The 57,671-nt window shown below is 70.9% G+C and carries 48 protein-coding genes, 1 tRNA gene and 2 pseudogenes (1 of these 51 running past the window's edge); 18 read left to right on the plus strand and 33 right to left on the minus strand.

Annotation, left to right across the window (positions count from 1 at the left end):
• Positions 1-742: 742 nt before the first annotated feature.
• Positions 743-1,996, minus strand: coding sequence for a UDP-N-acetylglucosamine 1-carboxyvinyltransferase (gene murA, locus ACNAYW_RS20040; RefSeq protein WP_415851405.1), 1,254 nt, complete (start codon positions 1,994-1,996; stop codon positions 743-745).
• A gap of 47 nt (positions 1,997-2,043) precedes the next feature.
• Here murA and ACNAYW_RS20045 point away from each other — a divergent pair, with 47 nt between their 5' ends.
• Positions 2,044-2,616, plus strand: a complete 573-nt coding sequence (locus tag ACNAYW_RS20045; RefSeq protein ID WP_415851406.1) for a cob(I)yrinic acid a,c-diamide adenosyltransferase — start codon at positions 2,044-2,046, stop codon at positions 2,614-2,616.
• A 12-nt stretch (positions 2,617-2,628) separates the two neighbouring features.
• Here the strand turns inward: ACNAYW_RS20045 and ACNAYW_RS20050 are convergent, their stop codons facing one another.
• The 11 genes from ACNAYW_RS20050 to ACNAYW_RS20100 form a co-directional block, all read right to left on the minus strand.
• Positions 2,629-3,054: a DUF2550 domain-containing protein gene (locus ACNAYW_RS20050; protein ID WP_415851407.1), complete on the minus strand. Its 426-nt coding sequence runs from the start codon at positions 3,052-3,054 to the stop codon at positions 2,629-2,631.
• Positions 3,055-3,145: 91 nt separating this feature from the next.
• On the minus strand, positions 3,146-3,529 hold the full coding sequence (locus tag ACNAYW_RS20055) for a F0F1 ATP synthase subunit epsilon (protein ID WP_068524661.1): 384 nt from the start codon (positions 3,527-3,529) through the stop codon (positions 3,146-3,148).
• A gap of 7 nt (positions 3,530-3,536) precedes the next feature.
• Positions 3,537-4,982 (minus strand): F0F1 ATP synthase subunit beta, encoded by a 1,446-nt coding sequence (gene atpD / locus ACNAYW_RS20060; protein WP_415851408.1) that lies wholly within the window; start codon positions 4,980-4,982, stop codon positions 3,537-3,539.
• A gap of 18 nt (positions 4,983-5,000) precedes the next feature.
• On the minus strand, positions 5,001-5,924 hold the full coding sequence (locus ACNAYW_RS20065) for a F0F1 ATP synthase subunit gamma (protein WP_415851409.1): 924 nt from the start codon (positions 5,922-5,924) through the stop codon (positions 5,001-5,003).
• Entirely contained in the window at positions 5,917-7,551 is a 1,635-nt protein-coding gene (gene atpA, locus ACNAYW_RS20070; protein WP_415851410.1) for a F0F1 ATP synthase subunit alpha, read from the minus strand. Before atpA ends, ACNAYW_RS20065 begins: the two co-directional genes overlap by 8 nt.
• Positions 7,552-7,598: 47 nt before the next feature.
• Positions 7,599-8,945: a F0F1 ATP synthase subunit B/delta gene (locus tag ACNAYW_RS20075; protein ID WP_415851411.1), complete on the minus strand. Its 1,347-nt coding sequence runs from the start codon at positions 8,943-8,945 to the stop codon at positions 7,599-7,601.
• Positions 8,946-9,458 (minus strand): F0F1 ATP synthase subunit B, encoded by a 513-nt coding sequence (locus tag ACNAYW_RS20080; RefSeq protein WP_415851412.1) that lies wholly within the window; start codon positions 9,456-9,458, stop codon positions 8,946-8,948.
• A gap of 29 nt (positions 9,459-9,487) precedes the next feature.
• Positions 9,488-9,733: a F0F1 ATP synthase subunit C gene (locus tag ACNAYW_RS20085; protein WP_013125919.1), complete on the minus strand. Its 246-nt coding sequence runs from the start codon at positions 9,731-9,733 to the stop codon at positions 9,488-9,490.
• A 78-nt stretch (positions 9,734-9,811) separates the two neighbouring features.
• Positions 9,812-10,564, minus strand: coding sequence for a F0F1 ATP synthase subunit A (gene atpB / locus ACNAYW_RS20090; protein ID WP_415851413.1), 753 nt, complete (start codon positions 10,562-10,564; stop codon positions 9,812-9,814).
• Positions 10,561-10,974, minus strand: coding sequence for an ATP synthase subunit I (locus tag ACNAYW_RS20095; protein WP_415851414.1), 414 nt, complete (start codon positions 10,972-10,974; stop codon positions 10,561-10,563). The genes atpB and ACNAYW_RS20095 overlap by 4 nt, the downstream gene beginning before the upstream one ends.
• 210 nt (positions 10,975-11,184) lie before the next feature.
• Positions 11,185-12,393 carry a glycosyltransferase family 4 protein gene (locus ACNAYW_RS20100; protein ID WP_415851415.1) on the minus strand — a complete coding sequence of 403 codons (1,209 nt, stop codon included), beginning with the start codon at positions 12,391-12,393 and terminating at the stop codon, positions 11,185-11,187.
• A gap of 274 nt (positions 12,394-12,667) precedes the next feature.
• Here ACNAYW_RS20100 and ACNAYW_RS20105 point away from each other — a divergent pair, with 274 nt between their 5' ends.
• From ACNAYW_RS20105 to ACNAYW_RS20140, 8 genes are all read left to right on the plus strand, one after another.
• A complete protein-coding gene (locus ACNAYW_RS20105) occupies positions 12,668-13,525 on the plus strand; it encodes an MlaE family ABC transporter permease (protein ID WP_415851416.1) in 858 nt (285 codons plus the stop codon).
• A 116-nt stretch (positions 13,526-13,641) separates the two neighbouring features.
• Complete coding sequence (locus tag ACNAYW_RS20110; protein WP_415851417.1) at positions 13,642-14,505, plus strand: ABC transporter permease; 864 nt, start codon at positions 13,642-13,644, stop codon at positions 14,503-14,505.
• Positions 14,506-14,508: 3 nt separating this feature from the next.
• Complete coding sequence (locus ACNAYW_RS20115) at positions 14,509-15,681, plus strand: MlaD family protein (protein WP_415851418.1); 1,173 nt, start codon at positions 14,509-14,511, stop codon at positions 15,679-15,681.
• A gap of 16 nt (positions 15,682-15,697) precedes the next feature.
• A complete protein-coding gene (locus tag ACNAYW_RS20120; protein ID WP_415851419.1) occupies positions 15,698-16,723 on the plus strand; it encodes an MCE family protein in 1,026 nt (341 codons plus the stop codon).
• A complete protein-coding gene (locus ACNAYW_RS20125) occupies positions 16,720-17,727 on the plus strand; it encodes an MlaD family protein (protein WP_415851420.1) in 1,008 nt (335 codons plus the stop codon). The genes ACNAYW_RS20120 and ACNAYW_RS20125 overlap by 4 nt, the downstream gene beginning before the upstream one ends.
• Entirely contained in the window at positions 17,727-18,830 is a 1,104-nt protein-coding gene (locus ACNAYW_RS20130; RefSeq protein WP_415851421.1) for an Mce/MlaD family protein, read from the plus strand. Before ACNAYW_RS20125 ends, ACNAYW_RS20130 begins: the two co-directional genes overlap by 1 nt.
• A complete protein-coding gene (locus tag ACNAYW_RS20135; RefSeq protein ID WP_415851422.1) occupies positions 18,830-19,879 on the plus strand; it encodes an MlaD family protein in 1,050 nt (349 codons plus the stop codon). The genes ACNAYW_RS20130 and ACNAYW_RS20135 overlap by 1 nt, the downstream gene beginning before the upstream one ends.
• Complete coding sequence (locus tag ACNAYW_RS20140) at positions 19,876-20,838, plus strand: MlaD family protein (RefSeq protein ID WP_415851423.1); 963 nt, start codon at positions 19,876-19,878, stop codon at positions 20,836-20,838. Before ACNAYW_RS20135 ends, ACNAYW_RS20140 begins: the two co-directional genes overlap by 4 nt.
• Positions 20,839-22,555: 1,717 nt before the next feature.
• Here the strand turns inward: ACNAYW_RS20140 and ACNAYW_RS20145 are convergent.
• From ACNAYW_RS20145 to rpmE, 4 genes are all read right to left on the minus strand, one after another.
• A complete protein-coding gene (locus tag ACNAYW_RS20145; protein WP_415851424.1) occupies positions 22,556-23,215 on the minus strand; it encodes an L-threonylcarbamoyladenylate synthase in 660 nt (219 codons plus the stop codon).
• Positions 23,212-24,063 (minus strand): peptide chain release factor N(5)-glutamine methyltransferase, encoded by an 852-nt coding sequence (gene prmC, locus ACNAYW_RS20150; RefSeq protein WP_415851425.1) that lies wholly within the window; start codon positions 24,061-24,063, stop codon positions 23,212-23,214. The genes ACNAYW_RS20145 and prmC overlap by 4 nt, the downstream gene beginning before the upstream one ends.
• Before the next feature lie 7 nt (positions 24,064-24,070).
• On the minus strand, positions 24,071-25,159 hold the full coding sequence (gene prfA, locus ACNAYW_RS20155; RefSeq protein WP_415851426.1) for a peptide chain release factor 1: 1,089 nt from the start codon (positions 25,157-25,159) through the stop codon (positions 24,071-24,073).
• A 100-nt stretch (positions 25,160-25,259) separates the two neighbouring features.
• A complete protein-coding gene (gene rpmE, locus ACNAYW_RS20160) occupies positions 25,260-25,490 on the minus strand; it encodes a 50S ribosomal protein L31 (RefSeq protein WP_068532376.1) in 231 nt (76 codons plus the stop codon).
• Positions 25,491-25,799: 309 nt separating this feature from the next.
• Here rpmE and ACNAYW_RS20165 point away from each other — a divergent pair, with 309 nt between their 5' ends.
• Positions 25,800-27,449 (plus strand): serine/threonine-protein kinase, encoded by a 1,650-nt coding sequence (locus tag ACNAYW_RS20165; protein ID WP_415851427.1) that lies wholly within the window; start codon positions 25,800-25,802, stop codon positions 27,447-27,449.
• A gap of 85 nt (positions 27,450-27,534) precedes the next feature.
• On the opposite strand, the gene rho is transcribed toward ACNAYW_RS20165, so the two are convergent.
• From rho to argS, 6 genes are all read right to left on the minus strand, one after another.
• Positions 27,535-29,583: a transcription termination factor Rho gene (rho, locus tag ACNAYW_RS20170; RefSeq protein ID WP_415851428.1), complete on the minus strand. Its 2,049-nt coding sequence runs from the start codon at positions 29,581-29,583 to the stop codon at positions 27,535-27,537.
• 432 nt (positions 29,584-30,015) lie between these two features.
• Complete coding sequence (gene thrB / locus ACNAYW_RS20175) at positions 30,016-31,026, minus strand: homoserine kinase (RefSeq protein WP_415851429.1); 1,011 nt, start codon at positions 31,024-31,026, stop codon at positions 30,016-30,018.
• Between the two features lie 8 nt (positions 31,027-31,034).
• Positions 31,035-32,126, minus strand: coding sequence for a threonine synthase (thrC, locus tag ACNAYW_RS20180; RefSeq protein WP_415851430.1), 1,092 nt, complete (start codon positions 32,124-32,126; stop codon positions 31,035-31,037).
• Positions 32,119-33,456 (minus strand): homoserine dehydrogenase, encoded by a 1,338-nt coding sequence (locus ACNAYW_RS20185; protein WP_415851431.1) that lies wholly within the window; start codon positions 33,454-33,456, stop codon positions 32,119-32,121. Before ACNAYW_RS20185 ends, thrC begins: the two co-directional genes overlap by 8 nt.
• A complete protein-coding gene (gene lysA / locus ACNAYW_RS20190; RefSeq protein WP_415851432.1) occupies positions 33,456-34,868 on the minus strand; it encodes a diaminopimelate decarboxylase in 1,413 nt (470 codons plus the stop codon). The genes ACNAYW_RS20185 and lysA overlap by 1 nt, the downstream gene beginning before the upstream one ends.
• Positions 34,843-36,495: an arginine--tRNA ligase gene (argS, locus tag ACNAYW_RS20195; RefSeq protein WP_415851433.1), complete on the minus strand. Its 1,653-nt coding sequence runs from the start codon at positions 36,493-36,495 to the stop codon at positions 34,843-34,845. The genes lysA and argS overlap by 26 nt, the downstream gene beginning before the upstream one ends.
• Before the next feature lie 76 nt (positions 36,496-36,571).
• Here argS and ACNAYW_RS20200 point away from each other — a divergent pair.
• The 3 genes from ACNAYW_RS20200 to ACNAYW_RS20210 all read left to right on the plus strand — a co-directional run bounded on the left by ACNAYW_RS20200 (position 36,572) and on the right by ACNAYW_RS20210 (position 38,875).
• Positions 36,572-36,644, plus strand: a tRNA-Arg gene (locus ACNAYW_RS20200).
• A gap of 236 nt (positions 36,645-36,880) precedes the next feature.
• The gene (locus tag ACNAYW_RS20205; protein WP_415851434.1) at positions 36,881-37,156 is read left to right on the plus strand and encodes a hypothetical protein; all 276 of its coding nucleotides are present in this window, start codon (positions 36,881-36,883) and stop codon (positions 37,154-37,156) included.
• Positions 37,157-37,237: 81 nt separating this feature from the next.
• A complete protein-coding gene (locus ACNAYW_RS20210; RefSeq protein ID WP_415851435.1) occupies positions 37,238-38,875 on the plus strand; it encodes an FUSC family protein in 1,638 nt (545 codons plus the stop codon).
• Between the two features lie 3 nt (positions 38,876-38,878).
• Here the strand turns inward: ACNAYW_RS20210 and ACNAYW_RS20215 are convergent, their stop codons facing one another.
• The 3 genes from ACNAYW_RS20215 to ACNAYW_RS20225 all read right to left on the minus strand — a co-directional run bounded on the left by ACNAYW_RS20215 (position 38,879) and on the right by ACNAYW_RS20225 (position 41,843).
• Positions 38,879-40,441, minus strand: a complete 1,563-nt coding sequence (locus ACNAYW_RS20215; RefSeq protein ID WP_415851436.1) for an HNH endonuclease signature motif containing protein — start codon at positions 40,439-40,441, stop codon at positions 38,879-38,881.
• 150 nt (positions 40,442-40,591) lie between these two features.
• Positions 40,592-41,296, minus strand: a complete 705-nt coding sequence (locus tag ACNAYW_RS20220) for an O-methyltransferase (RefSeq protein ID WP_415851437.1) — start codon at positions 41,294-41,296, stop codon at positions 40,592-40,594.
• Positions 41,297-41,324: 28 nt separating this feature from the next.
• Positions 41,325-41,843 carry a hypothetical protein gene (locus ACNAYW_RS20225; RefSeq protein WP_415851438.1) on the minus strand — a complete coding sequence of 173 codons (519 nt, stop codon included), beginning with the start codon at positions 41,841-41,843 and terminating at the stop codon, positions 41,325-41,327.
• Between the two features lie 228 nt (positions 41,844-42,071).
• Here ACNAYW_RS20225 and ACNAYW_RS20230 point away from each other — a divergent pair, with 228 nt between their 5' ends.
• Positions 42,072-42,521 carry a hypothetical protein gene (locus tag ACNAYW_RS20230; protein ID WP_415851439.1) on the plus strand — a complete coding sequence of 150 codons (450 nt, stop codon included), beginning with the start codon at positions 42,072-42,074 and terminating at the stop codon, positions 42,519-42,521.
• Between the two features lie 4 nt (positions 42,522-42,525).
• On the opposite strand, the gene ACNAYW_RS20235 is transcribed toward ACNAYW_RS20230, so the two are convergent.
• Both ACNAYW_RS20235 and ACNAYW_RS20240 read right to left on the minus strand, forming a co-directional pair.
• Positions 42,526-44,654, minus strand: a 2,129-nt coding sequence (locus ACNAYW_RS20235) for an HAD-IC family P-type ATPase (RefSeq protein ID WP_415851440.1), incomplete at its 5' end; no start/stop codon positions are given.
• A 1-nt stretch (position 44,655) separates the two neighbouring features.
• A pseudogene (locus ACNAYW_RS20240) lies at positions 44,656-44,985 on the minus strand (cation-translocating P-type ATPase); the annotation flags it as partial.
• 79 nt (positions 44,986-45,064) lie between these two features.
• Between ACNAYW_RS20240 and ACNAYW_RS20245 the strand changes: the two are divergent.
• Both ACNAYW_RS20245 and ACNAYW_RS20250 read left to right on the plus strand, forming a co-directional pair.
• Complete coding sequence (locus ACNAYW_RS20245) at positions 45,065-46,213, plus strand: MFS transporter (protein ID WP_415851441.1); 1,149 nt, start codon at positions 45,065-45,067, stop codon at positions 46,211-46,213.
• 136 nt (positions 46,214-46,349) lie between these two features.
• On the plus strand, positions 46,350-47,873 hold the full coding sequence (locus ACNAYW_RS20250; RefSeq protein WP_415851442.1) for an acyl-CoA synthetase: 1,524 nt from the start codon (positions 46,350-46,352) through the stop codon (positions 47,871-47,873).
• 730 nt (positions 47,874-48,603) lie between these two features.
• On the opposite strand, the pseudogene ACNAYW_RS20255 reads toward ACNAYW_RS20250, so the two are convergent.
• From ACNAYW_RS20255 to ACNAYW_RS20280, 6 genes and pseudogenes are all read right to left on the minus strand, one after another.
• Positions 48,604-50,503 (minus strand): annotated as a pseudogene (locus ACNAYW_RS20255) (AAA family ATPase); the annotation flags it as partial.
• Positions 50,500-51,636, minus strand: a complete 1,137-nt coding sequence (locus ACNAYW_RS20260; protein WP_415851443.1) for a metallophosphoesterase family protein — start codon at positions 51,634-51,636, stop codon at positions 50,500-50,502. The pseudogene ACNAYW_RS20255 and the gene ACNAYW_RS20260, both read right to left, overlap by 4 nt.
• A gap of 78 nt (positions 51,637-51,714) precedes the next feature.
• Positions 51,715-52,500 carry a hypothetical protein gene (locus ACNAYW_RS20265; protein ID WP_415851444.1) on the minus strand — a complete coding sequence of 262 codons (786 nt, stop codon included), beginning with the start codon at positions 52,498-52,500 and terminating at the stop codon, positions 51,715-51,717.
• The coding region (locus tag ACNAYW_RS20270; RefSeq protein ID WP_415851445.1) for a DEAD/DEAH box helicase at positions 52,501-54,792 on the minus strand (2,292 nt) is incomplete at its 5' end.
• Positions 54,793-55,425: 633 nt separating this feature from the next.
• The gene (locus ACNAYW_RS20275) at positions 55,426-56,049 is read right to left on the minus strand and encodes a GNAT family N-acetyltransferase (protein ID WP_415851446.1); all 624 of its coding nucleotides are present in this window, start codon (positions 56,047-56,049) and stop codon (positions 55,426-55,428) included.
• A 10-nt stretch (positions 56,050-56,059) separates the two neighbouring features.
• Positions 56,060-56,488: an acyl-CoA thioesterase gene (locus tag ACNAYW_RS20280; RefSeq protein ID WP_415851447.1), complete on the minus strand. Its 429-nt coding sequence runs from the start codon at positions 56,486-56,488 to the stop codon at positions 56,060-56,062.
• Between the two features lie 117 nt (positions 56,489-56,605).
• On the opposite strand from ACNAYW_RS20280, the gene ACNAYW_RS20285 reads away from it, so the two are divergent.
• On the plus strand, positions 56,606-57,385 hold the full coding sequence (locus ACNAYW_RS20285) for a hypothetical protein (protein ID WP_415851448.1): 780 nt from the start codon (positions 56,606-56,608) through the stop codon (positions 57,383-57,385).
• Positions 57,386-57,521: 136 nt separating this feature from the next.
• The coding region annotated (locus ACNAYW_RS20290; protein ID WP_415851449.1) for a 2-oxoglutarate dehydrogenase E1 subunit family protein crosses the window boundary (this coding region is incomplete at its 3' end): on the plus strand, positions 57,522-57,671 show 150 of its 165 nt. The annotated region continues 15 nt past the right edge of the window.

A 57,671-nucleotide genomic window follows, 5' to 3' on the forward strand; every position in this document is an offset into this window, starting at 1 on the left:
ACGAGAAAAGCCACAACACAAACAACCAAAAAATTTGATTGTCCATGCGTGCCAAAAAATTTGGCACTGACAATTTCATCGACACACTGTTGAGTTCTCAAAGAACACGCCAAACGCGGCCGCTCACACATCTGTATTTTCGTGTGAACCGCACCTTCGCAGGCAGTTCATGCTACTCTCTCGCAGTCATCCAGTCAAACTCGCTGGTGTGACCCGCTCGGAGCAACCGTTCTAGCTTAGCAGATCGGATTTCCGTGTGCAACTCGCTCTCGCGGGCCGCATTCGGAAGCACTTCGACCGGCTCAACCTCACGACGGAACCCTCTCGATCGCGCTGGGCGCTCGAAAGTGTTGTTCTTTCGTGGGGCTGGCTGCTCGGAGCAACCGTTCTAGCCTAGCAGCTCCGAATTTCGTTCGCAACTCGCTCTCGCGGGCCACGATTCGACCTTCCGAACCGCTCACCACATGGAGGAACCACACGATCCCGCACAGCGCGATCGAGGAGAAGGTCTCTCTTCCGTGGTGGTCAGCGCGATGATTCTTGCGAATCTTCCCGGTTTCCGAACTTCCGGCGGCACGTCGAGATCCAGATTCATTGGACTGCTGTGGGCCTTGCCGGGCGGCGCCTGGGCGCTGCTGACTCGATATAAGTTACACACGTCGAACTCGGAACACAAATCGGCAGGTCGTCCTGCGGATCCGGTGATCCGGCCGGCGGCCGTGACCAGCGTCGAACACGCACGTCAGGACACGCGCTCGATCCGGCCACCCAGTGCCGTCACGTTCCCGACGAAGTTCGGATACCCGCGATCGATGTGGAAGACGTCGTGCACCTCGGTCACCCCGTCGGCGCAGAGGCCGGCCAGGACCAGGCCGACGCCGGCGCGGATGTCGGTCGACCAGACCGGGGCGCTCGAGAGCTGCTCCACTCCCCTGATCACCGCGTGATGCCCGTCGGTCCGCGCATCGGCACCGAGCCGCACCATCTCCTCGACGAAACGGAACCGCGCCTCGAAGACGTTCTCCGTGATCATCGAGGTGCCGTCCGCGACGCAGGCCATGCCGATCGCCATCGGCTGCAGATCGGTGGGGAACCCGGGGAAGGGCAGCGTCGCCACGTTGACGGCGTGCGGTCGCTCCGGCGACGCGATGCGGAAACCGTCCGCACGCTCGGTCACCGTCGCCCCGGCGTCCTGCAACTTCTGCAGCACCACCCCGAGGGTCTCCGGCGCCACGCCGTTGACGGTGATGTCGCCGCGCGTCATCACCGCGGCGAAGCCCCACGTGGCCGCGACGATGCGGTCACCGATCACCCGGTGCTCCGTGGGGTGCAACTTCTCCACCCCGCGCACCATGAGGGTGTCGGTCCCGATCCCCTCGATGTCGGCACCCATCTGCACGAGCATCGCGCACAGGTCGACGATCTCCGGCTCCCGCGCGACGTTGCTGATCACGGTCAAGCCCGTGGCCAACACCGCGGCCATGAGGATGTTCTCCGTGGCCCCCACCGAGGGGAACTCCAGCGTGATCTCCGCGCCCTGCAGCGAATCCGCCTGCGCCACAACACAGCCGTGCTCGATGGAGCTGGTCGCGCCGAGCGCCCGCAGCCCCGATTGGTGCATGTCCAGTGGCCGCGATCCGATCGCATCGCCGCCGGGCAGCGCCACCACCGCTCGGTGCTCGCGGGCCATCAGGGGCCCGAGCACGCAGACCGACGCGCGGAACTGCTTGACCGCATCGAAGTCGGCGCGATGATTCAGCTCCGCCGGCGTCGTGATGCGCGCCGTGTCGCCCTCGAGCACCACCTCCGCGCCGAGACCCCGTAGTACGTCCGCCATCAGGGGGACGTCGAGTATCTCGGGGCAGTTGGTGAGCACCGATGTGCCCTCGGCGAGCAACGTGGCCGCCATCAGCTTGAGCACGCTGTTCTTCGCGCCGCCCACGGTGACCTCGCCGGTCAGCCGGGCTCCGCCGTGCACCAGAAACTTCTCTCCCACACGGTCAGCCTATGGCACGCCGCCCGGGGCTGTGACAGCCTGTGACCATGGCTGTCCACCTCACCCGCATCTACACCCGCACCGGCGACGACGGCACCACCGGCCTGGGCGACTTCTCCCGGGTCACGAAGTCGGACGCACGGCTCCGGGCGTACGCGGACTGCGACGAGGCGAATGCGGCGCTGGGGCTGGCGGTCACCGTCGGAGATCCCGGGCCCGACCTGCGCGCCGTGCTGCTCCGGATCCAGAACGAGCTCTTCGACGTGGGCGCCGACCTGTCCAACCCGATCGTCGAGGATCCCGAGTACCCGCCGCTGCGCGTGACGGCCGACTACGTCGATCGGCTGGAGGCCTGGTGCGACCAGTACAACGAGGGCCTGCCGAAGTTGGACTCGTTCGTCCTCCCCGGCGGCACCCCCCTGGCGGCCTATCTGCACCTCGCGCGGACCGTCGTCCGACGTGCCGAGCGAGCGGCGTGGGACGCGGTGCGCGAGCACGAGGAGACGGTCTCCGTGCTGCCGGCGAAGTACCTCAACCGACTGTCGGACCTGCTGTTCATCCTGTCCCGGGTCGCGAACCCGGGGGGCGACGTGCTGTGGAAGCCCGGGGGCGATCGCTGACGGCGTCTCCGTCTAGGGGAGCTGGCGCCGAGGGCTCGGCCGCGACTCGAGCCAGGACTGGAACGCCGTGAGGCCGTCCCGCGCGAAGGCGAGCTCCGTCTCCCCGCCCGGCGTGACGGCATGGACGATCACCATGTCGGGATCGATGACGTCGAGCTCGGTGCCGTGCGGCGCACGCCGGCCGACGATCTCGGTGCCGCTGCGCGGCAGCGTCCAGCTGGGACCGAGCCGCACACTGGAGAGCCGGTAGTACTTGAGTTCGTGGTCGTCGTAGCGGAGAGTGCCGTGCCGCCACCCCTGCTCCCCCTGCGCCGGCAGGTAGCGCAGGATGATCGGCACGCCGGCCACGCGGAGGCTGTAGAGGCGCAGGACCACGACCGCGCCGACGACGAGCAGCAGAAGGACCGCGACGACCGCGACGAAGACCACTCCGCCCATCACGCGCTCCTCACTGCTCCGTGCCCGGATAGCAGGAAAGCCGGTGGCCCGTCTTCACCGGGCCACCGGCTTTCACGCTGCTGCTTCTATGTTACTTGCCCGCGAGGAACTCGATCGCGCGCAGTTGTCCCTGCGCGGTCGCCTGCTCGTCGGACCCGTCCGCCGCCGCCTCCAGGGCGCGCCGGACCTCGGCCTCCTCCAGCGTCGAGGCCCACTCGGCCCCGTCCGCCAGTACGGTGACCTTCTCGCCGGTCACCGAGAGGAAGCCACCGCGGATCGCTGCGGCCAGACGCTCGCCGCCCACCGTGTCGATGGCGACAGCGCCACCCGTGGTGAGCTGGCCGAACAGCGGCTCGTGATGCGCCAGGACACCCAGCTCACCCTCCGTGGTCTGGGCGATGACGAAGGTCGCCTCGCCCGACCACAGCCGCTCCTCGACGGAGACGACCTCTACCTGAAACGCCGTGTCAGCCACTAGCAGGTCACTTCCCGGCGATCTTCTTCGCGGCGGCCTCGACGTCGTCGAGACCACCACAGCTGTTGAACGCCTGCTCGGGCAGGTGGTCGAACTCACCCTTGCACACGCGGTCGAAGGCCTCGATGGTGTCCGCCAGCGGGACGACCGAGCCCTTCTCACCCGTGAACTTCTCGGCGACGATGAAGTTCTGGCCGAGGAACTTCTGGAGACGGCGAGCACGCTGCACCGTGACCTTGTCCTCTTCCGAGAGCTCGTCCATGCCGAGGATGGCAATGATGTCCTGCAGCTCCTTGTACTTCTGCAGGATGCGCTTGACCTCGTTGGCGACGCGGAAGTGCTCGTCGCCCACGATCGAGGCCTCGAGGATGCGCGAGGTCGACGTCAGCGGATCCACGGCGGGGTAGATACCCAGCTGCGAGATCGGACGCGAGAGCTCGGTGGTCGCATCGAGGTGCGCGAAGGTGGTGGCCGGCGCCGGGTCGGTGTAGTCGTCGGCGGGCACGTAGATGGCCTGCAGCGACGTGATCGAGCGGCCCTTGGTCGAGGTGATGCGCTCCTGGAGCTCACCCATCTCGTCCGCCAGCGTGGGCTGGTAGCCCACGGCCGAGGGCATACGACCGAGCAGGGTCGAGACCTCGGAGCCCGCCTGCGTGAAGCGGAAGATGTTGTCGATGAACAGCAGCACGTCCTGGTGCTGCACATCGCGGAAGTACTCGGCCATGGTCAGGGCCGAGAGGGCGACGCGCATACGCGTCCCCGGCGGCTCGTCCATCTGGCCGAACACCAACGCGGTGTCCTGGAGCACGCCCATCTCCTCCATCTCGAGATGGAGGTCGGTGCCCTCACGGGTACGCTCGCCGACGCCCGCGAACACCGAGGTGCCCGAGAACTCGCGCGCGATACGGGTGATCATCTCCTGGATCAGAACGGTCTTGCCGACACCGGCACCACCGAACAGACCGATCTTGCCGCCCTTGACGTACGGGGTCAGGAGGTCGATGACCTTGATGCCCGTCTCCAGGATCTCGGTCTTGCCCTCGAGCTGATCGAAGGCCGGGGGCTTGCGGTGGATGCCCCACTGCTCGCCGTCGCGGCCGAGTCCCGGGGTGTCCAGGCAGTCGCCCAGGGCGTTGAAGACGTGGCCCTTGACGACATCGCCGACGGGCACGCGGATCGGGAAGCCCGAGTCGGTGACGTCGGTGCCGCGGACGAGGCCGTCGGTGGGCTGCATCGAGATGGCGCGCACCAGGTTGTCGCCGAGGTGCTGCGCGACCTCGAGGGTCAGCGTCTTGGCCACGGACGGGAGGGTGATCTCCGCGCGCAGGGCGTTGAACAGGTCGGGAACGGCGCCGCGCGGGAACTCGATGTCGACGACCGGGCCGATGACCCGCGTCACGCGACCGGTGGCCGCAGCGGTGCCCGCCGACGCGGGCTGGGTTGCTGTAGTCATGTGTCTGCTTTCCGGTTTCTAGTTCGCGAGGGCGCCGGCGCCACCGACGATTTCGCTGATTTCCTGGGTGATCTGCGCCTGGCGGAGCTGGTTGGCCTCGCGGGAGAGCGAGACGGCCAGATCGTTGGCGTTGTCGGTGGCCGCCTTCATGGCCGTACGACGGGCGGCGTTCTCCGACGCCGCCGAGTCGAGCAGGGCCGCGAAGACGCGGGTGGCGACGTACTTCGGCAGCAGCGACGACAACAGGGTGTCCGCGCTGGGCTCGAAGGTGAAGTTCCGGGCCACGGCCTCGTCGGCGCCCGACGTGCCGTCGCTCTCCTCGACCACGAGCGGGGCCATCCGGCGCACCTCGGGGTTCTGCGAGAGCATCGACACGAAGCGGGTGTAGACGAGGTGCAGCTCGTCGACGCCGTGCGTCTCGACCCCGTCGATCGTCACGTACTCCTCGGAGCCGGTCTCGAAGAGCTTGACCAGCGTCTCCGTCGCCGCGGTGGCGTCCGCGTGCTGCGGCTGCTGCGAGAAGCCGGTCCACGCGCCCGCGACGTGCTGGCCGCGGAACCGGAAGTAGTCCAGCCCCTTCTGGCCCATGACGTACAGGACGGGCTCCTTGCCCTCGTCCTTGAGCAGCTGGATCAGCTCGCGCGTCTCCCGCAGCACGTTGGAGTTGTAGCCGCCGCACATGCCGCGATCGGAGGACACCACGAGGATCGCGGCGCGCTTCGGGTTCGCCCGCTCGGTGAGGAGCGGGTGATCCAGCGAGCCGGACTTGCTGGCCAGCTCCGACAGCACCGAGGTCATCTCCTCGGCATAGGGCTTGGCGGCCGCGACACGGGCCTGCGCCTTGGTGATCCGCGAGGTCGCGATCAGTTCCTGCGCCTTGGTGATCTTCTTGGTCGAGTTGACCGAACGGATCCGCGAGCGCAGCTCTCGGATACTAGCCATTGCGCTTGACCTTGATCGTCTCGTGCTCGACGTCCTCGGCGGGGAGGGCGCCGGCCTCGGCCTCGTTCACGACGCGCGAGCCGTCGGAGGCGAGGAAGCTCTGCTTGAAGCGGTTGGTCTCGGCGACCAGGATCTCCGCCTGGTCCTTCTCGAGGACCTTGCCGCCCGCGATCGACTCGTAGACGCCGGCCGCGGCGTGGTGCAGGTGGCTCAGCAGCTCACCGTCGAAGCGGCGCACGTCCTCGACGGGCACCGAGTCGTAGTGGCCCTCGCCGCAGAGGTAGATCGAGACGATCTCGTCCTCGACCGACGACGGGCTGTACTGGTCCTGCTTGAGCAGCTCGACCCAGCGGGCACCGCGCGCCAGCTGCGCCTTCGAGGCGTCGTCGAGGTCCGAGGCGAAGGCCGAGAAGGCCTCCAGCTCACGGAACTGCGCGAGCTCCAGGCGCAGCGAGCCCGAGACCTTCTTGAGGCCCTTGGTCTGCGCGGCGCCACCGACGCGGGACACCGAGGTGCCGACGTTGATCGCGGGGCGGACGCCCTTGTTGAACAGGTCGGACTCGAGGAAGACCTGGCCGTCGGTGATCGAGATGACGTTGGTCGGGATGAACGCCGAGACGTCGTTGGCCTTGGTCTCGATGATCGGCAGCGCGGTCATCGAGCCGCCGCCGAGGGCGTCGGACAGCTTCGCCGAGCGCTCCAGCAGGCGGGAGTGCAGGTAGAAGACGTCGCCGGGGTACGCCTCGCGGCCCGGCGGGCGGCGCAGCAGCAGCGAGATGGCGCGGTAGGCCTCGGCCTGCTTGGACAGGTCGTCGAACACGATGAGGACGTGCTTGCCCTGGTACATCCAGTGCTGGCCGATGGCCGAGCCGGTGTACGGGGCGAGCCACTTGAAGCCGGCCGAGTCGGACGCGGGAGCCGCGACGATGGTCGTGTACTCCATGGCGCCGGCCTCGTCGAGCGCGGACTTCACGCCGGCGATCGTCGAGCCCTTCTGGCCGATGGCGACGTAGATGCAGCGGACCTGCTTGGTCGGATCGCCCGACTCCCAGTTCGCCTTCTGGTTGAGGATGGTGTCGACGCAGACCGCGGTCTTGCCGGTCTTGCGGTCACCGATGACCAGCTGACGCTGGCCGCGGCCGATGGCGGTCATGGCGTCGATGGCCTTGATGCCGGTCGCGAGCGACTCCTCGACGGGCTGGCGCTCGAGCACCGAGGCCGCCTGCAGCTCGAGGACGCGCTGCTCCTCGGCCTCGATGTCGCCCAGGCCGTCGATCGGCTGGCCGAGCGGGTTGACCACGCGGCCGAGGAACTTGTCGCCCACGGGCACGGACAGCACGTCGCCGGTGCGGCGGACCTGCTGGCCCTCCTCGAGCTCCTCGTAGTTACCGAGGATGACGGCGCCGATCTCGTCCTCGTCGAGGTTCAGCGCCACGCCGAGCACCCCACCGGGGAACTCGAGCAGCTCGTTCGCCATCGCGCCGGGCAGGCCCGTCACGTGCGCGATGCCGTCGGCGGTGTCGGAGACGGTGCCGATCTCCTCGCGGGAGGCGTCGGCCTCGAACGTCGAGACGTACTGCTCGATCGCGCCCTTGACGTCGTCGGTTGAGATCGTCAACTCAGCCATGAGTACTCGTTTCCCTCTTTTGTGTTCTGGGTGGAAGTTTGTGTGTGTTAGCGGGGCAGCTGTTCGGCGGCCTTGTCGAGCCGCGACGCGATGTCGGCCTCGATGACCTCGTTGCCCACCGTGATGCGCAGGCCGCCCAGGAGCTCGGCGACGACCTCGGTCTGCACCGCGATCTTGCGCTGGTAGATGCGGGCCAGCAGATCCGCGGTGCGGCTCCGCTGGGCGTCGGTCAGGGCGACCGCCGACTCGACCACGGCGACGGACTCGCCGCGGCGGGCCGCGGCCAGCTCGGCGATCGAGGCGACGGCGGCGTCCACGCGGCCGACGCGCACGAGGCGCACCGTCTGGCGCAGGAGCGCCGCGGTGAACTCGTTCACCTTGCCGCCGAAGACCTTGTCCAGCAGCGCGATGCGGCTCGCGGCCGGCGCCCGGGTGTCGGACAGCGCCGCGGTGAGCCGCGCCTCGCCCTCGAGGATGCGGCCCGCGCGGAACAGCTCGTCCTCGGTCTCGTCGAGCGTGCCGGCGCGTTCTGCACCGAGCAGGACGGCCACGCGGGCCTGACGCTCGACGGCGGTCGCGAAGTCGGCCGGAGCCGACCACTTCGCCGCCGCGGCGTCCTGCAGGAACGCATTGGCCTCGGCGCTGATCTTGCCGCCGAAGAGGTTGTCGACCAGCGTGCGCTTGGCCGCGGGGGCCTCCGCCGACTCGGCGAGGTGCTTGCGCAGCACCGGCTGCTCGTTGAGCACGTTCACCACATCGGCCAGGTCGTCGGCCACGCGGGCCAGCGCGGCCTGGTCGAGGCCGGCGGTGCGCTGGTCGAATCCGGCGGCCAGCTGACGCACGGCGTCACGGCTCGCGGCGCGCAGCGACCGGGTGCCGATGCGGTCGGCCTCGGTGACGCGCACCTCGTCGGCGCCCTGGGTCATGGACTCCAGCTCGTCGAGCGAGCGGTCCACGGACTTGGCCTGGTTGGCCGGATCGCTGAGGTGGTCGCGAACGAGACGCCCGGCCACGTCGACGGCCTCGGCGCCGAGCCCGGCGCGGTAGCCCCGCACCAGGTTGCTGCGGTTCAGCGCGACCTGGCCTTCGCCGTGCTCGCCGATCCGGGCCACCTCACGTTCGGTCTGGGCGCGGAGCTCCTCGCGGATCGCGTCCGCGTCGCCGCGGGCCTCGTCGCGGATCTGGCTGCCCTCGCGGGCGGCGTCGGAGCGTGCGCGCTCCCCCGCCTGACCCGCCTGCGACAGCTTCTCCTGCGCGATGCGCGACTCCTCGAGCTGCGCCCGGACCGTTTCCTGGCGCTCCTTCATGAGCCGCTTCACCGGCGGAACGACGAACTTCCACAGGACGAAGAGGATGACCGCGAAGGCGATCAGGTTGCCGATAAAGACACCCATTTAGTTCTTCACCACCTTGTCGCTCGAGAGAGCATCCAGCTTCGTCTTGAGGGCCGGGTCCTGCGTGACGTCGAAGCCGAGCACGCGGCTCGCCAACGACGCCGAGAGCGGAGCGAGATCGGCGCGCGCCGCCGCGGCCGCGGAATCGCCCGCGGTGCGCAGCTGCTCGGTCTTCTCCCGCGTGATCGCGTCCGCCTCGGCCGTAGCCCGCTGCTTCTGTTCCTCCATCGAGACGCGGCCGCCGGCGCGCGCCTCGTCGCGGATGCTGCCGGCCTCACCGCGGGCGGAAGCGATTCCGGCGCGGTACTCCGACTCGGCGTCCTCGAACCCCTTGGCCGCGGCGCGACCGTCGTTGGCGGTCTGGTGGATCATCTTTTCGCGATCGTCCAGGACCTTCTGGATGGAAGGTGCCACGAAGAACCAGATCACTGCGAGCACGATCAAGAAGATGATCAGGCACGAGATGAAGGTTCCCGCGGTGGGGAGGAGGAAGTTACCCTCAGCGAGCTGCATGACGTCAGTTCCCGTTTCTTACGAGCGAGTTAGGAGATCGGGGTCGCGAACACGAACAGGGCCATGAAGGCCAGGTTGATGAAGTACGCGGCCTCGACCAGACCAACGGTGATGAAGAACGGGGTCATCAGGCGGCCCTGGGCCTCCGGCTGCCGCGCGATGCCGGCGACGAGCTGGGAACCGGCGAGACCGTTACCGATACCGGCGCCGATGGCGCCGCCACCCATGATCAGGCCGCCGCCGATGAGGGCACCCTGCGCGATGTTCGGATCCATTTATCTTTTCCCTTTCGGTTTCTGGTAGTCGGCCTACCAGGGTCTACACGACCGCGGCCCGAGTCGGCCGCGATCAGGTCAGTGGTCCGTCTTCTCCATGGCAGTGGAGAAGTACAGGATGGTCAGGAGCGAGAAGATGAACGCCTGGATGAGACCCACGAAGAGCTCGAAGGACTTCCACAGGGAGTTCGGGAACCAGAGGATGTAGGCCGGCAGCAGCGCGATGACCGCGACCATGACGGTGCCGGCGAAGACGTTGCCGAAGAGTCGCAGTGCCAGCGACAGCGGCTTCGAGATGAGCTCCTCGATCACGTTGATCGGCGCCAGGCCGACCGCGTGGCCCTTCACGACCTTCGCCGGGTAGCCGAAGACGCCGTGCGTCCGGAAGCCGGCGAAGTGGTAGCCGAGGTACACGACGAGCACCAGCGCGTAGACGAAGCTGACGTCGGCGGCCGGCGGCATGAAGATCTCGGTGGGGGCGCCGCCCTCACCCGTGTACTGCTGCGGCAGCACGGCCAGCCAGTTCGCGAACAGGATCAGCGAGAACAGGGCGATGGCCAGCGGCAGCAGGAAGGGCGCCACCTTCATACCGATCGCGCCCTCGATCTGGCCGCGCAGCTGGATCGTGATGGCCTCCCAGAACAACTGCACACCGCTCGGCACGCCGGTCGAGGTGACCTTCGCCTTGAGGATGAACGCCAGGATGAGGACGATCGCCGCCGCGATGGCCGTGGCGAGGATGGTGTCCCAGTGGAAAGTCATGCCGAACAGCTCGAACGACTTGTAATGGGCGACCTTGATCGAGCCCTCGGCGTACAGGTTGGTGTTCATGACTGCTGGCGAAGCCCTTTCAGAACGGGGATGACGGTGTTCAGGACGAGGACGATCTGACCGACGGCGAGGCCGAAGATCACGCCCAGCCCATCGGGCCGGAAGAAGTAGGCGATCACGATCGCGATGACGGAGACGACGCCGAGGCGGACCATCGAGTTCACGGCGACCGGGGCCTTGCGGGGCTCGTTCTCCGCCGTGACGGTGGCCACCTTGAGGACCGCCAGCTTGGCGTTGAGGACGGACAGCAGGCCGCCCAGGAGGAACCACGCAGCGAACCAGGGATGACCGAAGGCGGTGCCGATGCCGGCGGCGATCACCGACAGGCCGACCACGATCACGATCAGGTTCACGAAGGTCACGACGGAACGACCGACCTGGCCGTCGACGGAGGGGGCGGGCGTCGTCATGTCCCCTCCTTCGGGGTCAGGGTCGCTCCTGCGAAGGTCTCGCGGCGACCGGGGGCGGCGTCTGCCGAATCCGTAGCGTGGGTCACATCACGGATTCTTTGTGATTGGCTGAGACTCTACCAAGAAGGAGGGGCACTCCCCACATCGGGTCCGCGCCGTGATCCAGCCGATCAACTACACACGATAGTACAACAGGACGGCCGTACCGCGTTACCGGGTTCCCGTCTTGGTCGCCGTATCTGACCTCGCGGTTTCGGAATAGCGTTCCCGCAGGCGCGGCACGATCCTCGGCACCACCGTGAAGACGAGGGCGCACAGCAGACCCGCCCCGAACAGCGGCGCGATCAGGGTCGGCGGCAGCATCGTGGACGCCGCGGCACTCAGGCCCAGCACACCCACCCACAGGTAGATGACCACTACGACGCGGCGCTGGCTGTGACCGATCTGCAACAGCCGGTGATGCAGATGCATCTTGTCGGCGGTGAAGGGGTGCACGCCCGCGCGCGTACGGCGCACCACGGCGAGCAGGAGGTCGAGCATCGGCACGAACATGACCGCGACGGCGAGCAGGAGCGGCAGCAGCAGCGCGAAGATGTCGGTCGTGCCGTACGCGTTCTGGGAGATCCGGCCCGACGCGGACGTGGAAGCCGCCGCGAGGGTCAGCCCGAGCAGCATCGAGCCGGAGTCGCCCATAAAGATCCGGGCGGGCTGGAAGTTGTGCGGAAGAAAGCCCATGCACGCGCCGAACAGCGCCGCGGTGATCAGGGCCGGGGGGTACGACGGTGCGTCGCCGCCCGAATCGAACATCAGCCCCACGGAGAAGATGAGGATCGCGAGCGCCGCGAGTGCGGCCACGCCGGCGAGCAGGCCGTCGAGCCCGTCGATGAAGTTCATGGCGTTGACGGTGGCGACGGCCACCACCACCGTGAGCAGACCGGCCTGCAACTGATCGAGCACGACCGTCGTATTGATCCCCGGGACGTAGACCACGTTCCAGGCCACCCCCATCACGACGAGGAGTGCCGCGGCGAAGATCTGCCCGACCAGTTTGGTGAGGGCGTCCACCCCCCACCGGTCGTCGATGATGCCGACGACCACGATGACCGCGCCGGCCACGAGAACCGCGACGGCATCCTTGGAATAGGCGAAGCCCCGGGTGAGAGCAGGCAACTGCGCGGCCAAGAAGATGCCCGCGACCATGCCGATGTAGATGCCCACTCCCCCGAGTCGTGGGGTGGGCACGACGTGGACGTCGCGCGCGCGGGGCACCGCGACCGCGCCGAACCGGGTGGCCACGACGCGGACCAGCGACGTTGCGAAAAATGTGACAACTGCAGCTGTCAGCCCCACTACCAGCAATTCTCGCATCGGGACGCCGGCAGCGCCGACCCCGGCGACCACCCCGCTCAACGTCTCCATGTGCACGCGTGCGAATCTACTCGCACCCCCGACTCTGCCGGGTTCGGCGGTCCGAGGCTTTGCGATGACACCTCGTCGCACCCCGCCTGACCTGAGCGGATGGACACGATCCACCCCGCCGTCCAAATGTTACTGACGAGTCGCTCACACGGCCTCCGCGAAGCAGGCCAATGACGCACATCACCCGTCGGACCGTTATAGTGTCCTCGGTCATACACCTGAGAACGCAGCATGTGGGTCACAGTGTGGCCACAGTCGAGAGGAGACGTTCGCGGTGACGCAATCCGTTGCGCAGGGCGCGGCACCTGCCAAGCGACCTTCTTATTGGTCGATCATCAGCAAGAACTTCTCCAGCACCGTCGTGGATTCCATCCGCACGATCGGCCGGAGCGTCCGCATGCTGATCATGTCGCTGGTCGCGCTCGTGACCGACACGATCCGCGGCCGGCTCCAGTGGAAGGAAGCGCTGAACCAGGTCTGGTACATGATCGGCGTCACGTCGTTCCCGGGCATCCTCATCGCGATTCCGTTCGGCATCGTCATCTCCATCCAGGTGGGCAACATCATCGCCCAGCTCGGCGCCGACTCGCTGCAGGGCGCCGCCGGCGGCCTCGCGGTCATCACGCAGGGCGCCCCCATCGCGACCGGCCTGCTCCTCGCCGGCGCCGGCGCCTCGGCGATCGCCGCCGACCTGGGCGCGCGGACGATCCGCGAGGAGACGGACGCCATGCGGGTCATGGGCATCAACCCGCTCAACCGCCTCGTCGTTCCCCGTCTCCTGGCGGCCTGGATCGTCGCGCCGCTGCTCAACATCCTCGTGATCGCGATCGGCACGCTCGCCGGCTACCTCGTCGCCGTCGGCAGCCAGGGTGTGACCCCCGGCGCCTACTGGCTCTCGTTCGGCTCCTTCGCGCACCCCGTCGACGTGTGGATCTCGCTCATCAAGTCCCTCATCTTCGGCACGGTGATCGCCATCATCGGCTGCCAGCGCGGCCTCGAGGCCCGCGGCGGCTCGCGCGGCGTCGCCGACGCGGTGAACGCCACCGTCGTCCTCTCGTTCGTCGTCATCTTCGCGTTGAACCTGCTCATCACGCAGGTCACGACGATGTTCTTCCCCATGCAGGTGGGCTGACCATGCACCACTCACGCAGGGCACGACCCTCTTCCTCCCCGGCGCAGGTGGGGCTGACCATGCACCGCTGCACCGCCGAATCGACCGTCCTCGTCCCTGAACAGGTGAGCTGATACATGGCAACCGTTTACCGCCCCCGGGGCACACGCTGGTTCTTCAACCTGTTCGGAACATCCGGATCGGCCTGGAGCATCTTCGACACCATCGGCCACGTCGTCTCCTTCGTCGCCGAGGTCATCCGCACCGTTCCGCACGCGATCAAGCACTACCGGTCGCAGATCATGTACATCCTCACCGACATCACGTGGGGCCGTGGCGCTCTCGTCGTCGGCGGTGGCACCGCCCCGGTGCTCGCCGTCCTCGGCATCACGGTCGGCGGCATCGTCGCCGTGCAGGGCTTCGCGATCCTCAACATGCTGGGCATGGGCCCGCTCACGGCGGTGGTCGCCTCGTTCGCGAACACCCGTGAGTTCGCCCCGATGCTCGCGGGCGTGGGCTTCGCCGCGCAGGCCGGCTGCCGCATGACCGCCGAGATCGGCGCCATGCGCATCAACGAGGAGATCGACGCGCTCGAGTCCCTCGGCCTGCGCTCGGTGTCGTTCGTCGTGACGACCCGCGTGCTCGCGGGCCTGATCGCCGTGGTGCCCGTCTACCTGATCACGCTGATCCTGTCCTGGCTCTCCTGCGCCTGGGTGGTGAAATCGGTGTACTCCATGCCATCCGGCACGTACGACCACTACTTCAGTCAGTTCGTGAGCGCGTCGGACATCGTCTTCTCCGTGATCAAGGTGGCCGTCTTCCTGACCGCGGTCATCATCATCCACTGCTACCAGGGCTTCTTCGCGTCCGGCGGCCCGGAGGGCGTCGGCACGGCCTCGGGCCGAGCCATCCGCGCCAGTCTCGTGGCCGTCGTCGTCCTCAACCTCGTCATGACCGTCGCGCTGTGGGGCTTCACCTCCCCGGTCTACTTCAAGGGGTAACCAATGGGAGTCGTATCCGTACCAGGAATGTCGATCGAGCGGTCGGTGCTGCGGCGCCGCGGCCTGATCGCCGTGGCGGTGATCCTCGCGATCGTGCTCGTCGGTTGGCTCGTCAAGGCCCTGTGGCCGAAGGACGAGTTCTCCTTCACGCTCCGTTCCCCCGCGGTCGCCGCCGGCATCAAGGACGGCGCGCCCGTCCGGATCCAGGGCATCAAGGTCGGCGAGGTCACGGGCATCAAGGCGCTCGGTAACGGCCAGCAGGGCGTCACGCTGACGATGAAGTCGGCCGACGGCAAGTCGCTGACGAACAACCTCGAGGCCGCGTACTCGGCGGGCAACCTGTTCGGCGTCTCCGAGGTCATCCTGACCCCGCACGACGGTGGCGGCACGCTCCAGGAGGGCGCGCAGATCGCGCCCACCAAGCCGATCACGGACAACACCGTCTCGAACATGATCATGACGATCGGTGACGTCAACAGCGACGCACTGCGCCCGCACATGAGCCAGATCCTGCTGAACTTCGACGCGTCGTCGAAGGCCATGCTCCCGCTCTTCACCGCCCTCGGCAGCGTCGCGCAGGCCGTGCAGGACACGCAGCGGCTCTCCACCGCGCAGACCTTCCCGATCATCACGCAGGCCGTCGAGAGCGCGGATTCAGCCACGACGGCGCTCATCCCGGCCGTGAAGACGCTGTTCGACTACCAGCCGGTGCACGACAAGGCATGGGTGAACCGCGGCAAGGCCACGATGGACGCGCTCACCAACGAGCGGGACAGCCTGACCGCGGCGCTGCAGAAGATCCTCGACCCGAAGGCCCTGGCCGGCCTCCGCACGGCGACCCCGATGCTGGTGAACCTGATGCAGCCGCTGCTCACCGCCTTCCCCAACGGGAGCGCGACGGGCGTCGGCATCCAGATCGGGCAGCTGCTCGACAACGTCCGCAAGGCGATGCCGAACACCCCGAACGGGCCGGTGCTGAACCTGCGGCTCTCGGTCGACTACCCTGCCATCGGCGCGATGCTGCCTCCGGCGCCGACGTTCACGTACATCCCGCCGAAGCCGGGCGAGAAGCCGGCCGAGGCGAAGCCGGGCGAGACCAAGCCGGCCACGGCGTCGCAGGGCGCACCGTCGTCCGCGAAGCCGAGCACCCCGACGTCCACGAAGCCTGGGAGCTGAGCCAACCATGAAGTCAATGAAGGCGACCTCGATCAAGATCGTGGTCTTCGCGGCGGTGATGATCCTGCTGCTCGTGCTGGTGATGCAGGCGCTGACCCGGCCGCCCCAGGGCGATATGGACACCTTCCACGCGGAGTTCAAGGACGTCTCGGGCCTCAAGGTCGGCGACGACGTGCGCATGCTCGGCGTGCAGGTGGGCAAGGTCAAGGACATCGAGGTCAAGCAGTCCTCGGACCACCGGCTCTCGAACGCGGCGGTGTCCTTCACGCTGCAGCGCGACCGGAAGTTCCGCAGCGACGACACGCTGGCCATCCGGTACCAGAACCTCACCGGTTCCCGGTTCCTGGAGGTGCGGCCCACGCCGAAGAGCACGGCCGCCGAGGTCAAGCCCGGCAGCACGATCGGCGAGAAGTTCACGCAGTCCTCGTTCGACATCACGACGGTCTTCGTGGGCCTCAAGCCGGTGCTGTCGACGCTCAACGCCGACGACATCAACCACCTGTCGCAGTCGGTGCTCGCGGTGATCCAGGGCAACGGCGAGGGCCTCGGCCCGCTGCTCGACTCGCTCGACAAGCTGATGGCCGTGAGCAACGACCGCCAGCGCGTCCTGACCCAGCTCATCACCAACCTGGGCTCGGTCTCGGAGTCCATCGGCGGCGCCTCCCCCGGGCTGACCAAGGTGCTGCAGCAGCTCGACGTCTTCGCCCGCACGCTGGCGAGCAACGTCGACTCGATGCGCGAGTGGTCGGACAAGACCTCCGGCGTGGTCAGCCGCACCAACGCGCTGCTCGCGGCGCTGGGCCTCACGCCGAACGAGAACCCCCCGCTCGACGCGATCGTCAGCAACGCGATGCCCATGGCGGAGCAGCTGGTCAACGCGCTCGCGACCCTCCCCGGCATCGTCCAGCTCCTGAACGAGGGCACGAAGCCGCAGGCGGGCCCCGCGGTCTCGGCGACCTGTAGCAAGGGCCAGGCCAAGCTCCCCGGCATGATGAATCTCTTCGTCGCAGGTCAGAAGGTGACGGTATGCAATCCAAAATGAACCTCTTCAACCGTCCGCTGCCGACGGCCGCGCAGGACCGCCGGTACCAGCTGAACTGGGGCATCGTCGGCGCGCTGATCGCGGTCATCATCCTCGCGATCTGCGGCTACCTCTTCGTCTTCCAGCCGGGCACCAAGGAGTACTCGGCGGACTTCAAGGAGGCCCAGGCCGTGCGCTCGGGCGTCGACGTCCGCGTCGCCGGCATCAGCGTGGGCTCGGTCTCCGGGGTCGAGCTCCTCGACGACCGCGTCCGCGTGAAGTTCCGCGTCGACAAGGAGATCTTCCTGGGCGACGCCACCACCGCGTCGATGAAGATGCTCACCACGGTCGGCGGCTACTACATGGCGCTCACGCCGATGGGCACCTCGGATCTCGGTGACAAGCCGATCCCGCCGGAGCGGGTCTCGATGCCGTACAGCCTCCTGGAGACCTTCCAGCAGGCCACGCCGAAGGTCGAGAAGATCAAGGCGACGCCGATCCGCGAGTCCATGTCGCAGCTGAACCAGGCGCTCGAGGATCAGCCGGAGTCGATCCGCAACACGGTCGGCACCTTCAACCGGATGTTCGAGAACATCCTGCGCCAGCAGGACCAGGCCGGCGACTTCGTCAAGGTGATGAGCGAGTACTCCACCGCGATCAACCAGAACGGCGACCTGCTGCTCTCGCTCATGCGCAACATGAGCACGTTCTTCGCGGCCGCCGAGGTGAACCTGGCGGGGTTCCAGAGCTACCTGACGAACACCACGCAGCTCGTCCAGCGCCTCGATCCCCTGCTCAACGTCTACCTCAACAACGTGGACCCGCTCGCCAGCCGGTTCGAGGCCGTGGTGGCCAAGGCCCGCGAGGTCGTGAAGCAGGCCGAGCCGGCGATCGCGAACGCCAAGGAGATGCTGGCCGGGCTTCAGAAGACCATCGCGCCCGACGGCACGATCCAGCTCAACCAGTCCGAGCAGACCTTCCTCGCCACCAACGTCTGCATTCCGAGCCCGGGGGTGACCTGCTGATGCGTAAGTTCCTCGCTTCCCGCGGCGCGATGTCGGCGTTCGTCGTCATCGTCGCCACCGCGCTGGTCCTCGGCGGTGTGGCCTTCAAGGGCCTCACCGAGGACAAGACCGCGTACTGCGCCGAGCTCGACAGCTCGGTGGGCCTGTTCACCGGCAGCAAGGTCGCGCAGTTCGGCTACCCGATCGGCGAGATCACCAAGATCACCCCGAACGGCGCCACCACGCGCATCGACTTCGACCTGCCGTCCGCGCGCAAGCTGCCGACGAACGTCGGCATCGTCTCGATCGCGGACTCGCTGGTCGCCCAGCGCCGCCTGGAGATCCTCGAGACCTACAAGGGCGGCCCCACCTGGCAGCCCGGCAAGTGCATCACCAACACCAAGACCCCGCTGTCGATCACCGAATCGCTGCAGGCCGTCTCGAAGGTCGTCGACGACCTGACCGTGGGCGGCGGCGACGAGGAGTTCCGCAAGGCGATGGCCTCCATCCCCGCGCTGAACAAGGCCACCCAGGGCACGGGCCCGGAGATCTCCGCGCTCACCAACAAGCTCGGCGAGCTGATGCGCAACCCGGGCCCCGGCATGGGTGACGTGGCGGCGATCCTCGACGCCTTCGCCCCCGCGTCGGACGGCCTGGTGCAGAACTGGGACGAGATGCGCGACTTCCTCACGAAGTACGCCTTCCGTATCAAGAACGTCGGCGAGCCGCTGATGGACACCGGTATCGGCGCGTTCCCCAAGCTCCCGTCGCTGGTGAAGACCCTGGCCATCATCTTCGACAAGTACGGCGCCTTCATCGCTCCGCTGCTCGAGGTCACGGTCCCGACCACCACGCTGCTGGCGGCCACCACCAAGCAGTTCGGCGACCTGCTCAACATCCTGCCGCCGCTGATCCGCGCCTTCCAGGTCAGCGTCGACAAGAAGACCCTCGCCACCAAGATCACCTACCGGCCGCCGTCAGCGCTGGTGCCGTCCAAGAACCCGGCCCAGACCTGCCAGAATCTGAACCGGTTCGCGCCGGGCCAGTGCAAGGTCGCCGACGCCGGCCACGTCAACGTGGAGCTCATCTCCACGGTCCTGCGCGCGACGGGAGCGGCGTACTGATGCGGAATCCACTGAACAGGCGGACCCTCGCGGTCGGCGTCGCCACCGTCGCCACCGGGGCGGTGCTGGCCGGCTGCGGCTCGGTGCCCTTCAACCCGTCGGCGATCCCCGCGCCCGGCCAGCCGGGCGGCGGCGACGGCTACGTCGTGCACCTCGACTTCACGAACGTGCTCAACCTGCCCGACCGTGCGCGCGTCGTCTTCGACGGCGTCGTCTCCGGCCGCCTGCAGAAGGTCACCCTCGAAGAGGGCAAGGCCGTGGTCGACGTGAAGATCAACGACAGCGTGAAGGTGCCCAACACGGTCACCGCGACGCTGCAGCAGGACACGATCCTCGGTGACACCTACGTGGCCCTCAAGACCACGCCGGGCAAGCCGGGCACGCCGCTGAAGGCGGGCGACACGCTGCCCACCACGCAGACCAAGCCGCCGACGCAGATCGAGGACATCCTCGCCGACCTGGCGAACTTCCTCGGCAGCGGCAGCCTGATGCAGCTGCAGGACACCTTCAGCCGGATCAACACCAACCTGCCGGCCGATCCGCAGAAGCTCTCGGGCCTGGTCAAGACGGTCTCGCAGACGGTGGTCGACCTGGGCAAGCAGAACGACAACGTGAGCCAGACGATCACGTCGGTGGGCAGTCTCGTCACGACGGTCAACGACAACGATCAGATCCTCGTCGCCCTGCTCAAGCCGACGGACGACTGGTTCGGGGACACCCTCGACCTGACCACCGGCGCGATCAAGGTGCTCAGCCGCCTGTCCGACGCCCTCGCGCCGCTCACGTTCACGGCTCCCCTCCTCGACGCCTCGACGGCGACGGTGGCGGGCGTGATCAAGCCGCTGATGTTCCCCGGCTGGCCGAACATGAACGGCCGGCAGGCGAATCTGGCGAACCTCGAGGACCTGCTGAAGAACAAGATCCTGCCGTTCCTCTCCAGCGGGGCCAAGGTCAACGTCAAGGAGCTGGGCACCAACGGCAACGTGCCCACTTCCGATGCCGCCCGCCAGGCGGTCAACAACCTTCGGATGGTGGGAGCAGTTCCGTGAAAAAGAGCACCTTCTTCAGCCTCCTGACCTTCGCGCTGGTCATGGTGCTGGGCACGGCGTACATCGCGTTCTCCGTGGTGCAGTGGCGGCCGCTCGCGGACTACCGCTCGGTCACCATGAAGCTCGATGACGCGAACCAGCTCCTCCCCGACTCCTCGGTGCTCCTGCGCGGGGTCAAGGTGGGCAACGTCGAGACCATCGACCGCAAGGACGGCAAGGTCGTGGTGAAGTTCCGCTACGACGGGAAGTACAAGATCCCGTCGGACACGGGCCTGCGCATCGAGCAGCTGTCCGCCGTCGGTGAGCCGTACATCGAGTTCCGCCCCGACACCCTGAACGGCCCCTACCTGGCCGACGGGTCGACGATCGACATCGCGAAGGTCAAGGAGCCGCTGTCGCTGCCCGAGACCTTCAAGCTGATCTCGGGTCTCACGAGCAACATCAACTCGACGGACCTGGGCGGCATCACCGAGACCCTGGCGGACGCGACCAGCAACACCCAGGGCTCGCTGCCGAACATCTCGCAGGCGGGCGACCTGCTGGCCCGCACCCTGACCGCGCGGATGCCCAACATCCGCCGGATGATGGAGAACACGCAGAACTACCAGGCCGACATGGCCTGGCTGCCCGACGCGATCTCCGAGTTCGGCCCGGCGACCCGGACCTTCGTGGTCAAGGACGTCGAGATGCTCAAGGCCCTGGACACCCTCATGAAGGGCACGAACGGGCCCGAGATGCTCACCAAGTCGGTCAACCCGTTCCTGATGAAGATCGCCCCGAACACCAGCAAGCTGCTGTCGAACCTCGGTCCGATGACCGAGCCGCTGGTGCCCGTGGTGCAGGCCCTGACCGACGTCATGCCCCAGATCGACATGGCCGCGCTACTCTCGCAAGCGTTGAACACGGTCGGCTCCGACGGTGCCGCGAACCTCACGGTGGTCATCCCGCCGAAGAAGTAGCGCTCCACCGGACCGACGACCCCCGACATGATTGGCTACCCGACCAGTGACTGATTCCACCCCGGACGACAAGAACCTCGCTGACGAGGCCGCGGCGACCGAGGAGACCGTGCAGGACACCGTCGACGAGGCGGCCGAGGAGACCGCCGACGCGACCGATGAGGCCGCGGAGCAGGAAGAGGCCCCGACCGAGAAGGTCTCGACCGCGAAGAAGCCCGCGCCGGCGAAGAAGGCCGCGGCGAAGCGCCCCGCTCCCCCGGCCGAGGAGGACGAGGACCTCGACGAGGACGACGAGGCGCCGGTCCGCCGCCCGAAGGCCTCCGCCCGCGCGGCGGCGTCGCGTGCCCAGGCGGCGGGCGCGACCGCGGGTGCCACCGTCACCACCGTGGTCATCACCGTCGTGATCCTGGCGCTGCTCGCGGCGTCGATCACCTTCGGTGTGCTGTGGGGCCTGCAGAAGTCCGAGAACAGCGACATGAAGGCCGCCGCCGCCGAGAAGGCACAGGCGGAGAAGGTGGCCGCGGAGTACGCCGCGGGGGCCTCGACCTTCGACTACCGGGACCTCAGCCCGTGGCGCGCGGCCATCGTCAAGGGCGTCGCGCCCGACCTGAAGAGCCGGATGGACGCCACCGCCGGCGCGATGAACCAGCTGCTGCAGCCGCTCCAGTGGGTGTCCAAGGGCACCGTCATGGATGCGGTGGTGAACTCGCAGTCGGGACCGGTCTACAAGGTCAGCGCGTACGTCAAGGTCGTGGCCACCAACGTGCAGGCCGCCAGCGGTCGCGAGGTGGTCAGCGTCTACAACGTGACGCTGGACAAGGACAAGGACTGGCAGATCACCGACGTCGGCGGCTCGCTCGCCGATCCGTCGGAGCAGGTGACGCAGCCCTCCCAGCCCGCACCCACCGAGGGTGCGCAGACGCCCGCGGAGANCCCCGCGCCCGGCAACTGATCGGTCCCCGTTCCACCGGAGCGCCCGGAACCCGCGAGGGTCCGGNCGCTTCGTGGTTCCGGCGACCGTGCGACCATGTGCTCGTGAACCAGCCGCAGGTCCCGCCGTCCGTCCCGGCGCCTCCCGGGGCGCCGCTCCCGGGCGGCCGTCCCGCCCCCGGNGGCNACGGCGCACCGTCGGGCTACCCCGTCCCCGGCGCGTACGGGACGCCCACACCGCCGCCCCGCCGCTCCCCCGGCCTCGTCGCGGGCCTCGTGGTCGCCTCCGTGCTGGTCCTCGCGCTCGTGGCGTCGACGGTGACCTTCGGCGTGCTCTGGAGCGGCGCCGAGGGCCGCGCCGACGACGCGCGGGCGGAGCTGGCGACGGTCCAGCGGGCCGCGGCGGACGATGCCACGGCGACCCGGACCGCGGCGACGTACGCGGCGGGCGCCTCGAGTTTCGACTACCGGAACCTGGCCCCGTGGCACACCGCGCTGGTCAAGGGCGTCTCGCCCGAGCTGAAGACGAGACTCGAATCGACCGCGGGCGCGATGGACCAGCTGCTGCAGCCGATGCAGTGGGTGTCCACGGGCACCGTCGTCGACAGCGTGGTGAACGCGCGGTCGGGGTCGGTCTACAAGGTCAACGTCTACGTGAAGGTGTCGGCGACGAGCGCGCAGAAGGTCGAGCCCAGCGTGAACCTCGCGCAGTACGCGGTCACGCTCGACCAGAGCAAGGACTGGCAGATCACCGACGTCGGCGGCGTCACGCCCGGGAGGTGACCGATCAGGCCAGCGATTCGGCGGTGACGCCGAGGACCTCGGCGATCCGGGCGGTGCTCACGGCGCCCTCGCGCAGCACGCGCGGCTGCGGGCCGGACAGGTCGACGATGCTGGACGCCACGGCGTGCTCGGACGGGCCGCCGTCGAGGTAGACGTCGACGGCGTCGCCCAGCTGATCGCGCGCCTCGAGCATGGTGGCGGCGGGCGGGCGGCCGGAGACGTTCGCGCTGGAGACGGCCATCGGGCCGACCTCGCGCAGCAGCTCGATCGCGACGGGATGCAGCGGCATCCGCAGCATCACGGTGCCGCGGGTGTCGCCGAGGTCCCACGCGAGGCTGGGCGCCTGCTCGACGACGAGCGAGACGGCGCCGGGCCAGAAGGCGCGGGTGAGCTCGCGGGCGGCGTCGCTGACGCGGCTGACGAGCCCGTCGATGGTGTTCCACGAGCCCACGAGCACGCCGACGGGCATGTCGGGGCCGCGGTTCTTCGCGGCGAGCAGCGCGGCGACGGCACGGCCGTCGAAGGCGTCGCAGCCGATCCCGTACAGGGTGTCGGTCGGCATCACCACGAGGTGGCCGCCCTTGAGCGCCGACCGGGCGGCGCTGATCCCCGCGGCGCGGGATTCGGGGTCGGTGCAGTCGAAGGCGCGGCTGGCGATGCTCACGGGTCCATCCTGCCAGTCACGTACCGCGGCCTTCCCGCGAGGTCCCGGTGCTGGGCGACCGCGCCGAAGCCGGCGGCGCGCAGCAGGTCGGCCGTGCCGTCGCCGTTGCTGTCGTCGTGCTCGACGCCCAGCGCTCCCCCGCGGGCCAGGAGCCGCGCGGCGAGCGGCGCGAGGTCGCGGATCAGGTCTAGCCCGTCGGCGCCGGAGAACAGGGCGGCGGCGGGGTCGGCCGCCGCCTCCCGGTCGAGGTCCGCACCCTCGGGCACGTAGGGCGGATTGGTGACCACCAGGTCGACGGTGCCGAGCAGCGCCGCCAGGCGATCGGGCAGGCCGGGGTCGCGCACGTCGGCGTCGAGCACCGTCGCCGTCCCCGCGAGGGCGGCGGTGGCGGCGTTGCGCCGCAGGTAGTCGAGGGCATCGGGGTCGCGCTCGACGAGCACGACGCGGGCGTCGGGCACCGTCGCCGCGAGGTACAGGCCCAGCGCTCCGGAGCCGGCGCAGAGGTCGACGATGCCGGCGCCGCGGCCCACCTGCCGCGCGGCCCACACGGCGAGCAGCTCGGTCTCGGGCCGCGGCACGAAGACGCCGGGGCCCACGGCCAGCGTGAGCGGGCCGAAGTACGCGCGGCCCAGGATGTGCTGGAGCGGCTCCCGGGCCGCCCTCCGGGCGAGCAGGGCCTCGTACGCGGCGGCCTGCTCCGGCGTGGCGTCGTCCGCGATCGGGATGCGTCCGCGGTCGATGCCGAGGGCCTCGGCCAGCAGGACCTCCGCGTCGAACCGCGCCGACGGGACGCCCGCCGCCGCGAGGCGGGCCGTCGCGGCGGCGGCCAGCGCCGTGGGCCGGGTCACCGGCGGGTTACTCGGCCTCGAGCCGCGCCTGGCGGTCCGCGGCCTGGAGGGCGTCGAGCAGCGCGTCGAGCTCGCCGTCGAGGACCTGGTCGAGGTTGTGCGCCTTGAACCCGATGCGATGATCGGCGATGCGGTTCTCGGGGAAGTTGTAGGTGCGGATCCGCTCGGACCGGTCGACGGTGCGGATCTGCGCGGCCCGGGAGTCCGACGCGGCGGCCTCGGCCTCCTCCTCACGGAGGGCCTGCAGCCGCGCGGCGAGCACCTGCATGGCGCGGGCCTTGTTCTGCAGCTGCGAGCGCTCGTTCTGGCAGGTCACGACGATGTTCGTGGGCAGGTGGGTGATGCGCACGGCGGAGTCGGTGGTGTTGACGCCCTGGCCGCCCTTGCCGGACGAGCGGTAGACGTCGATACGCAGGTCGGACTCGTCGATCTGCACCTCCTCGACCTCGTCGGGCTCGGGGTAGACGAGCACGCCGGCCGCGGACGTGTGGATGCGCCCCTGGCTCTCGGTGGCGGGGACGCGCTGCACGCGGTGCACGCCGCCCTCGAACTTCATCCGGGCCCACACCCCGTCGATCGATCCGTCGGCGCCGGGGCCGCGGGACTTGATCGCGAAGGTCGCGTCCTTGAATCCGCCGAGGTCGGAGTAGGTGGCGCCGAGCGTCTCGACCTTCCAGCCGCGCCGCTCGGCGTAGCGCAGGTACATGCGCGCGAGGTCGCCGGCGAACAGGGCCGACTCCTCGCCGCCCTCGCCGGACTTGACCTCGAGCACCACGTCCTCGGAGTCGTGCGGGTCGCGCGGCGCGAGCAGGTCGGTGAGCTGCTGCTCGAGCACGTCGATCTGCTCGGTCAGCGCCGTCACCTCGTCGGCGAACGAGGGGTCGTCGGCGGCCAGCTCCTGCGCGGCGGCGCGGTCCTCGCGGGCGGCCTCGAGCTTGCGGTGCGTCGCCATGACCGGCGCCAGCTCCGCGAAGCGCTTGCCCACCCTGCGGGCCGCGGTGGCGTCGTTGTGCAGCGCCGGGTCGGACATCTGCTGCTCGAGGCCGGCGTACTCGGCGAGGATGTCGTCGATCGCGGAGGGGGACGAGGCGCTCATGGCGGCGGTGCCTTTCTCGGACGGAGCGGTGACGGGGCGCGGTGCCCGTGAAACGCGCCNACGCCCNGCCTGCGGGGCAGGACGGGCGTCGGCGGGACGGCTACTCGGAGGCCGAGGCCTTGCTCGGGCGCTTGCCGTAGCGCTTCTCGAAGCGGGCGACACGGCCGCCGGTGTCGAGGATCTTCTGCTTGCCCGTGTAGAACGGGTGGCACTGCGAGCAGACCTCGACGTTGATGCGGCCGTCGGCCTTGGTGCTGTGCGTCTCGAACGTGTTACCGCAACCGCAGACAACGGTGGTGGCCACGTACTCGGGGTGAATCCCCTGCTTCATGATTGCCGTCCTTCTCGTTCTTGGTCGCCGGGTCGCCCCTGGCGTGCGCCAGGACCGTGAACCGGAACCCATACCGACGTTCCAGTATGCCAGAACGCACGGGGCTTCGAGAAATTCCCGGTCCGGCAGCGGGCTGACCCCGCCACGATCACGATGCGGGCGACGTTTGGCGGTTGACTGGCGCGCCGTAAGCAGGCCGGTGTTAGCTACGAGCTGTCACCAGAGACGGCGCCGGGAGCGAAGCGAGCGGGCCGAGTTCTCGAGGAATCCGGGAGTGAAGACGTGAACGAGTCAGGCAATGGACCAGCGGTGGAACCCGCCGGGACCGTGATCGGCGGGTACGTCGTGGAGCGCCTGCTGGGCGCGGGTGGCATGGGCGCGGTGTACGCGGCCCGGCACCCGCGGCTGCCGCGTGTGGACGCCCTCAAGGTGCTTCCCACGGCGTTCTCGCACGATCCGACCTACCGGGCGCGGTTCGAGCGCGAGGCCGATATGGCCGCGCGGCTCGACCACCCGAACATCGTGCCGGTCTACGACCGTGGCAACGACGACGGCCGACTGTGGATGTCCATGAAGCTGGTACCCGGCCAGGACGCCTCGGCGCTGCTCGCGAGCAATCCGAGCGGGCTGCCGGTGCACCAGGTGCTCACCATCGTCGACGCGGTGGCCGGGGCCCTGGACTACGCGCACTCCCAGGGACTGCTGCATCGCGACGTCAAGCCCGGCAACATCATGATCGACGCCACCGGATCCGCGCCGCGCATCATGCTCGGCGACTTCGGCATCGCACGCCAGCAGCAGGAGCACAGCGATCTCACCTCGGTCGGCATGGTCGTCGGCACCCTCGACTACGCCTCCCCGGAGCAGCTCAGCGGCGACCCGGTCGACGGCCGCAGCGATCAGTACAGCCTGGCCGGGACGACGGTGCAGCTGCTCACGGGCGCGAAGCCCTACGGCGCGAGCAGCGGCACCGCGGTGATCCGCGATCACCTGATGGCGCCGCCCCCGGCGCCCTCGCGCCAGCGCCCCGGCGTGCCGCCCGCGATCGACGCGGTCATCGCCCGCGCGATGGCGAAGGTCCCGCAACAGCGGTTCGCGACGTGCCACGACTTCGCGCAGGCGCTGCGGGCCGCCGCGGCCGGCGCCCACCCGCAGGGGCAGGCACCGTCGAACCCGACCGCGCGGGTGGCGACTCCGCCGCCCGGGGCGGCCTTCCGCCCCGCGACTCCCCCGCCCTTCCAGAGCGCGCCCTCGCAGCCCTTCGCGCGGCCGTCGGGCCCGATCTCGAATCCACAGCTGGGTCCGCAGGGTGCGGGCTCGCCGGGCACGTGGCAGGGCGGGCCGGTGGGCCTGGCCGGTCGGGCACCGCAGCAGGGCGGCACCAGGAAGGGCGTCGTCATCGGCGCCGTCGCCGCGGTCCTGGTGGTGGCCGTGGCCGCGATCTCGATCCTCGTGTTCAGCACGCGCTCCGACGAGGCCGTCGCCGCCCCGACGAGCACGACCAGCGCGCCGGCCTCCACGACGCCCCCGACGCCGGTGAACAACACCTCCACGCTGCGGGAGGGCTACATCGACCCGTGCCTGCTGCCGACGTCCGCGATCTCGGCCCTGGGCATCAGCCCGCTCGCCGACGACCCGGGGCAGCGGTCCACCAGCGCCGGCGCGAAGTACGCCTGCAAGGGCTCCGATTCGAAGGCCAGCAACGCGGACGTCAAGTTCGCGACCTTCGTCACCTCGAACTCGTGGGAGACCGGCACGCCCGTCTCGGTGCCGGGTTCGACGAAGTGGCGCTCCTTCACGGTGCCGAGCACCAACACCTCGACGCCCGACTACTGCATCACCGCCTACAAGTCCCTGTCGAACGGCGTGCTGTACATCGGGCTGCAGAAGGTGGGCAACCGCGATTGCAACCGCGGCGCGGAGATCGCCGCGGCGATCACGTCCTACCTGCCGCAGTAGCCGCCGGCGGGCCCCGCCGCTCCCTGAGATACGCAACGACGCCCCACTCCGAGGGAGTGGGGCGTCGTCGTCGTGCCGGCCGCGGTCAGTCGTTGTCGCCGAAGCCGCTGTTCTTCTGCACCGTCATGAGGAACTCGATGTTGTTCTGCGTCTTCTTGAGCTGGCTGATCAGCAGGTCGATGGCCTGCTGGCTGTCCAGCGCCGACAGCAGCCGGCGCAGCTTGTTCACCACGGCCGCCTCGTCGGGCGCCATGAGCAGCTCGTCCTTGCGCGTGCCCGACGGCGAGACGTCGACGGCCGGGAAGACGCGCCGCTCCGAGATCTTGCGGTCGAGCTTGAGCTCGGCGTTGCCGGTGCCCTTGAACTCCTCGAAGATCACCGTGTCGCCGGTGGAGCCGGTCTCGACCATGGCGGTGGCGATGATCGTCAGCGAGCCGCCGTTCTCGATGTTGCGCGCGGCGCCCAGGAACCGCTTCGGCGGGTACAGGGCCGTCGAATCGATACCGCCCGAGAGGATGCGGCCCGACGCGGGGCTCGAGTTGTTGTAGGCGCGCCCGAGGCGGGTGATCGAGTCGAGCAGCACCACCACGTCCTTGCCGCCCTCCACCAGGCGCTTGGCGCGCTCGATGGCGAGCTCGGCGACCGAGGTGTGGTCCGACGGCGGCCGGTCGAAGGTGGAGCTGATGACCTCGCCGCGCACGCTGCGCTGCATGTCCGTGACCTCTTCGGGCCGCTCGTCCACCAGCACCACCATGAGGTAGCACTCGGGGTTGTTGGCGGAGATCGCGTTGGCGATGTCCTGCATGATCGTGGTCTTGCCGGCCTTCGGCGGGGCGGAGATCAGCGCGCGCTGCCCCTTGCCGATGGGCATGATCAGGTCGATCACACGCGTAGTGAGAATGTTCTGCGCGGTCTCGAGGCGCAGCCGCTGGTTCGGGTACAGCGGGGTCAGCTTGTTGAACTCGGGCCGGTTCTTCGCCGACTCGACGTCCTGGCCGTTGACCGAGTCCAGGCGCACCAGCGGGTTGAACTTCTGCCGGTTGCTCTGGTTGCCGCGGCCACCGCCGCCGCCCTGGTTGCCGCCGTCGTTGCTCTCGCCGTCGCGGGGCATCTTCACGGCGCCGGTGATCGCGTCGCCGCGGCGCAGGCCGTTGCGGCGGATCATGTTCATCGAGACGTAGACGTCGTTCGGCCCGGCGATGTAGCCCGACGTGCGCACGAAGGCGTAGTTGTCGAGCACGTCCAGGATGCCGGCCACGGGCTGCAGGACATCGTCCTCGCTGACCTGCGGCTCGCCGTCGTTCTGGTTGCGGTCGCGACCGCGGCGACGCTCGCGGAAGCGGCGCCCGCGGCGCCCGGTGCCGTCGCCGTCGTCGTCCGGCCCGTTGTTCTGGTTCCGGTTGCCCTGGTTGTTGCCCTGGCCGCCCTGATTGTTCTGATTGCGCTGACGGTCCTGGCGGTTCTCGCCCTGCTGGCGGTCGCCCTGCTGGCGGTCGCCCTGCTGGCGGTCGCCCTGCTGACGGCCCTCGCCGTCCTGGTTCTGGTTGCGGCGCTGGTTGCGCTCGCGACGCTGGCCCTGCTGCTGCCCCTGGTCGCCCTCGTTCTTGGGCGCGTCGCCCGCGGTGTCCGCGGCGCCGCGGCCCGACGGTGCCTGGCCGGCGTCGGCGGCCTTCTCGCCCCGGGGCGCGCGAGCCTGGCGGCCCTCGGCCTTGGGTGCCTCGGCGGCTTCGGCGGCCGGAGCGGTCGCCTTCGGCGCGTCGCTCGAGGGGGTCTCGGCGGCGGCCTTGGGCGCGTCGGCCTTGGGGGCCTCGGCCTTGGGCGCGTCGGACTTGGGCGCGTCGGTCGCGGGAGCGTCGGCCTTGGGAGCCTCGGCCTTCGGAGCGCCGGCCTTGGGCGCGGTGGCCTTCGCGGCCTTCGGCGCGGCCTTGGCGGCGCCGCCGTGGTCGTTGATCGCGGCGATCAGATCACCCTTGCGGAGGCCGGAGACGCCCTTGATCCCCAGCTCGCTCGCGATGCCCCGCAGCTCGGCCAGCACCATGCCGTTGAGGCCCGAGCGGCGACGCTCGTCGGCCCGCGTGGTGCTGACCGCGGCGGTGGCCGTCTCCGGGCTGGTGGTCACGTCCGTTTCGGTCACGGAGTTCCTTTCAATTCCCTGCTCGCGCAATTGCGCCAAGCAAGGGCCTACCGTGCTCGCCGGGCTGTCCTGCGATGGTGCGCAGGTGTTTTCGCGGTCGACGCACGAATGACGAAGGTGCTTGTATGCGCTTCGGCTGCCGGGCCCCGCGTTTCCGGCGGGGGCACAGATGTCTCGGCCTGATGTGGAGACCGGCGCGCCAACACGTCCGAAGCTGGTTGCTGGGCGTGGAAATGGCAAAGTGCCGAAGTAGCGTCCGCACATTCGACGGACACTTTTGTCATGATAGCGCGGGTGCCCGCGCCCGGCAATCACCGCCCCCGCGTTCGCGTCCTCCGCCGTGCATCTGCGCACGCGCCGCGTCGCCGATCCCGGCCGCGCACCCCCGGCAACTGGGCGCACGCGCCGCGCGCACACCCGCGTGTGCGGATCTCAGCCGCGCGCGACGCCGTCGGCGATGGGGAGTTCCCGGACGGTGAAGCCGGCCTCGGCGGCGGCGTCCGCGAGCCGGGTGGGCAGCGCCTGCGGGGTCAGCGCCAGCACGGTCGGCCCGGCGCCGGAGATGGCGGCGGCCACGCCGGCCGCCCGCAGTCGCTCGACCAGCGCGAACGACTCCTTCATCGACGCGGCCCGGTACCGCTGGTGCAGCCGGTCCTCGGTGGCGTCGAGCAGCAGGTCGGGGTGCGCGGTGAGCGCCAGCACCATGAGCGCGGCGCGCGAGGCGTTGAACGCGGCGTCGGCGTGCGGCACCAGCCGGGGCAGCATGCCGCGCGTCACGGAGGTCGAGGACTGCACGTCGGGGACGAAGGCGTAGGCCCGGATGTCGGGGTGCACGTCCACGCGGCGCGCACCGTAGTGCAGCGGGGCCGACGGTGCCGCGCTCGCCGCCGCGTGGTCGCGGTAACCGGCCACGTCGGGGACCGGCACGGCGGGCACGGTCCAGGAGACGACCGCGCCGCCGAGCACGCTCGCGGAGGCGTTGTCGGGATGGCCCTCGAACTCGGAGGCGAGCTGGACCATCTCGTCGGTGGTCAGGCCCCGAGGCGCGTCGGCGTCGGCGGCCAGGGCCGCGGCGGCGGCGATCCCGGCGACGGCCGCGGCGGCCGAGGAGCCGAGCCCGCGGGAGTGCGGGATGCGGTTCACACAGGTCAGGCGCAGCCCGGGCGCCGAGACGCCGAGGTGGGCGAGGGTGCGTCGGAGCGCGACGACCACGAGGTGACGGTCGTCGGTGGGCACCTCGTCGGCGCCCTCCCCCGTGATCGCGACGGTCAGGTCACCGTCGGTCTCGGGGTCCACGGTCTCGACGGTGACGTCGTCGTAGAGCCCCAGCGCGAGGCCGAGGGTGTCGAACCCGGGGCCGAGGTTGGCGCTGGAGGCCGGGACGGTCACGGTGGCCGCGAGGCCGACGGGCAGGACGAGCGGGGCGTTCGAGGCGGGTGACACGGCCGCGCTTACTCCGTCAGGCCCATGGCGGTGGCCACGGCGACAGGGTCGATGCCGACGCGCGCGATCTCGGGCAGGCTGCTCAGGGCCGTGTCGGGATCCTTGAGGCCGTTCCCCGTGACGGTGCAGACCACGGTCGAGCCCTTCTCGATCCAGCCGTCCGCGGCGGCGGCGAGCAGGCCGGCGACGGACGCGGCCGACGCGGGCTCGACGAAGACGCCCTCGGTCTTGGCGATGAGGCGGTACGCCTCGAGCAGCTTCTCGTCGGTGGCGGCGCGGAACTGGCCGTTCGACTCGTCCTTCGCGGCCACGGCCTGGTTCCAGGACGCGGGGCTGCCGATGCGGATGGCGGTGGCGATGGTCTCGGGGTCCTTGACCGGGGCGCCGTTCACCAGCGGCGCGGCGCCCGCGGCCTGCACGCCGAGCATGCGCGGGCGGCTGCTGGTCACGCCGTCGGCGAAGTACTCGCTGTAACCGCGCCAGTACGCGGTGATGTTGCCGGCGTTGCCCACGGGCAGCGCGTGGACGTCGGGGGCCTTGCCGAGCGCGTCGACGATCTCGAACGCCGCCGTCTTCTGCCCCTCGATGCGCACTGGGTTCACCGAGTTGACCAGGGCGATGGTGTCGAAGGTGGCCGTGGTCTTGCGGGCCAGTTCGAGGCAGTCGTCGAAGTTGCCGTCGACCTCGATGATCTTCGCGCCGTACATCACGGCCTGGGCGAGCTTGCCCATGGCGATCTTCCCGGCGGGCACCAGCACGGCGCACTCGATGCCGGCGATGGCCGCGTAGGCGGCGGCGGAGGCCGAGGTGTTGCCGGTGGACGCGCACAGCACGCCCTTCTTCCCGGTCGCCGTGGCCTCGGTGACGGCCATGGTCATACCGCGGTCCTTGAAGGAGCCGGTGGGATTGAGCCCCTCGACCTTGAGGTGCACGTCGCAGCCGGTGAGCTCGGAGAGCGCCGCCGCGGGGAGCAGCGGGGTCGCGCCCTCGCGGAGGGTGACGGGCGCCCAGCCCGGCTCCCACGTGTCGCACACGGGCAGACGGTGCCGGTAGGCCTCGATCAGGCCGGGCCAGGGCCGATGCACGGCGGTGCTAGTCATTGGTTCCCTCCAGACGGAGCACGGAGGACACGGCGGTCACCACGTCCAGGTTCTTCAGGGCCTCGACGGTGGCCGAGAGGGCCGCGTCCGGAGCCTTGTGGGTGAGGATCACCAGGCGCGCGCCCCGCTCGGGGGTGTCGGCCTGCTGGCGGACGGTGCTGATGGAGACGCTCCGCGCGGAGAACTCGTTCGCGACGGCGCTGAGCACGCCGGGCCGGTCCGCGACCTCCATCGCCACGTAGTAGCGGGTCAGCACCTCGCCGATCGGCGCGATCGGGAGCTTGGCGTACGCCGAGTCGCGCGGGCCACGGCCGGAGACGACCTTGTTGCGGGCCGCGGCCACGAGGTCGCCCATCACGGCCGAAGCGGTCGGCGCCCCGCCCGCGCCGGCGCCGTAGAACATCAGACGGCCCGCGTTCTCGGCCTCCACGAACACCGCGTTGTACGCGCCGTCCACGCTGGCGAGGGGGTGCTTGAAGGGCACGAGCGCCGGGTACACGCGGGCCGAGACCCGCTGCGCGCCCTCGGCATCGGTGAACTTCTCGCAGATCGCGAGCAGCTTGATGGTGCAGTCGAAGGCCTTCGCCGCCTCGATGTCGGCGGCGGTGACGCCGGTGATGCCCTCGCGGTGCACGTCGGCGGCCTTGACGCGGGTGTGGAAGGCGATCGACGCGAGGATCGCGGCCTTGGAGGCGGCGTCGTAGCCCTCGACGTCAGCGGTCGGGTCGGCCTCGGCGTACCCCAGGCGACCCGCCTCCTTGAGAACCACCTCGTAGGGGTCGCCGTGCTCCGCCATGTTGGACAGGATGAAGTTGGTGGTGCCGTTGACGATGCCCGCGACCAGTTCCACGCTGTCGCCCGCGAGGGACTGCTGCAGCGGGCGGATCACGGGGATCGCGCCGGCCACGGCCGCCTCGAAGTACAGATCCGCGCGGGCCTTGTTCGCGGCGTCGGCGAGTTGCCCGGTGTACTCCGCGAGCAGCGCCTTGTTGGCGGTGACCACCGACTTGCCGGCCTTGAACGCGCTGAGCATCAGCGAGCGCGTGGGCTCGATCCCGCCCATCACCTCGACCACGATGTCGACGTCGTCGCGCCCGACGAGAGCCTCCGCGTCGTCGGTCAGCAGGCTCTTCTTCAGGCCGAGTTCTTTGAGGCCGCGATCCTTCTCGGTGTCGCGCACAGCGATCCCGCGGATGACCAGCCGCGCGCCCACGCGCGCGGTGAGGTCGTCGGCGCTCTCGGTGAGAATGCGGGCCACCTCGGTGCCGACGGTGCCCATTCCGAGGAGGGCGACGCCCAGTTCCTTGGTCTGACCAGGGTTTTCAGTCATCAGAGCACCTCCAGGCTCACCAGATCGTCCACGGTCTCCCGGCGCAGGATCAGCCGCGCCGCGCCGTCCTTGACCGCCACCACCGCGGGACGCGGCTGCATGTTGTAGCGGCTGGACATCGAATAGCAGTACGCCCCCGTGGCGGCGACGGCCAGGAGGTCGCCCTCCGCCAGGTCGCCGGGGGTGTCGGTGTCGCGGACCACGATGTCGCCCGTCTCGCAGTGCTTGCCCACGATGCGGGAGAGCACGGGGGCACCCTGCGGGTCGCGGGACGCGACGACCGCGGTGTACTCCGCGCCGTACAGCGCGGTACGGATGTTGTCGCTCATGCCGCCGTCCACCGAGACGTAGCGCCGGAAGCCCTGGGCCGCAGCGCCGTCCGAGGCCGAGGCGGCATCCACGGCGACGTCCTTGATGGTGCCGATCTCGTACAACGTGATCCCGGGCGGGCCGGCGATGGCGCGGCCGGGCTCGACGGCCAGGTGCGGCGTGGCCAGTCCCAGTGCGGCGGACTCGGTCTCGACGATGTGGCGCAGCTTCGCCGCGAGGTCCGCGACGGGCGGCGGGTCGTCGTGCGCGGTGTAGGAGATGCCCAGGCCGCCGCCCAGGTCGATGGTGCTCAGCTGCGCGGTCTTCTCCGCGCCGAACCGCGCGACCACGTCGCGCAGCAGCTCCAGCACGCGGCGCGCCGCGATCTCGAAACCGTCGACGTCGAAGATCTGCGAACCGATGTGGCTGTGCAGGCCCACCAGGCGCAGGTTGTCGGCGGCGAAGACGGCGGTGACCGCCTGCATCGCGGGTGAATCGGACCCGTTCGCCGCGAGGGAGAAGCCGAACTTCTGGTCCTCGTGCGCGGTGGAGATGAATTCGTGCGTGTGCGCCTCGACGCCGGGCGTGAGGCGGATCAGCACCTCCTGCACCGCGTTCCGCTCCCCCGCGATGCGGTCCAGTCGGGCGATCTCGGAGAGCGAGTCCACCACGACGTGACCGATGCCGGACTCGACGGCGAAGTCGAGCTCGGCGACGGATTTGTTGTTGCCGTGCAGCGCGATCCGATCCGCGGGGAAGCCGGCGCGCAGTGCGACGGCGAGCTCGCCGCCGCTGCACACGTCGAGGTTCAGCCCCTCGTCGCGCACCCAGCGGGCGATCTCCATGGAGAGGAAGGCCTTCGAGGCGTAGTGCACGGCGGCGTCCGCTCCGAAGGCCGCACGCATGCCGCGGCAGCGGGCGCGGAAGTCGTCCTCGTCGATCACCAACAGCGGCGTGCCGAACTCGGCCGCGAGCGCGGTGACGGGCACCCCGGCGACGGAGACGGCACCGTCGGCCTCCCGGCGCGCGTGGGCGGGCCAGACGGCCCGATCCAGTTCACTCACGAGTAGTGGCCTCTCACATCCGGTCGGGTGCCGAAACACCCACGAGGGCCAGGCCGTTCGCGAGAACCTGGCGGGTGGCGGCGCACAGCGCCACGCGGGCGCGGTGCAGGTCGGTCGGCGCCTCGTCACCCAGGGGCAGCACCCGGCACTCGCCGTAGAAGCGGTGGTACGCGCCGGCGAGCTCCTCGAGGTACCGCGCGATCCGGTGCGGCTCGCGGAGGCTCGCGGCGCCGGCGGCCACCGCGGGGAACTCCCCGAGGGTGCGCACCAGGTCGCCCTCGCGGGCGTGGTCGAGCAGGCCGAGGTGCTCCGTGGACGGGGCGATGCCGAGCTCGGCGGCCGAGCGGGCGATGGCCGAGAGCCGGGCGTGCGCGTACTGCACGTAGTAGACGGGGTTCTCGTTGCTGGCCTGCGCGAGCAGGTCCAGGTCGAGGTCGATGGAGGTGTCCACCGAGCTGCGCACCAGGGAGTAGCGCGCGGCGTCGACCCCGACGGCCTCGACCAGGTCGTCCAGGGTGATGACGGTGCCGGCGCGCTTGCTCATCCGCACGGGCTTGCCGTCCTTGACCAGGTTCACCAGCTGCCCGATGAGTACCTCGATCTGCGCCGGGTCGTAGCCGAGCGCGGCGGCCGCGGCCTTGAGCCGGCCTATGTAGCCGTGGTGATCGGCGCCCAACATGTAGATCGCGAGGGTGAAGCCGCGATCGAACTTGTGCTTGATGTAGGCGATGTCGCCCGCGATGTACGCGGCGTTGCCGTCGGACTTGATGACGACGCGGTCCTTGTCGTCGCCGTAGTCGGTGGCCTTGAGCCACCAGGCGCCGTCCTGCTCGTACAGGTTCCCGTTGTCCTTGAGCTGCTGGACACTGCTCTCCACCAGGCCCGAGCTGAACATCTCGTCCTCGTGCGTGAACACGGCGAAGTCGGTGCCGAAGTCGTGCAGGGTGCGCTTGATGTGCGCGAACATGAGCTCCACGCCGTCGGCGCGGAAGGCCTCCACGCGGTCGGCCTCCGGGAGCTCGAGGATGCCGGGACGGTCCCGCACGACGGTGGCCGCGATCTCGCCGATGTAGTCCCCGGCGTAGCCGTCCTCGGGCGTCGGCTGGTTCCGGGCGGCGGCGTCCAGCGAGCGCGCGAAGCGGTCGATCTGCGCGCCGTGATCGTTGAAGTAGTACTCGCGCGTGACCTCGGCACCCTGCGCCTCGAGGACGCGGCCCAGGCTGTCGCCCACCGCGGCCCAGCGCGCGCCGCCCAGGTGAACGGGGCCCGTCGGGTTGGCGGAGACGAACTCGAGGTTGATGAGCGCACCCTCGAGCGCGGCGCCGTGGCCGAACGCACCGGCCTGCTCGAGGATGCTCGTGACGAGCTGGTTCTGCGCGTCCGCCGCGAGCCGGATGTTGAGGAAGCCGGGGCCCGCGACGGTGGCCTCGTCCACGCCGTCGGCGGCGCCGAGCGCCTCCGCCAGCCAGGTGGCCAGGTCGCGCGGGTTCACCCCGGCCTTCTTGGCCACCTGCATCGCGAGATTGGTGGAGTAGTCGCCGTGTTCGGGGTTGCGGGGCCGCTCGACCGTGACGCGTTCGGGCAGCACGGAGACGTCGAGGCCGCGCTCGGTGAGCACGGTGGTCGCGGTGGCGTGCAGGAGTTCCGAAAGGTCAGCGGGAGTCACCAGACCATCCTAGGGTGCGCCTGACCGCCCGGTTTCCGCCGGGCCTGCCCTATGCGCTAACCTTGCTACGCCCTGCGCCCCCGTAGCTCAGGGGATAGAGCGTTCGCCTCCGGAGCGAAAGGCCGCAGGTTCGAATCCTGCCGGGGGCACACTTGTCGCGTCTGCTCAGAGGCGCTTTCCGATCGTCGACAACCCGAGTGGCCCCCTAGCGGTGCCCTCGGGTTTTTCGTTCACCGCTGCCGGGGGCTCCGTCACCGCGTCGAGGTCCATCACTTCGGCCAGCTGCAGGTGATGTTCCGACCTCCCGCTGCACAGACCGTGCCACATTCGGCATAATGAAGCGCATATCTGCGATAGACGTATCGACGCGACGCCGGGAGCCGATGTGCTGAACCGACAGATCTTCACCGATCCGCCGCGACCGCTGACCGAGCGCGAGGAGTGGGGCGCGCTCTACGAAGCGCGGCGGGCGGCGCGGCAGTCACGCAACTCACTGCGCACGGCACGCGGGCAGTACCGGCGATACCGGCGATACCGGCGGAGCCTTGGCGGCACCGCCTATCTGGACTGGCCGCGATGGAAAGCCGAGTACGACAAGACCTATCGCTCCATCGGCACGCCCATCCCACCCGGCAGCAACAGCCCGCCCAGCGTGTACTGACACGACGGCATCGCGGCCCGCAACCGGTCTACCCCGGCTCTGAACTCGGGCCCGGCCGCCCGGCAGTGGTGAAATGGGTAGGTGAGCGAACCACTCCCCGATCCCCCGCCCCGCGTCGCGCGGGTCCGCTCGCTCGTCTTCGCCGACGGTGCGCCCGTCTGGCGGTGGCGGGCCGGCCTGCGGGCCGCGGCGGCGGTGGGGATTCCCGGGGCGGCACTGGTCGCCGCGGGGCACGGCGCCTCGGCGCTCTTCGCGACGTTCGGCGCGTTCGCGGTGCTCTACGGCGAGGGCCGCGCGTACCGGATCCGCGCACAGGTCGTGGGTGCCGCGGGGTTGGCGCTGCTCGTCGCCGTGGCGATCGGCGCCACGATCGGATCGGCGATGCCCGCGGGCGGCGTCGTCCTCCGGACCTGCGCCGTGCTGATGACGGTGCTCCCCGCCGTGGCCGCCGTCTTCGTGGTCGACGCGCTGCGGCTCGGCCCGCCGGGCGCCCTGTTCTTCGCCCTCGTGGGGTCCGGCGCGCTGATCGCCGTGGAGTCCGGCGCCGATCCCGCGATGCTCGTCGCCGGCGCCGCCCTGGGCGCGGTCTCGTCCGTCCTCGTCTCGATGTCCGGGGCGCTCGTCGATCCGTCGGCGCCGCAGCGGGAGGCCGCGGGGCGCGCCATCGGGGCGGTGAACGCCTACCTCGCCGCCGACGGCCCGCCGTCCGTCGAGCGCCGGCACGCCGCGGGGTCGGCCCTGGTCGCGGCCTGGTCGACGATGGACGACGCGCGGGCGGCGCGCCGGCCCGCGGATGCCGAGCTCCTGGCCGACCTGCGGGATGCCAACCGGCGCTTCGCCGCGGCGTCCGCCGACGATGCGGACACGGAGGCCGACCCCACGCGCGCGGTCACCACGTCGCGGCTGCGGCCGACGATCGCCTACCGGCTCCGGCGGTCCCTGAGCCCGTCCTCGCACGCGGCGATCACCGCCGGGCGGGTCGGCGTCGCCTGCCTCGCCGCGGGCGGGGCGAGCATCGCGCTCGGCTTCGAGCGGCCGCACTGGGCGGCGATCAGTGCCCTCGTCGTGCTGCAGACCGGCGTCGACCGGGTGCACGGAACCGTGCGGGCGTTGCACCGGTTCCTCGGCACCGCGGTGGGCCTCGTCCTGTTCGCGGCGCTGCACGCGGTCGCGCCGCAGGGCTACGCGCTCATCGGGGTGGTCGCGGTGCTGCAGTTCTGCATCGAGATCCTCATCGTCCGCAACTACGCCGCGGCCGTCGTGGTGATCACGCCGGTCGCGCTCCTGGCGAGCGGGGCTGGCGTGACCGGTGGTGCGGCGGGCCCGGTGATGCGGGACCGTCTGCTGGAGACGCTGGTGGGCGTCGTGATCGCGCTGCTCGCGATGTACCTGTTGGACCCGGGCGCGCACCGTCGGACCTTCGCCTGGACCGACCGCCGGATCCGCGCCGCAGGCATCGAACTCGCCGATGTCGCCGAGGCCGCGCCGACGGGCGACGCCTCCGCCCGGGAGGCGGCGCGCCACCTGCACTTCGAGCTGGAGGGCGGCGTGCGCGCGGGCATCGATTCGATGCACAACGAGTCCGCGTGGACAGCGGAGCGGTGGCCACCGCGCGCCGCGCTGGTGCACGACGGGTACGACCTCGCCTCCGCGTTCTGGACCGCCCCGCCGGACGCGCCCCTCCCCGACGGTGCCTCCTGGCGGCGCCGGTTCGGCTGACCGTCAGGCCGCGCGGGCGTCGCCCTGCGACGGTGCGCACCAGGCGGTCTCAGCATCGTGGTCGGCGAGAAGTCGTTCGAGGAGCGGCGGCCCGTGGGGACCGTCGAGGACCCTCGCGATCAACTCGTGGTCGGCGCTGCTGTCCTCGGCCTGGCGGCGGAGGTCCTGTTCGACCCATGCGTCCCGGAACTGCGCGCGTCGCGCGCGCCACCGGGCGAGCGCCTCGCGGTAGAGCTCCAGAGCGTGGTGCCGATGGTTCACGCGGTGCGCGCCGCTGGGGTCGGCGCCTCGGCGCCAGCCGGTGCGGCCGGCGTAGGGCTCGCCCCGCGGGATGGTGATGGTCTCCCAACCGCGCGGGTTCTCCGTCAGGTCGGGGACGACCTTGCCGTGGTGCGCGTCGCAGGCGAGGGTCAGCGCGGTGACGTCGGTAGCGCCCCCGTCGGCCCACTCGGTGATGTGGTGGACCTGGCACCGGGTGGCGGGCGCATCGCACCCCGGTGCGCTGCAGCCCTTCTCGGCGCCGTACAGCGCGATCCGCTGATCGGCGGAGGCGAGGCGCTTCTCCCGCCCGAGGAACAGCGGACGCGAGGCCAGGTCGAGCACCAGGACGTACTTGGGATTGGTGCCCATCATGCGCAGCGCGTCCTCGACCGGGAGCCGCCCGCCGGTCGCGGTGGTCGCGATCCCCGTCTCGGACTCCAGTTGGTCGATCCCCAGGGTGATGATCGGGACGCAGGGCAGACCCCGATGGCTTCCGAGCTCGCCCGAGCCGATCGCCACGCCCAGCGCGTGCGCCAGCGCATCGTGGTTGCGCTGCGCGGCGCTCCGGGTGTCGTGCGCGGCGGCCTCGCGGACCGCGTCGGCGTCGCCCGGGTCGACGGGGGCCTCTGCGTCGTCGGGGTTGACGACGCCCGGGCGGGCGTACTTCTCCAACACCGCGTCGAGCAGGGCACGACACTCGGGTGAGAGAGCACCGCCGATGCCGGACATGAGGTCGTCGCCCTGCCCGGCCACGGTCAGTTCGCGCGAGCGCCGGATGCGGTCCCGATCGGGCTCGGCACCGTCGGGATCCAGGAGGGCGATGGCGCGCTTGCCGATCTGGTCGATGTCCTCCGGCGGCACGCTCTCCCCCGCCGTCACGAGGATCCCCTCGAGGTCGTCGAGATCGCCGCCGTTCAGCCGGTAGCAGGCATCGAGGATGCGCCCCATCGCGGTGGCGTGCCGTTCGGAGATCCGGCCCTCGCGCTGCCCCGCGGCGATGAGTTCGTACTTCGGTTCCGGCGCGAAGCCCCGCGCGTGCCGTGGCACGCGACTGTAGGCGCCGTGCATGCGCTCACGCGCCTCCGATCCCGCGAGACGCAGCTGATCGACGAGGAGCTCCTTGAGGCCGGTGTACCCGAGCTGCGCGGGAAGCCCCTGCTCGAAGGCGACCCCGGCGAGCAGGTTCTGGCCGTACGGGACCTTGCGGGCCGCCGTCTCCAGGCGGCGCAGGCTGTCGAGCACCTGCTGCGAGGAGAGCATCACCGGATCGGCAGCGGCGAGCCGCGCGGCAGCTTGTTCGAACACCTGAAGGGAATCGAGAAACTCCTCTGCTGTGCAGGAATCCATCGATATCCCCCCCTCGCGAATACCTCCATTCTAGATCGTTGTTCGAATCCGAACCACACACTCGAATGTTCATTCCTGGGCCGCTGCGCGCCGGAGCGTGAACAGCTGTCAGCGCTTGCGCGAGATCTCCATGCCGCCGTTGCCGGGCACCGTCACCGAGGTGAAGAGCCCGTCCGGATCGCGGACGAACTCGAGGTACTCGCGATACTCCGACGCGGCGCCGACCACGTTGTCGCACACCACGAGCGCACCGGGCCGCAGGTGCGGCGCCACCAGCCGCAGCGCGGGCAGCGCCATCGGCGTCCAGATGTCGACCAGCATGAAGTCGACGGGGCCGGTCAGGTCGGCGAGCGTCTCCCGCAGGTCGCCCTCGCGGATCTCGACGTACTCGGCGACCCCCGCCTCGCGCAGGTTCCGCAGCGCCCGCTGCACCTTCCCCGGCTCGTGCTCGGTGCCGATCACGATGCCCTCCTCGCCCTCGGCGAGGGTGTCGCGCACGGCCGCGGCGAGGTAGATCGTGGAGACCCCGAACGACGTGCCCGCCTCCACGATCCGCGTCGCGCCGATCGACCGGCACAGCATGTGGATGAGCGCCGCCTTCGCCGGCGCGATCGCGACGAGCTTGTCGGCGACGAACTCCTTCCCGGCCTCGCCCTGCGTGAAGTCGAGCGTCCGCTCGCGCAGCAGCGAGACGGCCATGCGCCGCGCCAGGCCGGGCACGTTCGCGATGATCTGCTTCTTGCTCTGCGCATGCAGCCTGTTGGCGACGGCGGCGGCGAGCGGATCCAGCGGCGACGGTGCGAGCTTGTCCATAGCCCGACCGTATAGACATTAGGCAGACCTAACAAGCGCCCTGATCGATATGGGCGCCCCGGTCGATCATGATCCTGTGGATCGCGCAGTACAGCTCCGTCACGAGAGCCATACCCAACAGCACGACCTCGACCACGACGAACGCCGAGTACCCCGGATACGACTGCACGACATCGTGCCGCCACGCCTCACTCGCGAGCAGCGCGGCGTGCACCAGCAGAACCGCGCAGCACCCCGTGATCGCGACGCGAGCCGCCGTCGACAACGCCCGCGCGCTCGCCACAGCGACCAGGCCGATGACCGCGACGACCGCCGCGAACGCCACGAACCGGATCGCCTCCACGCCGAGCTCCCCCGCGCCCGAGTAGGTGAACCGCCCCGCCCCGACCTCGTTCCGGACCCTTTGGGCCGCGACGGCGATGGATTCCAGCCTGCTCCGAACCTGCACGAGAGTCGCGAGGGCGACCACCGGCAGCACCAGTGCCGCCGCCGTCACCAACCACGGCGTGATCCACGGCCACGTCGCGCGCCCGTCTCCATCAGTCATGCAACAAAGCTAACACTGCTTTCGCCATCGTGAATAGAGTGTTAAGGCCGTAGTCATCAGCGCCGAGCACGAGCATGGAAAGCACAGCGAGCTGGCGCGGTTTCAGCACCCGAATCACCGGCCCGGCCGCTGCTCCGACGCTGATGTTCGGCCCGCCACCTACGATCGGGCCATGAGGATCGAGTCGTTCGACCCGCGAGTCGTCGTATCGGACAGCCGGGCGGCCCGGTGAACCGCCCTGTGGTCACCGAGGACTTCTTCACACCGGATGAGGCCGCCGCGACCTACTCACCGGAGCTGCCGCGAACCACCCGCAGCCACAACAGACTCATCGAGGAGTTCGGCACACCGCGCACGCCCCAGGAGGCAGCGCTGCTCGGGTGCCTGACGGCGCTGAGGGACGGTCGGATCACCGAGGAGTGGTGCGTCGGGGTGATCGACGCGGGCACCACCGGCGGCCTGTTCCACGTCGTCTACCGCTGGTGGGACCGGCCCCTCACGCTGGGATTCGCGACGGAGGCGACGATCTCACCGCTCTACGGCTTCCCCGACGACCCCGTCACGGTCGGTCGGGACGCCGCCGCCTTCTGCATCAGCGAGCCGCTCGGGACCGTCCGCGATCACCTCGCCCGCGACGCGGACGGCGTCCACTGGTGGGGAACGCCGCTGCCGGGGTGAGGTTTCAGGCCCGACGGTGGGCGACCGCGCGGAACAGCGACGGCGCCACCCGGCGGAGGACCTCCACCAGCACGATCGCGGCGCCACCGAACGCGAATCCGATGCCCACCGTGGCCGGGTCGCTGATGTCGAGGAAGAACTTCTCCTGCGCCAGCGGGATCGAGAACAGCACCACGTAGAACGCGACCGAACCGCCGACCAGCAGGATCTTCCACCAGGTGTACGGCCGCGCCACGATCCCGAGCACCCACAGCGAGCCGACGAGCAGCGTGATCAGCGCCGCGGTCGACGCCTGGATCTGCTCGACGCTCAGCGTCGCGGCCTTCCCGCCCAGCGCCGCCCCGGAGCCGCCCGGGTTCACGACCAGATAGCACAGGAAGGTGGCCAGGCCGATTCCCACGCCCGACGGTGCCGCGAGCCGCAGCACGCGCCCGACGAACCCCGTCTTGGCGCGCTCGTTGTTGGGCGCCAGGGACATCACGAACGCCGGGATACCGATGGTGAACCAGGCCGCGATCGTCACGTGGATCGGCTGGAACGGGTACGAGATCGGCGCGAAGCCGAAGACCTTGGCGCCCAGCCCCGCCAGGCCCACGAGCCACGCCAGCAGCACCGCGTAGACGGTCTTGGTGAGGAAGAGGTTCGCGACCCGCTCGATGTTGCCGATCACCCGCCGACCCTCGCCCACCACGTAGGGCAGGGTGGCGAACTTGTTGTCCAGCAGCACAATCTGGGCGACGGACCGGGCCGCGGAACTGCCGGACCCCATCGCCACGCCGATGTCGGAGTCCTTGAGCGCCAACACGTCGTTCACGCCGTCGCCGGTCATGGCGACGGTGTCGCCGCGCGACTGCAGCGCCTTGACCATCGCCCGCTTCTGGTCGGGCCGCACGCGCCCGAAGGTCACGTTGTCGGTGACCATGTCCGCCAGCTGGTCGTTGTCCGAGGGCAGCTTCCGCGCGTCCACCGACGAGTCGGGCGAGCCGAGGCCCAGCGAATGCGCGACCGCGCCCACGGACACGGCGTTGTCCCCCGAGATCACCTTCACGGCGACGCCCTGCGAGTCGAAGAAGTCGAGCGTGTCGCGCGCGTCGACGCGCACGCGCTGTTCCAGTGCGATCAGGGCCCGCGGCACCAGGTTCCCGGGCGCCTCCAGCCCGTCGACCTCGGTGTCCACCGGCAGGTCGGTCGACGCCACCAGCAGCACCCGCAGCCCCGTCGAGCCCAGCTCGGTGGCGCGCCGGGCACCGTCGGACTCGGGATCGAGGAGGACATCGGCGGCGCCGAGGATCCAGTTGCCGCGCGGCGCATCCCCGTCGGCGAGCGAGATCCCGGACCACTTCTTGGCGGAGCTGAACGGCGCCACGGCGGCGGCGCGCCACGACGGCGCATCGGGGTAGGTCTCGGCGATCGCCTGCACACTCGCGTTGGGGCGCGGGTCGAGCGCGGCGACGGCGGCGAGCGCGGTCTCGATGTCGGCGCGATCGCCGTCCAGCACATCGAGTTCCGAGAGACGCATGCCGTTCTCGGTGAGCGTGCCGGTCTTGTCCGCACACACCACGTTCACGCGGGCCAGGCCCTCGATCGCGGGCAGCTCCTGCACGAGGCACTTGCGCTGCCCGAGCCGGACGACGCCGACCGCGAAGGCGATCGAGGTCATGAGCACGAGCCCCTCGGGCACCATCGGGACCAGGGCCGCGACCATGCCCAGGATCGCCTGGTTGAGTTCCTGTTTCGAGATCACCAGCTGGTTGAAGACGGTGAGCACGCCGGCCGGGACCAGCAGCCAGGTGATCACCTGGAGGATCTTGTCGATACCCGAACGGAGCTCGGAGTCGACGAGGGTGAACTTGCTGGCCTCGTCGGCGAGCTGCGCGGCGTAGGCGTCGGCGCCGACCTTCGTGGCGCGGTAGGCACCCGAGCCGGAGACCACGAAGCTGCCGGAGAAGATCTCATCCCCCAGTTGCTTGTCGACGGGATCGGCCTCGCCGGTGAGCAGCGACTCGTCGACCTCGAGGGCCTCGAACTCGATCGTCTCGCCGTCGACGACGATCTGGTCGCCGGGCCCGATCTCGATCACGTCGTCCAGCACGACCTCGGACTGCCCGACCTCGGTGGCGGCGCCGTCGCGCCNCACGACCGGGCGGGCCTGCCCGACGATGGCCAAGGAGTCCAGCGTCTTCTTGGCGCGCAGCTCCTGGATGATGCCGATGCCCGAGTTGAACACGATGAGCAGGCCGAACAGGCCGTTGATGAGCGAGCCGGTGAACAGCACCAGCAGGAACAGCACCCCGAGCATCGCGTTGATGCGGGTGAAGACGTTGGCGCGGATGATGTCCCACGTGCTCCTACCCGACCGGTTGGGCAGCGTGTTGACCCGGCCGTCGCGCACCCGCTCGGCGACCTGCGCCGCGGTGAGGCCGGACGCGGGAACGCCGGAGGTCGTGTCGGGGGCAGCAGTCATGACCGCGAGTCTAATGACGGACCCGGGCCCACGGCCCTGCGGTGACGTCCGTGACACCGCGTGTTGTTAGGTTCCCCTCGTGACCGCGCCGACGCCGAGCCGCGCCCTGTACCCCCTCTACGCCGCGGGCTTCACCACCGCCTTCGGCGCCCACAGCATCGCCGCGATCCTCGGCGGCCTCACCGGCTCGGCCGGATCTCAACTGTTGGCGCTCGGCGTCCTGCTCGCCCTCTACGACGGTGCCGAGGTCCTCCTCAAACCGATCTTCGGCACGCTCGCGGACCGGATCGGTCCGCGCCCCGTGCTGCTCGGCGGGCTCGTCGCCTTCGCGATCGCCTCGGCGGCGTTCGTCCTGGCCGGCAACCCCGGACTCCTCGCGGTGGCCCGCTTCGCGCAGGGCGCCGCCGCAGCGGCCTTCTCCCCCGCCGCGAGCGCGATGGTCTCCCGGCTCACCCCGGACACCGCGCAGGGCCGCGCCTTCGGCGGCTACGGCGCGTGGAAGGGCCTGGGCTACACGCTGGGCCCGGTGCTCGGCGGGGCCCTCATCTGGGCCGGCGGCTACCCCCTGCTGTTCGGGGTGCTCGGCGGCGTCGCCGCGCTGGTCGCCGCGTGGGCGTTCGGAGTCGTGCCGGCGCTCGATCCGCTGCCGCGGCAGCGGCAGACCGTCGTCGATCTGGCCCGCCGGCTCGGCTCGCGCTCGTTCCTGCTCCCCACGGCGGCGCTCGCGGGTTCGACCGGCGTGCTCGCGGTCGGCGTGGGCTTCCTGCCCGTCGCCGGGTCCGAGCACGGGATGGGACCGCTGTTCACCGGCGCCGTCGTCTCCGTGCTCGCCCTCACGGCGTCGCTGGTGCAGCCCCGGGCCGGGCGGGCGCGCGACGCCGGACGCCTGTCCGACGGTGCGGGCATCGCCTCGGGCCTGACCCTCGCCGCGCTCGGCCTGCTCGCGGTCGCGATCCCCGGACCCACCGGGATCGTGGTGTCCGCGATCGCCATCGGAGCGGGCGTCGGCCTGGTGACGCCGCTCGGCTTCGCCCACCTCGCGCAGAACTCCCCGAAGGAACGCCTGGGACAGACGATGGGCTCCGCCGAGATCGGGCGTGAGCTCGGCGACGCGGGCGGCCCGCTCCTGGTCGGGGCCCTCGCGGCGGCCGCCGGTCTCACCGCGGGCCTCGCCGGCCTGACCGTCGTGCTCGTCGTGATCGCGCTCGCCGCGCTCCGCCTGCGGTAGCAGCCGCCCCTGCTCGGCGCCCACCATGGTGTGCGGCACCGTCGAACCTGGGAATCCGGCGAATCGCCCGCGGGCGCAGCGCGGTGGCGGCGAAGATGCACGCACCCCGCTCGCACCGCCCCCGCAAGGAGTCACCATGCCCGCTCGCCCCGCCGTCGACCTCGGATCCTGGATCGTCCGGCGCGCCGCCGTCAGCGCGGATCGCCCCGCCATCACCTACGGCGAGACGACGTGGAGCTACCGGGAGTTCGCGGACCGGGTCGACCGGCTCGCGGCGGAACTCGCCGCGGGCGGCGTCGGCACGGGCGACCGGGTGGGATACGTGGGCTTCAACCACCCCGACTTCCTCACCACCATGTTCGCCGCCTCCCGCGCCGGAGCCGTCTTCGTGCCGTTGAACTTCCGCCTGACCTCGGCGGAGCTGGAGTACATCCTCACCGACGCCGGCGTGCACACCCTCGTCGCCGACGCCGACCGCGCCGCCGTCGTGGAGCCGGTGCGGGCCTCGTCGGGCATCTCGCGGGCCATCGCCCTGGAGCCGGTGGACGGCTGGGAGCAGCTCGACGCCCTCCTCGCGGCGCGCGCGCCGATCGCCGAGCCGCAGTCGCCCGCGGAGGACGACCTCGCGCTCATCATGTACACCTCCGGGACCACGGGCCGCCCCAAGGGCGCGATGCTCACCCACGGAAACATGTTCTGGAACAACATGAACGCGCTGCTGAGCCTCGACACCATGTCGACGGACATCAGCCTCGTCGCGGCGCCGCTCTTCCACATCGGCGGCCTCAACGTGACCACGCTGATCACCCTGCAGAAGGGCGGCCGGCTGGTGATCCTGCCCGCCTTCGACCCCACGGCCGCGCTGCAGCTCATCGAGAAGCACCGGGTCACCACGATGTTCGGCGTGCCCGCGATGTTCCTGTTCATGAGCCAGGTGCCGGCCTTCGAGACCACCGATCTCTCCAGCGTCCGCCAGTTCACCTGCGGCGGCGCGCCCGTCCCCGAGCCGCTCATCGCGCTCTACAACGGGCGGAGCATCCCGTTCTGCCAGGGTTACGGGCTCACCGAGACCGCACCGCTCGCCCTCGTCATGGACGTCTACGACACCGCCCGCAAGATCGGCGCCGCCGGCCACCGCGTCCTGCCCCTCTCCGAGGTCGCGCTGCTCGGGCCCGACGGTGCGCCCGCCCCCGCCGGGGAGCGCGGCGAGGTGTGCGTGCGCGGCCCGCAGGTCACGCCCGGCTACTGGCAGAACCCCGACGCCACCGGCGCCGCGATCGACGCCGACGGCTGGTTCCACACGGGCGACGTCGGCGAACAGGACTCCGACGGCTATGTCACGGTGGTCGACCGGGTGAAGGACATGGTGATCTCGGGCGGCGAGAACGTCTACCCGGCGGAGGTCGAGTCCGTGCTGTACCGCCACCCGTCGATCGCGGAGGTCGCGATCATCGGTACGCCGCACGAGAAGTGGGGCGAGGCCGTGACCGCGATCGTCGCGCTCAAGCCGGAGGCCTCGCTGACGCTGGAGGAGGTCCGCGAGTTCGCGAAGGACTCCCTCGCGCCCTACAAGCTGCCGCTGGCCCTGCACCTCGTGGACGCCCTGCCCCGCAACCCCGCCGGCAAGGTGCTCAAGTTCAAGCTGCGCGAACAGGTCTAGCCCAGAGCGACCTCGGTGACGCCGTCGCGGCCGCGGAGGGCGTCGAAGCGGCCGGGGACGCAGCTGAAGACGATCACCTGCGCGCCGCGGCCGGCCTCGACGAGCGCGTCCGCCATCGCGCCGAGGCGAGTAGGATCGCTGTGGCCGAGGGCGTCGTCGAAGATGACGGGGGCGCCGTCGGCACCGTCGACCAGGCGGGCGCAGGCCAGCCTGCTGAGCACGCCCAGCTGCTCCTGCGCGCCGCCGGACAGGGAGTCGAAGGGCACGGTCACCCCGTCGACGGTGCGCGAGGCGATGGTCAGGTCGTCGCCGACCGTGATGGTGAGCGGATCGCCGAAGACGGTGCGGCCCAGCTCCTCCAGCGCCCGCTGGTACGGGGCCTGCACGCGGGCCCGGCGGGCGTCGCGGTGGGCGGTGAGCGTGTCGTGCAGCAGCGCCGCCGCGCGGGCCCGCTCCTCCACCGACACCAGGCTGCGCTCGGCGTGCACGTGCTCGGCCTCGGCGGCATCGAGCCGGTCGCGGCGGCCGTCGGCCTGGAACAGCTGCAGCTGCCCGCCCAGCCCGGCGAGCTCCTCGCGGGCAGACGCCTCCGCCGCGCGTGCCCGCTCGTCCTGCGCGCGGGCGGCGGCGAGCCGGGACGCGAAGCCCGCGACGTCGGCCTCGCGGGCCGCGGCCTCGTGCTCGGCGACCTGAGCCGCGGCGGCCTCGCGGGCGGCGACGGCGGCGTCGNCGGCCTCGCCGAGCGCCTCATCGGAGGCCTCGGCGCGGGCGCGCTCCAGCTCGGCGGTCAGCTCGGCCGCCTGGTGGTCGAAGTCCTGCAGGCGGTTGGCCGCGGTGCGGGCCGTGACGTCGGCGGTGTGCAGCTCCTGCTGCTTCTGCCCCAGCTGCTCGCGCGTGCGCCGCTCCTCGCCGCGCGAGGCGACCTCGGCCTGGGTGGCGTCCATGAGGTTCGCCTTGGCGCGCTCGGGATCGACGGCCAACAGCTCCGGATCGACCGCCGCCTCGAGCGCGACGATCCGCTCGGCGGACTCCTCGGCGAGCTGCCGCAGCTCCGCGAGGGTGTTATCACCGAGGGCGTGGGCGAGGGCGATCCGCGCCTCCTGCAGTTCGATCTCGATCGCCTCCCGCTGCTCGTGCAGCTCGCGGGCCTCGGCGGCGTCCGCGGCGCCGGCGTCGCGGCACGCGGTGAGCAGGGCGGTGTGCGCGGCCTTCACCTCCGCCGCGGCGTCGGCGCTCTCGCCGCGCTGCGTCACCTCGATGCGCACCGCGCCGGGCACCTCGATGACGGTGCCGTTCCCGGCGACCACCTCGACCGGCTCCTCGCCGATGTTCCGGCCGTCGACGAGCACGTCGGAGAAACCCAACCGCTCCAGTGTGAGGGTGGCCGCGAGCGCGGAGAAGCGGGCCTGCGCCTTCTCGTAGCGCTGCTCGGCGACCGCGATGGTCTGCAGGGCGCGGCGGTCGAGCGGGTTGGCGGCCAGCCGGTTCCGAGCGTCCTCGACGTCCTTGCCGAGGAGCTGCGCCTGCTCGATCCGCTTCACGATCCGCTGGTAGCCCACCGACTCGCGGGCGTAGTCGACGGCGTACTGCGCCTGCGACTTCCGCTCCCGCCGGTCGGCCGAGACCGCCGCGAGCTCGTGCACCGTGGTCTCGAGCCACGACGTCTCCGCGGCGAGCACCTCGCGGTCCGCGAGCGCCCGGTCGCGCTGCACCCGCACCTGCGCCGTGCGCTCGACGGCGAGGGCCGACCTGTCGACGAGCCGGCGCCGACGGTTCGCGGCGTCGCCCGCGTGCTGCTCGCGCAGCAGCGCCGATTCGTGCGCCGCGCGGGACTGCGCCAGCTTCGACTGGAGCGCCCCGATCCGCTCCTGGTCGGCGCTCACCGCCTCCAGGGCCGCGGCGGCGGCGGACCGTCGTTCCACGAGGGCTCCGAGGCGCGCGGAGGCGAGGGCGTGCTGCTCGACGACCCGGTCGACCTCGCGCAGCGCGGCCTCGGCCTCGTCCAGCGCGGCGCGCGCGGCGGCCTCGCGGGCGCGGGCCGCGGACAGCTCGCCGGTGGGGCGGCCCGTGGGGGTGAAGTAGCGGGCCCGCTCGGCGGCGACGGCCTCGGCCAGCCGCTCGGCGCCCGGCTCGTCCTCCCCCGCGCCGCCCGACGCAGAGTCCAGGGCCTTCGCGAAGGCGCTGCTGTCGCGCAGCGAGGGCTGGCCCGGGCCGGGACCCTGCAGCACGGTGAGCGCGGCGAGCAGGTCACCGTCGACGTGGGCGGCCATCTGCTCCGCCACCCACGACTCGGCGCTGCCGCCGGTGAGCTGCAGCGGCGTGGGCTCCAGCACCGTGAGCACCGTGCCGGGGCGGCGGTGGTACTGCTTGGCGTAGACGAACCGGTACGGGCCGACGGTGAGCTCGGCCTCGACGAACGGGCCGGCGTCGCGGTGCGCGGGGCACACGGCCTCCACGCGCTGGGACTTCGACGTGGCCTTGACCTCCAGCAACAGCTGCAGCGCCTCGACCATCGACGACTTGCCGGCCTCGTTCGGGCCGTGCAACAGGGTGACCCCGGTATCGGCGAAGGCGATCTCGCGCGCCTCGACACCGCGGAAGTCCTTGACCGCCAGGCGGTGCAGCCTCATGCGCCCACCTCCTGGCGGGTGAGGCGGTAGAGCAGGGCGAGCGCCCCGGAGGCGTTGGCCGCGCGCTCCCCGCCGCTGCGCGCGACGCCCAGCAGCTCCTGCGCCGCGTCCGCGGCCGGGCCGGTGAGCTCGAGCGCGTCGAGCTCCGCCTCGCCCGGCAGCACCGCGAGGTCGGTCTTGCGCTCCCACAGCTCGACGGCCGCGAACCGCGCTCGCAGCGCTTCGATCTCGGCGTCCAGCCGGGCCTTCGCCGCGAGCCCGACGGTGCCGGTGAAGCCCACCTTGACCACGGTGCGGTCCTTGTCCGGCAGCGCCGCGAGCGCGCCGACGGCGGCATCGACGTCGCGCTCGGCCGTGAGCGGGAACTCGCGGGCGGCGAACCGCCAGGTCCCGACGCGCGCCGGTTCCACCCGCGCCGGGCCGGCGTCGGGGACGTCGACCACGAGCACCGAGCCGGACGCCGTCTCCTTGTGGTCGAAGTTCGTGACCTCCGGGGCGCCCGAGTACCAGATCCCCGGGGCGACCTCGGTGACCGAGTGCCGGTCCCCGAGGGCGACGTAGTGCAGCTCGCCGGCGGCGATCCGCGCCGACACCGCGGCGACGTCGATCAGGCGCTGATCCTGCGCGCCCACCGGCAACGTGCCGCCGTGCCCGACGGCGATGCGGAGGGTCCCCGCGGCGGGCGGTGCGGCCGCGGCGACGGCCTCGGTGAGCGGGTCCCCGGTGGGGTGCTTGGAGAACCACGGCGCCGCGAGCAGTTCGACACCGGGGCGCACCTCGTGCACCCCGGGGGTGTCGAGGACGACGACGTTGGCCGGGCGGTGGCGCGCGAAGACCTCGGAGGTGTAGATCGAGGCGGCGTCCAGCGGGTCGTGATTGCCGGGCAGCAGGTACACGGGGCACTCGATCGCGGCGATCCGGTCGAGGCTGCGGGCGACGACGGCGGGCGCGAGCCGGTTGTCCTCGAAGACGTCACCGCAGACGACGACGAACTCCGCCTCCCGCTCGGCCGCGAGGGCGCCGAGGCGGGAGATCGCATCCAGCCGGGCGTCGGTGAAACGGGCCTGCGCATCCGCGTCGAGGAAGTGCCGGGTCATCCCCAGCTGCCAGTCCGCCGTGTGCAGGAACCGCATCTCTCACCCCCTCGTAGGTCGCCCCTCAGGGTAGTGACCCCCACCGACAAGTCCGGTCACCGACGCGGCCCCGTCACGTCACCGCGGGTCGCGGAGGCGATCGTAGAGCTCCGCCAGCTCGTCGGAGGCCTCGGCGACGTCGGCGGGCTTCGTGCCGGTGCGGCGCAGCGCCATGCGCAGCAGCGCGGGGTCGAGCAGGGTCATGGCGTCGATCGGGGACGGCTCGGGCAGCGGCGGAAGGTCGTAGCCCTCTCCGTAGAAGGCCGAGGCACCCGCGTCCCAGGCGTCGGGGTCCCAGCCGGCGCGGGCACCGTCGGGCTCCGGATCCGACGGTGCCGGGCCGTCCCGCTCGGACGTGCTCACCCGCGCGAGCAGGCCCGCGAGCGGGACGCCCGCGAAGTCGAGGATCAGCGACGGGTCCGCATCGGCGGCGGCACAGAACTCGTAGGTCAGGGCCAGGGCGTGCACGCACGCGCCGGAGTCGTCGGGGCAGGCGCAGTCGACGATCACGTCGGACGCGGTCTCGGGAAGCACGAGCTCCCCCAGCGTGCGCCCCAGCTCACCGCGCGTGACGCCGAGCAGCTCCGCGGCCGCGCCCTGCGCCACCAGCAGGGAGACCACCGCGGCCGCGTCGCCGGGCACCCGCGACAGCGCGACGGCGAACGGGTCGAGCTGGCTGCCCTGCACCGTCGCGGTGATCGACGCGGGCACGACGGCCGGCGCGTACACCTGATGCTCCTGGTAGAGCCGCCGCGCGTACTGGATCTTGCGGCGCTCCGTCACCTCCTCGCGCTGCTGGATGAGCCGCCGACTGAACCACGTCGCGCCCATGGGCCGCGCGGTGTCGCGCGCCTTCCGCGCCACCTAGACCACCGCCCCGTCGCGCAGGGCGACCAGCTCGTACAGCTCGTCGTTGTTCAGCTCCGTCAGCCAGGCCTCGCCCGTCCGCACCGTCATGGACGAGAGCTCCTTCTTGGCCGCGATCACCCCGTCGATGCGCTCCTCCAGCGTCCCCGCGCAGACGAACTTCCGGACCTGGACCGCCCGCGTCTGCCCGATGCGGAAGGCCCGGTCGGTGGCCTGGTTCTCGACGGCCGGATTCCACCAGCGGTCCACGTGGATCACATGATTCGCGGCGGTGAGATTGAGGCCCGTGCCGCCCGACTGCACCGTCGCGATCAGCGCGGGGGCGCCGTCGCCGGACTGGAACCGCGCCACCAGCGCGTCGCGCTCGGCGCGGGGCACGGCACCGTCGAGCACGGGGACCTCCGCGCCGAGCAGGCCCGTGAGCCAGGGCTGGAGCATGCGCCCGAACTCGGCGTACTGGGTGAAGACGAGCGCGCGCTCCCCCTCGTCCGCGACGGTGGTGAGGATGTCGGCGAGCAGCTCGACCTTGCCCGAGCGGTGCTGCCCGCGGCGCAGCAGCGGCGATCCGTCGCCGAGGTAGTGCGCGGGGTGGTTGCAGATCTGCTTGAGCCGGGTCAACGAGGCCAGCACGAGGCCGCGCCGGCCCATGCCCTGCGACTCGCGCAGCTCCTCCACCAGCCGGTTCAGCACGGCCTGGTACAGCCCCGCCTGCTCGGGCGTGAGCGAGGCGCGCACCGTGAACTCGGCCTTCTCCGGCAGCTCCGGGGCGATCGCGGGGTCGGTCTTCTCGCGCCGCAGGATGAACGGCGAGGTCAGGGTGTTCAGGCGGCGCACGGCGGCCTGGTCCTGCTCGCGCTCGATGGGCAGCGCGAACCGGTTGCGGAAGGTGCGAGCCGAGCCGAGCAGGCCGGGGTTGACCAGGTCGATCACGGCGCGCAGGTCCTCCAGGCGGTTCTCCACCGGCGTGCCGGTGAGCGCGACCCGGTGGGCGGCCGGAATCGACCGAACGGCCTTGGCCGCAGCCGTGTTCACGTTCTTGATGTGCTGCGCCTCGTCCACGACGACCCTGCCCCAGTGATGCCCGGCCAGCAGCTCCCGGTCGCGCGCGGCGAGCGCGAAGGTGGTGACCACCACGTCGGAGTCCGCCGCGACCCGCCCGAACTCCTCGCCCGTGGGCCGATCGGCGCCGTGGTGCACGTGCACCCGCAGGCCCGGGGCGAAGCGCTGCGCCTCCGCGACCCAGTTGCCGACCACCGACATGGGGCAGACGAGCAGCGTGGGCCGGACCGCCTCCCCCGCCTCGCGCTCGTGGCACAGCAGCGCGAGCACCTGGATCGTCTTGCCCAGGCCCATGTCGTCGGCGAGGACGGCGCCGATCCCGCTGTGCCACAGCGTGACCAGCCACTCGAGCCCGCGCAGCTGGTAATCGCGCAGCCGGGCCTTGAGCGTCGACGGGGCCGTCACCTCCGCCGGGGCGATGGTGCCGCCGCGGTAGACGGAGTCGAGCCAGCCGAGGCCGTCGACCGCGGCGAGCGGGGCGGGCAGCGCGGCGGGGTCGGCGATCATGCCGAGCAGGTCACTGAGGTCCGTGCCGGACTCGGCGGCGGAGCGCTGCTCGGCGACGAACCGCGCCGCCTGCGCCAGCGTGCGGCGGTCGGCGCGCACCCACTTGCCGCGGACCTCCACCAGCCCGGACGCCGAGTTCGCCAGGGAGGCCAGCTCGCTCGCGGTGAGCACGGTGTCGCCGACGGCGAGCTGCCACGCGAAGTCCTTGATCTCGGCGAGGCCCGCCTGCACCGTGAGCGCGGTGCGGCCGGGCTGCTCCCGCCCCACGAGCCGCAGCGCGGGGCGCACCGTCGCGATCGACGCGGGCAGCAGCACCTCGTAGCCGGCCTTCGTCAACCCCGGCGCGCCCTCGAGGAAGAGCGCCTCCGCCTCCTCGGTGGTGAGCAGGAAGTCCAGCGACGAATCGTCCTGCGCGGCCCGCTTGAGCGGCGGGTACACCGCCAGGGCCCGGGCCAGGTCGCCCGCCAGGTCGTCCAGGTCGACGGGGCTCATCCGGCCCGGGTCGGCGCGCACGGGCGCGGCGCCGGGGACACGCCGGCACACCTCGAGCCGCCAGAGGGTCGGCGGGGCGCCGCCCGCGGCGCCGGGAGCGGGGTGAGCGGGCCGCATCGGGTACGGCGCCAGCGGGTTCTCGCTCGGGCTGCGGCCGTCGGGCTCGACGAGGCGCAGCACCAGCAGGGTCTCGGCGGAGCGGACGCTGCCCGCCCACTCGGTCCACGCGGCNGCGGCCNCGGCGTCGNCGACGAGGCGGGCCGGGAGGGGCTCGCCGTCGACCAGGGCGCGCAGCGCCGGCGCCGCCACCCAGGGCCACGGCCCGTCGCCGAGCCGCTGTCGCGCGTACCGGTCGGCGAGCTCCGCGGCCATGTCGAGGATCGCCGCGAGGTCGCCCGTGCGGCGCAGCACCGGCGGCATCGCGGCCGCCGCGGTCTGCGCCCAGGTGCGCCACTGCACCGATTCGACGGGCGCCCAGCGCACGATCTGATCGCCGTCGTCACTGCGCAGCGCGGGGCTCACGGCCCCGGCGGCCACGAACCGCTCGACGGACTTCGCGACCCACCGCAGGTACCGCAGGTCGCCGGCACCGTCGGACGGGCTGAGCGCGTCGAGCAGCGCGGCGGCGCGGGCGGGGCCGAGGGTGAGGGCCGGCGCGACGAGGCGGCCGTGCGGCCCGGCGAACGTGACGGAGCGGCGCGGGCGGCGGTCACCGAGAACCTCGGCGACGGGCGCGGGCAGCGCCGCGAGGTCGGGCTCGGCGGTCGGCTCGCCGACCTCGTCGGTGAACCACAGCGCGAGCCCGAGGCCGGGGCGCCACAGCCCGTGCGCCGCTGCCAGGGGACGGGGCATGGACGGCCTCCCCTACTCCGGGGTGGAGCGGTAGGCCTCGTGCCGGTGGCGCAGACGGTGCCGCAGGTGTGCGTCCACCGTCGGCCACTCGTGCCGGAGGATCGAGAAGAGCACCGCGTCCTGCAGGGCGCCGTTGCGGTAGCGCTTGTAGCTGCGCAGCACCCCGTCCTGCTTCGCGCCGAGCCGGGCGATCGCCTCGCGCGACTGGGTGTTGACCCACTGGGTGCGCAGGCCGATGCACTCGCAGCCGAGCGCGTCGAAGGCCTGCGCGAGCAGCAGCAGCTTGGATTCGGCGTTGGTGCCGGTGCCGTGCGCCGAGGCGCGGTTCCAGGTGTAGCCGATCTCCATCCGCGGGACCGTCGCGTCGATGTCGTAGTACGTGGTCATGCCGAGCACGCGGCCCGCGGCGTCGATCGCGGTGAAGGGGATCATCTCGCCCCGCTCCTGCAACTGCAGGCGGCGGTCGATCTCGGCGCGCAGGCCCGCCGGGGCGGGCACCGAGGTGTACCAGCGGTCCCACAGCTGCCCGTCCTCGAGCGCCTCGAGCAGGCCGTCGTGCTGGTCGTGCGCCAGCGGCACGAGCGTGACGAGGTGCCCCGTCAGGGTGACGGGCTCGAGCGGGGTCAGGAAGGCCATGGCTCGCAGGCTACTGCGGGGCACTGACGACGAGCCGCTCCAGCGCGGCCCGGATCCCGTCCGGGATCCCCGAGGGACGGCGCGTCTCCCGGTCGACGAAGACGTGGACGAACCAGCCCTCCGCGGCCGGGGCTCCGGCACCGTCGAACAGGGTCACGGCGTAGGTGACGCTGGACCGGCCCAGCTTGGTGACCGCGAGCCCGGCGGTCACGGGCTCGGGGAAGGCGAGCGGGGCGTCGTAGCGGCAGTGAGATTCCACACACAGGCCGATGGTGGCGCCGTCGTGGATGTCGAGGCCGCCCTCGCGGATGAGGAAGGTGTTGATCACCGTGTCGAAGAAGCTGTAGTAGACGACGTTGTTGACGTGCCCGTACACGTCGTTGTCCTTCCAGCGCGTGGGGATGACCAGGGTGTACGGCTGCTCGTCGATGGTCGGCACGGTCTCCGACGGTACGCGGGCGGGGCACGGGGCCGTGCGCCGGTCGGGAACTTTCCAGGGGCCGTCGGGGGTTAGATGGGGTGAAAGGTCACCCGACCGCTTCCGACGGAGGACACCATGGCGAACAAGCCCGCGCGCATCCAGCCCGATCAGCCCGACCTCCCCGCCGTCCAGCACGGCGGTGGCGGGGTCCTGGGTTCCGTCATCGACCGCGCCGCCCGCCTGCAGGCGCCCGCCGTCGCGAAGTACGTCGCGAGCCTGCGCGCCGACCACCCGGACGAGTCCCCCGCGCAGATCATCGCGCGGCTGGAGAAGCGGTACCTGCTCACCGTGACGGGCACCGGCGGCGCGGCCGGCGCGACCGCGGCGGTCCCCGGCGTCGGCACCCTGGCCGCGATCGGCACCGTCGGCGCCGAGACGGTGGTGTTCATGGAGGCCTCGGCCCTCTACGCCCTGGCCGTCGCCGAGGTCTACGGCATCTCCCCCGAGGACCGCGAGCTGCGCAAGGCCCTGGTCCTCACCGCCGTGCTCGGCGAGGCCGGGCTCGGCGCCCTGCGCGCGACCGTCGGCGCCAAGAACGCCTCCCTCATGAACCTCAAGAAGAACCCCACCCAGATCCCGGGCCTGGGCAGCATGAACAAGCAGCTGATGAAGATGTTCAGCCGCCGGTTCCTGGCGAAGAAGTCGCCGCTGATCCTCGGCAAGCTGCTCCCCGCGGGGATCGGCGCCGTGGTCGGCGCGGGCGGCAACCGGGTCCTGGGCAAGGGCGTGATCAAGAACTCCCGGACCGCCTTCGGCCCCGTCCCCGCGACATGGCCCACCGCCCACCTGCGGGTGGTCGAGGGTTCCACGACCGACGCTTCCACGCCCGGCCTGCCGGGGCCCGCCCCGGAGTGACCGGGGCCGCGGAACGGGAGTAACCGACACAGGTTTTCCGTGGTGGACTACCCTGGACCGCGCGGACCTGCGCCCTCTGCGATCCAGTGCGGCGCGCGCTTGATACGACGATGATGAATCGAGGCGAGGACCTGCCGTGAGCAGCAGTTCTGTATCGGATTTCGGCCAAAACGAGTGGCTGGTCGAGGAGATGTACGAGCGGTTCAAGGCCGACCCGAATTCGGTCGACCCGAGCTGGCACGAATTCCTCTCGAAGTACACCCCGGGTGGCGCGGACGGCGCCGGC

Source organism: Tsukamurella ocularis (assembly GCF_965138335.1).
Taxonomy (GTDB): domain Bacteria; phylum Actinomycetota; class Actinomycetes; order Mycobacteriales; family Mycobacteriaceae; genus Tsukamurella; species Tsukamurella ocularis_A.

What these genes read in the sequence shown, in the direction of transcription:
- ACNAYW_RS20050 (WP_415851407.1), bottom strand. Translation starts at nt 3,054, where the DNA reads ATGGGCGGAGTGGTCTTCGTCGCGGTCGTCGCGGTCCTTCTGCTGCTC.
- ACNAYW_RS20285 (WP_415851448.1), top strand. Translation starts at nt 56,606, where the DNA reads ATGGCGAACAAGCCCGCGCGCATCCAGCCCGATCAGCCCGACCTCCCC.
- ACNAYW_RS20110 (WP_415851417.1), top strand. Translation starts at nt 13,642, where the DNA reads ATGGCAACCGTTTACCGCCCCCGGGGCACACGCTGGTTCTTCAACCTG.
- ACNAYW_RS20080 (WP_415851412.1), bottom strand. Translation starts at nt 9,458, where the DNA reads ATGCAGCTCGCTGAGGGTAACTTCCTCCTCCCCACCGCGGGAACCTTC.
- ACNAYW_RS20185 (WP_415851431.1), bottom strand. Translation starts at nt 33,456, where the DNA reads ATGACTGAAAACCCTGGTCAGACCAAGGAACTGGGCGTCGCCCTCCTC.
- ACNAYW_RS20100 (WP_415851415.1), bottom strand. Translation starts at nt 12,393, where the DNA reads ATGGAGACGTTGAGCGGGGTGGTCGCCGGGGTCGGCGCTGCCGGCGTC.
- atpA (WP_415851410.1), bottom strand. Translation starts at nt 7,551, where the DNA reads ATGGCTGAGTTGACGATCTCAACCGACGACGTCAAGGGCGCGATCGAG.
- ACNAYW_RS20095 (WP_415851414.1), bottom strand. Translation starts at nt 10,974, where the DNA reads ATGACGACGCCCGCCCCCTCCGTCGACGGCCAGGTCGGTCGTTCCGTC.
- ACNAYW_RS20120 (WP_415851419.1), top strand. Translation starts at nt 15,698, where the DNA reads ATGAAGGCGACCTCGATCAAGATCGTGGTCTTCGCGGCGGTGATGATC.
- ACNAYW_RS20220 (WP_415851437.1), bottom strand. Translation starts at nt 41,296, where the DNA reads ATGGACAAGCTCGCACCGTCGCCGCTGGATCCGCTCGCCGCCGCCGTC.
- ACNAYW_RS20115 (WP_415851418.1), top strand. Translation starts at nt 14,509, where the DNA reads ATGGGAGTCGTATCCGTACCAGGAATGTCGATCGAGCGGTCGGTGCTG.
- ACNAYW_RS20135 (WP_415851422.1), top strand. Translation starts at nt 18,830, where the DNA reads ATGCGGAATCCACTGAACAGGCGGACCCTCGCGGTCGGCGTCGCCACC.
- ACNAYW_RS20125 (WP_415851420.1), top strand. Translation starts at nt 16,720, where the DNA reads ATGAACCTCTTCAACCGTCCGCTGCCGACGGCCGCGCAGGACCGCCGG.
- prfA (WP_415851426.1), bottom strand. Translation starts at nt 25,159, where the DNA reads ATGAGCGCCTCGTCCCCCTCCGCGATCGACGACATCCTCGCCGAGTAC.
- ACNAYW_RS20065 (WP_415851409.1), bottom strand. Translation starts at nt 5,924, where the DNA reads ATGGCTAGTATCCGAGAGCTGCGCTCGCGGATCCGTTCGGTCAACTCG.
- ACNAYW_RS20225 (WP_415851438.1), bottom strand. Translation starts at nt 41,843, where the DNA reads ATGACTGATGGAGACGGGCGCGCGACGTGGCCGTGGATCACGCCGTGG.
- atpB (WP_415851413.1), bottom strand. Translation starts at nt 10,564, where the DNA reads ATGAACACCAACCTGTACGCCGAGGGCTCGATCAAGGTCGCCCATTAC.
- rpmE (WP_068532376.1), bottom strand. Translation starts at nt 25,490, where the DNA reads ATGAAGCAGGGGATTCACCCCGAGTACGTGGCCACCACCGTTGTCTGC.
- ACNAYW_RS20275 (WP_415851446.1), bottom strand. Translation starts at nt 56,049, where the DNA reads ATGGCCTTCCTGACCCCGCTCGAGCCCGTCACCCTGACGGGGCACCTC.
- ACNAYW_RS20045 (WP_415851406.1), top strand. Translation starts at nt 2,044, where the DNA reads ATGGCTGTCCACCTCACCCGCATCTACACCCGCACCGGCGACGACGGC.
- ACNAYW_RS20075 (WP_415851411.1), bottom strand. Translation starts at nt 8,945, where the DNA reads ATGGGTGTCTTTATCGGCAACCTGATCGCCTTCGCGGTCATCCTCTTC.
- atpD (WP_415851408.1), bottom strand. Translation starts at nt 4,982, where the DNA reads ATGACTACAGCAACCCAGCCCGCGTCGGCGGGCACCGCTGCGGCCACC.
- ACNAYW_RS20260 (WP_415851443.1), bottom strand. Translation starts at nt 51,636, where the DNA reads ATGCGGTTCCTGCACACGGCGGACTGGCAGCTGGGGATGACCCGGCAC.
- ACNAYW_RS20250 (WP_415851442.1), top strand. Translation starts at nt 46,350, where the DNA reads ATGCCCGCTCGCCCCGCCGTCGACCTCGGATCCTGGATCGTCCGGCGC.
- ACNAYW_RS20130 (WP_415851421.1), top strand. Translation starts at nt 17,727, where the DNA reads ATGCGTAAGTTCCTCGCTTCCCGCGGCGCGATGTCGGCGTTCGTCGTC.
- ACNAYW_RS20085 (WP_013125919.1), bottom strand. Translation starts at nt 9,733, where the DNA reads ATGGATCCGAACATCGCGCAGGGTGCCCTCATCGGCGGCGGCCTGATC.
- thrC (WP_415851430.1), bottom strand. Translation starts at nt 32,126, where the DNA reads ATGACTAGCACCGCCGTGCATCGGCCCTGGCCCGGCCTGATCGAGGCC.